This window comes from Chryseobacterium sp. HNCC26DJ239, assembly GCF_057180445.1.
Window position 1 is genome coordinate 575,074 of record NZ_JBXUGJ010000002.1, and the last position, 57,671, is coordinate 632,744.

General features: G+C 34.6%; 54 protein-coding genes (2 of these 54 only partly in view). 33 read left to right on the forward strand and 21 right to left on the reverse strand.

Annotation, left to right across the window (positions count from 1 at the left end):
* The 3 genes from AC2A1D_RS06370 to AC2A1D_RS06380 all read left to right on the forward strand — a co-directional run.
* Positions 1-155, forward strand: the 3' end of a protein-coding gene (locus tag AC2A1D_RS06370) for a hypothetical protein (protein ID WP_484042795.1). The gene continues 292 nt to the left of window position 1, outside the view; the window shows 155 of its 447 coding nt (coding positions 293-447); its start codon lies off the left edge, out of view; its stop codon occupies positions 153-155.
* Positions 156-177: 22 nt separating this feature from the next.
* Complete coding sequence (gene galE, locus AC2A1D_RS06375) at positions 178-1,197, forward strand: UDP-glucose 4-epimerase GalE (protein WP_484042796.1); 1,020 nt, start codon at positions 178-180, stop codon at positions 1,195-1,197.
* Between the two features lie 95 nt (positions 1,198-1,292).
* The gene (locus AC2A1D_RS06380) at positions 1,293-1,748 is read left to right on the forward strand and encodes an adenylyltransferase/cytidyltransferase family protein (RefSeq protein WP_484042797.1); all 456 of its coding nucleotides are present in this window, start codon (positions 1,293-1,295) and stop codon (positions 1,746-1,748) included.
* Positions 1,749-1,822: 74 nt separating this feature from the next.
* On the opposite strand, the gene AC2A1D_RS06385 is transcribed toward AC2A1D_RS06380, so the two are convergent.
* From AC2A1D_RS06385 to pnuC, 5 genes are all read right to left on the reverse strand, one after another.
* A complete protein-coding gene (locus AC2A1D_RS06385) occupies positions 1,823-4,336 on the reverse strand; it encodes a TonB-dependent receptor domain-containing protein (RefSeq protein ID WP_484042798.1) in 2,514 nt (837 codons plus the stop codon).
* A 166-nt stretch (positions 4,337-4,502) separates the two neighbouring features.
* Positions 4,503-5,528, reverse strand: a complete 1,026-nt coding sequence (gene mltG, locus AC2A1D_RS06390) for an endolytic transglycosylase MltG (RefSeq protein WP_484042799.1) — start codon at positions 5,526-5,528, stop codon at positions 4,503-4,505.
* A gap of 36 nt (positions 5,529-5,564) precedes the next feature.
* The gene (gene dapF, locus AC2A1D_RS06395) at positions 5,565-6,335 is read right to left on the reverse strand and encodes a diaminopimelate epimerase (RefSeq protein ID WP_484042800.1); all 771 of its coding nucleotides are present in this window, start codon (positions 6,333-6,335) and stop codon (positions 5,565-5,567) included.
* A gap of 89 nt (positions 6,336-6,424) precedes the next feature.
* On the reverse strand, positions 6,425-6,967 hold the full coding sequence (locus tag AC2A1D_RS06400; protein ID WP_484042801.1) for a hypothetical protein: 543 nt from the start codon (positions 6,965-6,967) through the stop codon (positions 6,425-6,427).
* Between the two features lie 4 nt (positions 6,968-6,971).
* Positions 6,972-7,637 carry a nicotinamide riboside transporter PnuC gene (pnuC, locus tag AC2A1D_RS06405; protein WP_484042802.1) on the reverse strand — a complete coding sequence of 222 codons (666 nt, stop codon included), beginning with the start codon at positions 7,635-7,637 and terminating at the stop codon, positions 6,972-6,974.
* A 169-nt stretch (positions 7,638-7,806) separates the two neighbouring features.
* On the opposite strand from pnuC, the gene AC2A1D_RS06410 reads away from it, so the two are divergent.
* The 10 genes from AC2A1D_RS06410 (at position 7,807) to AC2A1D_RS06455 (ending at position 20,011) form a co-directional block, all read left to right on the forward strand.
* Positions 7,807-9,327, forward strand: coding sequence for an APC family permease (locus tag AC2A1D_RS06410; protein ID WP_484042803.1), 1,521 nt, complete (start codon positions 7,807-7,809; stop codon positions 9,325-9,327).
* 63 nt (positions 9,328-9,390) lie between these two features.
* The gene (locus AC2A1D_RS06415) at positions 9,391-10,413 is read left to right on the forward strand and encodes a WD40/YVTN/BNR-like repeat-containing protein (RefSeq protein WP_484042804.1); all 1,023 of its coding nucleotides are present in this window, start codon (positions 9,391-9,393) and stop codon (positions 10,411-10,413) included.
* Positions 10,414-10,464: 51 nt separating this feature from the next.
* Complete coding sequence (locus AC2A1D_RS06420) at positions 10,465-11,358, forward strand: sialate O-acetylesterase (RefSeq protein WP_484042805.1); 894 nt, start codon at positions 10,465-10,467, stop codon at positions 11,356-11,358.
* 97 nt (positions 11,359-11,455) lie between these two features.
* Complete coding sequence (hemN, locus tag AC2A1D_RS06425; RefSeq protein WP_484042806.1) at positions 11,456-12,814, forward strand: oxygen-independent coproporphyrinogen III oxidase; 1,359 nt, start codon at positions 11,456-11,458, stop codon at positions 12,812-12,814.
* A gap of 4 nt (positions 12,815-12,818) precedes the next feature.
* On the forward strand, positions 12,819-14,027 hold the full coding sequence (locus AC2A1D_RS06430; RefSeq protein ID WP_484042807.1) for a hypothetical protein: 1,209 nt from the start codon (positions 12,819-12,821) through the stop codon (positions 14,025-14,027).
* 234 nt (positions 14,028-14,261) lie between these two features.
* Positions 14,262-17,156: a protein translocase subunit SecD gene (secD, locus tag AC2A1D_RS06435; protein ID WP_484042808.1), complete on the forward strand. Its 2,895-nt coding sequence runs from the start codon at positions 14,262-14,264 to the stop codon at positions 17,154-17,156.
* A 131-nt stretch (positions 17,157-17,287) separates the two neighbouring features.
* Positions 17,288-18,505 (forward strand): TCR/Tet family MFS transporter, encoded by a 1,218-nt coding sequence (locus tag AC2A1D_RS06440; protein WP_484042809.1) that lies wholly within the window; start codon positions 17,288-17,290, stop codon positions 18,503-18,505.
* 61 nt (positions 18,506-18,566) lie between these two features.
* Entirely contained in the window at positions 18,567-18,908 is a 342-nt protein-coding gene (locus AC2A1D_RS06445; protein ID WP_484042810.1) for a Sec-independent protein translocase subunit TatA/TatB, read from the forward strand.
* Positions 18,909-19,478 (forward strand): phosphatase PAP2 family protein, encoded by a 570-nt coding sequence (locus tag AC2A1D_RS06450; RefSeq protein WP_484042811.1) that lies wholly within the window; start codon positions 18,909-18,911, stop codon positions 19,476-19,478.
* Positions 19,479-19,552: 74 nt separating this feature from the next.
* Entirely contained in the window at positions 19,553-20,011 is a 459-nt protein-coding gene (locus tag AC2A1D_RS06455; RefSeq protein WP_484042812.1) for a tRNA (cytidine(34)-2'-O)-methyltransferase, read from the forward strand.
* Between the two features lies 1 nt (position 20,012).
* Here the strand turns inward: AC2A1D_RS06455 and AC2A1D_RS06460 are convergent, their stop codons facing one another.
* Positions 20,013-20,486: a 23S rRNA (pseudouridine(1915)-N(3))-methyltransferase RlmH gene (locus AC2A1D_RS06460; protein ID WP_484042813.1), complete on the reverse strand. Its 474-nt coding sequence runs from the start codon at positions 20,484-20,486 to the stop codon at positions 20,013-20,015.
* 155 nt (positions 20,487-20,641) lie between these two features.
* On the opposite strand from AC2A1D_RS06460, the gene AC2A1D_RS06465 reads away from it, so the two are divergent.
* Positions 20,642-21,646, forward strand: a complete 1,005-nt coding sequence (locus tag AC2A1D_RS06465) for a YihY/virulence factor BrkB family protein (RefSeq protein ID WP_484042814.1) — start codon at positions 20,642-20,644, stop codon at positions 21,644-21,646.
* 55 nt (positions 21,647-21,701) lie between these two features.
* Here AC2A1D_RS06465 and nhaA read toward each other — a convergent pair whose 3' ends face one another.
* The 12 genes from nhaA to AC2A1D_RS06525 form a co-directional block, all read right to left on the reverse strand.
* A complete protein-coding gene (gene nhaA / locus AC2A1D_RS06470; protein ID WP_484042815.1) occupies positions 21,702-22,889 on the reverse strand; it encodes a Na+/H+ antiporter NhaA in 1,188 nt (395 codons plus the stop codon).
* A 4-nt stretch (positions 22,890-22,893) separates the two neighbouring features.
* Complete coding sequence (locus tag AC2A1D_RS06475) at positions 22,894-25,098, reverse strand: RelA/SpoT family protein (RefSeq protein ID WP_484042816.1); 2,205 nt, start codon at positions 25,096-25,098, stop codon at positions 22,894-22,896.
* A 121-nt stretch (positions 25,099-25,219) separates the two neighbouring features.
* Entirely contained in the window at positions 25,220-25,585 is a 366-nt protein-coding gene (locus tag AC2A1D_RS06480; protein ID WP_484042817.1) for a hypothetical protein, read from the reverse strand.
* Positions 25,586-25,782: 197 nt separating this feature from the next.
* Positions 25,783-27,693, reverse strand: a complete 1,911-nt coding sequence (gene acs / locus AC2A1D_RS06485) for an acetate--CoA ligase (protein ID WP_484042818.1) — start codon at positions 27,691-27,693, stop codon at positions 25,783-25,785.
* A 102-nt stretch (positions 27,694-27,795) separates the two neighbouring features.
* On the reverse strand, positions 27,796-29,724 hold the full coding sequence (locus AC2A1D_RS06490; protein ID WP_484042861.1) for an AMP-binding protein: 1,929 nt from the start codon (positions 29,722-29,724) through the stop codon (positions 27,796-27,798).
* Positions 29,725-29,733: 9 nt separating this feature from the next.
* Positions 29,734-30,093, reverse strand: coding sequence for a response regulator transcription factor (locus tag AC2A1D_RS06495; protein WP_484042819.1), 360 nt, complete (start codon positions 30,091-30,093; stop codon positions 29,734-29,736).
* A 12-nt stretch (positions 30,094-30,105) separates the two neighbouring features.
* The gene (locus AC2A1D_RS06500; RefSeq protein ID WP_484042820.1) at positions 30,106-32,790 is read right to left on the reverse strand and encodes an ATP-binding protein; all 2,685 of its coding nucleotides are present in this window, start codon (positions 32,788-32,790) and stop codon (positions 30,106-30,108) included.
* The gene (locus AC2A1D_RS06505; RefSeq protein WP_484042821.1) at positions 32,783-32,977 is read right to left on the reverse strand and encodes a hypothetical protein; all 195 of its coding nucleotides are present in this window, start codon (positions 32,975-32,977) and stop codon (positions 32,783-32,785) included. The genes AC2A1D_RS06500 and AC2A1D_RS06505 overlap by 8 nt, the downstream gene beginning before the upstream one ends.
* Positions 32,978-33,046: 69 nt before the next feature.
* Positions 33,047-33,280: a DUF6814 family protein gene (locus AC2A1D_RS06510; protein WP_484042822.1), complete on the reverse strand. Its 234-nt coding sequence runs from the start codon at positions 33,278-33,280 to the stop codon at positions 33,047-33,049.
* A 42-nt stretch (positions 33,281-33,322) separates the two neighbouring features.
* The gene (locus AC2A1D_RS06515; RefSeq protein WP_484042823.1) at positions 33,323-34,903 is read right to left on the reverse strand and encodes an MFS transporter; all 1,581 of its coding nucleotides are present in this window, start codon (positions 34,901-34,903) and stop codon (positions 33,323-33,325) included.
* Positions 34,904-34,957: 54 nt separating this feature from the next.
* Positions 34,958-36,337, reverse strand: a complete 1,380-nt coding sequence (locus tag AC2A1D_RS06520; RefSeq protein WP_484042824.1) for a porin — start codon at positions 36,335-36,337, stop codon at positions 34,958-34,960.
* A gap of 193 nt (positions 36,338-36,530) precedes the next feature.
* Entirely contained in the window at positions 36,531-36,947 is a 417-nt protein-coding gene (locus AC2A1D_RS06525) for an IS1/IS1595 family N-terminal zinc-binding domain-containing protein (protein ID WP_484042825.1), read from the reverse strand.
* A 161-nt stretch (positions 36,948-37,108) separates the two neighbouring features.
* Here AC2A1D_RS06525 and AC2A1D_RS06530 point away from each other — a divergent pair, with 161 nt between their 5' ends.
* The 8 genes from AC2A1D_RS06530 to argH all read left to right on the forward strand — a co-directional run bounded on the left by AC2A1D_RS06530 (position 37,109) and on the right by argH (position 45,918).
* A complete protein-coding gene (locus AC2A1D_RS06530) occupies positions 37,109-37,708 on the forward strand; it encodes a GNAT family N-acetyltransferase (RefSeq protein WP_484042826.1) in 600 nt (199 codons plus the stop codon).
* Entirely contained in the window at positions 37,680-38,876 is a 1,197-nt protein-coding gene (gene argG, locus AC2A1D_RS06535) for an argininosuccinate synthase (protein ID WP_484042827.1), read from the forward strand. Before AC2A1D_RS06530 ends, argG begins: the two co-directional genes overlap by 29 nt.
* A gap of 67 nt (positions 38,877-38,943) precedes the next feature.
* Complete coding sequence (gene argC, locus AC2A1D_RS06540) at positions 38,944-39,924, forward strand: N-acetyl-gamma-glutamyl-phosphate reductase (protein WP_484042828.1); 981 nt, start codon at positions 38,944-38,946, stop codon at positions 39,922-39,924.
* A 190-nt stretch (positions 39,925-40,114) separates the two neighbouring features.
* A complete protein-coding gene (locus tag AC2A1D_RS06545) occupies positions 40,115-41,257 on the forward strand; it encodes an aspartate aminotransferase family protein (RefSeq protein WP_484042829.1) in 1,143 nt (380 codons plus the stop codon).
* 199 nt (positions 41,258-41,456) lie between these two features.
* Positions 41,457-42,431, forward strand: coding sequence for a Rossmann-fold NAD(P)-binding domain-containing protein (locus AC2A1D_RS06550; RefSeq protein ID WP_484042830.1), 975 nt, complete (start codon positions 41,457-41,459; stop codon positions 42,429-42,431).
* 60 nt (positions 42,432-42,491) lie between these two features.
* Entirely contained in the window at positions 42,492-43,286 is a 795-nt protein-coding gene (gene argB / locus AC2A1D_RS06555) for an acetylglutamate kinase (protein ID WP_484042831.1), read from the forward strand.
* Positions 43,261-44,343, forward strand: coding sequence for a M20 family metallo-hydrolase (locus AC2A1D_RS06560; RefSeq protein WP_484042832.1), 1,083 nt, complete (start codon positions 43,261-43,263; stop codon positions 44,341-44,343). Before argB ends, AC2A1D_RS06560 begins: the two co-directional genes overlap by 26 nt.
* Positions 44,344-44,613: 270 nt before the next feature.
* Positions 44,614-45,918 (forward strand): argininosuccinate lyase, encoded by a 1,305-nt coding sequence (argH, locus tag AC2A1D_RS06565; RefSeq protein ID WP_484042833.1) that lies wholly within the window; start codon positions 44,614-44,616, stop codon positions 45,916-45,918.
* A gap of 62 nt (positions 45,919-45,980) precedes the next feature.
* Here the strand turns inward: argH and AC2A1D_RS06570 are convergent, their stop codons facing one another.
* Complete coding sequence (locus tag AC2A1D_RS06570) at positions 45,981-46,442, reverse strand: Lrp/AsnC family transcriptional regulator (protein ID WP_484042834.1); 462 nt, start codon at positions 46,440-46,442, stop codon at positions 45,981-45,983.
* Positions 46,443-46,687: 245 nt separating this feature from the next.
* On the opposite strand from AC2A1D_RS06570, the gene AC2A1D_RS06575 reads away from it, so the two are divergent.
* The 9 genes from AC2A1D_RS06575 to AC2A1D_RS06615 all read left to right on the forward strand — a co-directional run bounded on the left by AC2A1D_RS06575 (position 46,688) and on the right by AC2A1D_RS06615 (position 54,955).
* A complete protein-coding gene (locus tag AC2A1D_RS06575) occupies positions 46,688-47,578 on the forward strand; it encodes an aspartate carbamoyltransferase catalytic subunit (RefSeq protein ID WP_484042835.1) in 891 nt (296 codons plus the stop codon).
* Between the two features lie 165 nt (positions 47,579-47,743).
* Entirely contained in the window at positions 47,744-48,817 is a 1,074-nt protein-coding gene (locus tag AC2A1D_RS06580; protein WP_484042836.1) for a carbamoyl phosphate synthase small subunit, read from the forward strand.
* Between the two features lie 44 nt (positions 48,818-48,861).
* A complete protein-coding gene (locus AC2A1D_RS06585) occupies positions 48,862-49,212 on the forward strand; it encodes a four helix bundle protein (protein WP_484042837.1) in 351 nt (116 codons plus the stop codon).
* Between the two features lie 54 nt (positions 49,213-49,266).
* Positions 49,267-52,449 carry a carbamoyl-phosphate synthase large subunit gene (gene carB, locus AC2A1D_RS06590; protein WP_484042838.1) on the forward strand — a complete coding sequence of 1,061 codons (3,183 nt, stop codon included), beginning with the start codon at positions 49,267-49,269 and terminating at the stop codon, positions 52,447-52,449.
* A gap of 179 nt (positions 52,450-52,628) precedes the next feature.
* Entirely contained in the window at positions 52,629-53,231 is a 603-nt protein-coding gene (locus AC2A1D_RS06595) for a DUF2911 domain-containing protein (RefSeq protein ID WP_484042839.1), read from the forward strand.
* A gap of 1 nt (position 53,232) precedes the next feature.
* Complete coding sequence (locus tag AC2A1D_RS06600; protein WP_484042840.1) at positions 53,233-53,760, forward strand: GNAT family N-acetyltransferase; 528 nt, start codon at positions 53,233-53,235, stop codon at positions 53,758-53,760.
* A gap of 75 nt (positions 53,761-53,835) precedes the next feature.
* A complete protein-coding gene (locus AC2A1D_RS06605) occupies positions 53,836-54,204 on the forward strand; it encodes a cupin domain-containing protein (protein ID WP_484042841.1) in 369 nt (122 codons plus the stop codon).
* Positions 54,205-54,206: 2 nt separating this feature from the next.
* The gene (locus tag AC2A1D_RS06610) at positions 54,207-54,437 is read left to right on the forward strand and encodes a hypothetical protein (RefSeq protein ID WP_484042842.1); all 231 of its coding nucleotides are present in this window, start codon (positions 54,207-54,209) and stop codon (positions 54,435-54,437) included.
* 137 nt (positions 54,438-54,574) lie between these two features.
* Positions 54,575-54,955 carry a hypothetical protein gene (locus AC2A1D_RS06615; protein WP_484042843.1) on the forward strand — a complete coding sequence of 127 codons (381 nt, stop codon included), beginning with the start codon at positions 54,575-54,577 and terminating at the stop codon, positions 54,953-54,955.
* A gap of 33 nt (positions 54,956-54,988) precedes the next feature.
* Here the strand turns inward: AC2A1D_RS06615 and AC2A1D_RS06620 are convergent, their stop codons facing one another.
* Both AC2A1D_RS06620 and AC2A1D_RS06625 read right to left on the reverse strand, forming a co-directional pair.
* Positions 54,989-55,732 (reverse strand): dienelactone hydrolase family protein, encoded by a 744-nt coding sequence (locus AC2A1D_RS06620; RefSeq protein ID WP_484042844.1) that lies wholly within the window; start codon positions 55,730-55,732, stop codon positions 54,989-54,991.
* A gap of 147 nt (positions 55,733-55,879) precedes the next feature.
* Positions 55,880-56,311: a type I restriction enzyme HsdR N-terminal domain-containing protein gene (locus AC2A1D_RS06625; RefSeq protein ID WP_484042845.1), complete on the reverse strand. Its 432-nt coding sequence runs from the start codon at positions 56,309-56,311 to the stop codon at positions 55,880-55,882.
* Positions 56,312-56,318: 7 nt separating this feature from the next.
* Between AC2A1D_RS06625 and holA the strand changes: the two genes are divergently transcribed.
* Together holA and trxB are read left to right on the forward strand one after the other, a co-directional pair.
* Positions 56,319-57,356 (forward strand): DNA polymerase III subunit delta, encoded by a 1,038-nt coding sequence (holA, locus tag AC2A1D_RS06630; protein WP_484042846.1) that lies wholly within the window; start codon positions 56,319-56,321, stop codon positions 57,354-57,356.
* A gap of 258 nt (positions 57,357-57,614) precedes the next feature.
* Positions 57,615-57,671 carry the 5' portion of a thioredoxin-disulfide reductase gene (trxB, locus tag AC2A1D_RS06635; protein WP_484042847.1) on the forward strand. It continues 885 nt past the right edge of the window, so 57 of the gene's 942 nt are visible here — the first part of the coding sequence; the start codon lies at positions 57,615-57,617; the stop codon falls past the right edge of the window.

The following is a 57,671-nucleotide window of genomic DNA, read 5'->3' on the forward strand; positions in this document are numbered from 1 at the left end:
AAGGCGACTTTGATTATGATAGGTTTACCATCTCATTGGTTTTTCTTATGTATGCTATTACGGTAGGGTTTTTGCTTATGGCTCGTAAGTTTAGAATAAAAGAAGATTTTAGATTTGTCGAAATAGACGAAATAGGGACAAAAAAAAATAATTAATAACCACACAAATCATATCAATATGGCGATTCTTGTCACGGGAGGTTTAGGATACATTGGTTCACACACGGTTGTGGAACTTATCAATAACAATTATGAAGTAATAATTGTAGACGACCTTTCGCATTCAGAAAAATTTATTTTACATAATATCGAAGAAATAACAGGAAAAAGACCGATTTTCTATCCGTTCGATTTGAGAAGAAAAGAACTTCTTACACAGGTTTTTGATGCTCATCATATCGAAGGTTGCATCAATTTTGCGGCTTTCAAAGCAGTAGGAGAGAGCCAGGTAAAACCTCTTGATTATTATGAAAATAATTTATTTTCGTTAATTAATATTCTTCAGGAATTTAAGGAAAGAAATATTTCTAATTTCATCTTTAGTTCTTCTTGTACCGTTTATGGGCAAGCCGATGAAATGCCAATAAACGAAGAAACTCCTCTTAAAAAACCAGAAAGTGTTTACGGTAAAACAAAGCAAATGGGAGAGGAAATTCTGATGGATTTTGCTAAAGCTTACCAAAGAAAAATTACACTTTTAAGATATTTCAACCCGATTGGTGCGCACGAAAGTGCTTTGTTGGGCGAATTACCGATTGGAGTTCCAAATAATCTTGTTCCTTTTGTAATGCAAACTGCCGCTGGAATTAGAGAAAAACTAAATGTTTGGGGAGATAATTATCCCACAGTAGATGGAACGGCGGTGAGAGATTATATTCACATCACAGATTTAGCAAAAGCACACGTTGCAGCTCTTAAAAAATTGATGAATGATACTTCTGATGAAACTGTTATTGATATTTTCAACTTAGGAACGGGGAAAGGTTCTTCGGTTTTAGAAGTGGTAAAAGCTTTTGAATCTGCGAATAACGTGGAAGTTCCTTATCAAATCTGCGATAGAAGAGAAGGTGATATTACGATTGCTTATGCAAATGCAGATAAAGCAGAAAAAGAACTGAATTGGAAGGCAGAAACGTCTCTCGAAGAATCGTTAAAAACCGTTTGGGAATGGCAAAAATACCTTCAATCTAGAAATTAAGAATTTGTTTACAAGGAAAAGTGAAAAATGTGTCTATTTTAATAACTTTTTTACTTACTTTGTAATGATTATACAGAAATAATAACTTTTTATTTATGAAAACACAAAGAATAGGAATAACATTTTCCTCGTTCGATCTTTTGCATGCAGGACACATTAAAATGTTGGAAGAAGCAAAAACAGTTTGCGATTATTTAATCGTTGGTTTACAGATAGATCCGTCACACGACCGTCCGAATAAAAATAAGCCTACACAAACCATTGTAGAAAGATATATTCAGTTGAAGGCAGTAAATGCGGTTGATGAGATTATTCCTTATTATACTGAGGAAGATTTAGAAGATATTTTAAAATCTTTTGTTATTGATGTAAGAATTATTGGTGACGATTATGCTGATAGAGATTTTACAGGAAAACAATATTGTATCGACAATGGAATAGAGATTTTTTACAATAAGAGAGATCACAGATTTTCTTCTAGTGATCTAAGAAAGAGAATCTACGAAGCTGAAAAAGCAAAAGCTGAAAAAAACGGAGAATTAGCGAAATAATTTTTCATTTTAAGGTTAAAACAAAGATTCCGGTCGCGAAGCGACCGGAATCTTTTGTTATTCTAAGCCAATAATTACATTGGTACTTGTTGATCGTCTCCCTGTGCGTTAGAGTTGATATCTTTTTTACGCTTCGGTTGCTCAACCTTTTCGTTTCCTTGCTTAAATCTGTATGTTAAAGATAAAGAAAACTGTCTTGGTTGCCATTGCATATAAGAATCTCTCGTGAATGTAGAAGTTGTAGTGGTACTTCTCATTGCTCTTGTGTTGAAGATGTCTTGAATGTTAAAACTTACTGTTCCATCTCCTTTCCAGATTGTTTTCGATGCTCCAAAATTCAAAGCATACATATCTTTCCTGTCTTGGTTTTGAGTTTTTGTTGCACCTCTGTAAAACCCTTGGATTTGGAAGTTGAAAGTTTTATCTATTTTAAAGGTAGAAGTAAGTCTTGTTCTGGTAGAAAAACCTTTTCCTTCAAAAGACTGTGGTTCTGCAACTTCAGGACCTGTATAAACTCCTTTCGTGTTGTAACCAAATAAATCTACATTTCCTAAGAACTTCAACCATTTTGTAGCATCCCAACTAAAGTTTAGGTCTAATCCATAAGTATCATTTGTTCCTAAGTTAATTGGTTTCGTGTGGAAAACTGTAGCTAATTTACCATCAATAAGTTCTTCTTTAAAATAAGTAATCATTTTAGTGTCATCGGTTTGATGTCTAAAATAAAGAGTAGGGTTTATAGTAAATTTACTTTTAGAAATACTGTATCCAAACTCGTAAGAATCTACATAAGAGGGGTTCAGATCAATGTTTCCATCAAAAATATTCAAGTTATCACTATAACTTGGATTTGGAATCAGAAAGTAAGATCTTGGTCTATCAATTCTTTTTGAATAATTTACCAAAAACTGATTGTCTTTTGCAATTTCATAGCTCAAATAAACGCTTGGGAAAAGATTATTGTAGTTTTTTACCTCATTTTTTACATCCCCATTCATATTAAGGTAATTGATGTCAATTCGTGAGTTTTCATTTCTTAAACCTAATTGATAGCCGAACTTTCCTATTTTACTTTTAAATTGAGCATAACCCGCATTAAACATCTCTTGATATTTTGCATCATAGGTATATTTATCCATATAATCCAAGAAAGGGTTGTTAGAAGTACTTTCTTGTACAATATTTTGATAATTGTTTCTGTTTACATCAATTCTATATCCTACTTCCAGCTTAGAGTTTTCACCAATTGGTAACTCATAATCTGCTTTACCAATTAATGTTTTGTTTTTTGTGGTTTGATTAATAATGTCTTGTAACTCAAAAACACTATCCTGTGTCTGGTAGATATCGCTGTCGTTGTACGAGCGGTTACTTTGTAAGCTTAATGATAATGCTAAGTTTTGTCCTTTATCATCAAATTTATGATCTAAACCAAAATCTCCTTGAAAAGCTAAATTGTTGTTGCTTCCCGTAATTTTTCGATTTCGGGTACTAATAGAATTGTTGAAAAGATAATTTTCATAGTTAATGTTTCCAAAATTATTTCCATCAAAAGTACGAACTGTTCCCGAAGCATTTACAGAAGTTTTTTCAGTTAAGTCAACCACCAAACCTGCGGAAGCATTATAGTTGTCGTTTTTACTTTTAGTAATCGATTCATTATGGGTTTCACGGTTAAGACCTGAGCTGAAGTAAGCGTCATTTCTTTGGGTGTTTTTAGATTCTCTGTAACCACCGCCGCCGTTTAAGAACCAAGTAAAGTTTCCTTTTCTCCAGCTTAGATTGGTGTTTAGGTTGGTGTTTGGTAAGTAACCAACTGTCCCTATTACACTTCCGTTGAAACCTGTTTTTTTGTTTTTCTTTAAAATGATATTCAAAATACCGGCAGTTCCACTCGCTTCAAATTTTGAAGAAGGGTTGGTAATTACCTCAATTTTTTCAATCTGATCCGCAGGAATACTTTGCAAAGCATTTGCGCCGTCATCAATTCCTAATAATGCAGAAGGTTTACCATTGATAAGGAATTTTACGTTAGAACTCCCTCTCATCGATACGGTTCCGTCTGTGTCAACAGAAACCGAAGGTACATTTGCCAAAACATCTTGAAGGTTTCCTCCTTTACTTACAAGGTCTTGAGATGGGTCGTACGTTCTTTTATCAAGTTCTACTTTATAAGGTTTTGTAGATTGCGCAGTAATTATAACACCTTTAATTTCTTGAGTTTTTGCATTCGTCGTCACAGCTTCTGGTTCAATAGATAGCGCGCCGATATTTCCTGCAGTATTAATTTGTTTTGTGAAGCTTCCTTTTTTATAATCGATTGCTTCAATGGTAACGTTATAGTCTCCTAACGCGAGATCGATTGCATATTGACCTTTTTCATCCGTAAGCGCAGCATCGCTGAGCATTTTATTGGTTTTGTGAACAAAAGTTACAGATGCATAAGGTACGGGCTGATTGTCTTTGTTTACCACAGATCCTTTTACGTTCACTTTTTCTTGTCCGAAAGCAAATGCAGCCGCAGATAATACGAAAGTAAGCCCTAAAGTTTTTTTGGTAAACAGACTGACGATTTCAGTTTGATTCATAAGTTCTAATTGTATACAGATTGCAAAAAAAATATGATAATAAAATTATTATTAATGATATGATTTTTGGAATCCGGTTAGTTTGTTTATTATTCTTGCTATATAAGACTAGATTTAACTTAAAATGTTAAATTTTAAATTGTTAAAAAAAGGTTAAATATTTTTACTATTTGATATTACGCGAGTTAAGCCACTCTTGATACACTTTTGCATTTCTTGCATGCTCTTCTGCATTATCAGTAAATTTATGCAACCCCGGTCTTGATGGATCTGCACACATAAATATGTAATTGTTTTTTTCTGCATTCAAAACAGCGTCTACAGAGTTTTTATCGGTAATACAAATTGGTCCTGGTGGAATTCCTTTATTAGCATAAGTATTAAACGGCGACGGAGTCGTAAGATGCTTGTACAACACTCGCTGAATATTGTCTTTAAAATTACTTTGTTTGTTCATCGCATAAATTACAGTTGGGTCGCTCTGCAATTTCATGTCCTTTTTGTATCGGTTAAGATAAAGTCCGGCAATGGTTTTCATTTCGTCTGGTTTACCACCAGATTCTTTGTAAACGATAGAAGCTAAAGCATAAATTTGCTCTCTCGTTAAGCCAGATTGCGCTTCTTTTGCTTTACGTTCTGCAGTCCAAAAACTTTGATATTGGTCTTCGAATTTCTTGAAAAATTCTTCCGGAGTTACCGTCCAATAGAAATTGTAAGTATCGATAAAGAAATATTTTTTTAGATCTTCTGCAGAAGAATATCCTTTTTCAGTCGCAATTGTATTGAGGTCTTTTACAAATTGTAAAGAATCGAGTTCTGTTTTTTTACTCACTTTTCCAATCATTTGGTAAACATCGCCGAAATCCCCAATTCTGAAAGAATTTTCAGATTGATTTCCAGCTTTTATCATATTCACAAGATTAGAGTTTCCCATCCCTTTTTGGAAATGATAACGTCCCGGTTTGAAGCGTTTCGCTAAATCTTTTTCAAGGGCAACTTCTTCAAATTCACCTTTGTTATCCACATATTTTGCGGCAGAATCGATGATTTGCTTAAACTCTGCATTGTGCGGAATCAAAACATATCCATCTTTCTGAATATTGTTTCCGTAATATTTTTTATAAAATTTAAAACCGAAAAATCCGCCGACTGCAATACCTGCAAGTACGACTGTGAGAACTGCTTTTTTCATAGTTTATCGAGATTCGGATAAGTTTTTTTGTTAAAATTAAATATTAGTTTCTCCCTTGAAAACCTGTTGTGCCGGTCCTTCAAGCCAGATGTTGGTGAAAGATTTTGCATTTTTTTCTGCATATACTTTAAGATTTCCGCCTAAAGTTTTTACCGCGATATTTTCGGCAGAATTTTTGGCTAAATACGTTAAAGCTGCTGCAGTAACGCCGGTTCCGCAACTGTAGGTTTCGTCTTCTACGCCACGTTCGTACGTGCGCACAAAAATTTCATCTTCGGTAACTTGTTCTACGAAATTTACGTTGATTCCTTCTTTTACGTAGTTTTCTGAATTTCTAATGGCTTTTCCTTTTTCAAAAACATCTACATTTTCAATTCCATCAACATATTGAATGTAATGTGGTGAACCGGTATTTAAAACGAAATCATTTCCATCTGCTATAATTTCAGAAACATCGCTCATTTTAAGTTTTACAATGTCGCCGTTTATTTCTGCTTCATGAATTCCGTCAATTGCCGTGAAAATTGTTTTTTTATCTTTAAAAATCTCTAAAAAATGGGCAAAAGCCACAGAACAACGCGCTCCGTTTCCGCAAAAGCTTTTAGAACCGTCAGAATTGTAATAATCTACTTCAAAATCAACACCTTCGGCAAGATTTATTTTAATTAATCCATCTGCGCCAATGCCAAATCTGCGGTCGCAAAGTTTTTGTATAGATTCTATCGAAAGATTGTTCCATTCGCCATTGCGATTATCAATCATTACAAAGTCGTTTCCTGTTCCTTGATATTTATAAAAATTCATCATGATTTTAATCTGAAAAATAACGTGCAAAATTACGGATTATTAAACGAAAAGCGAACAGCACATTGCTATTCGCTACTTATTTAGAATTGTTATCGTCTGAAACCGTTTCCGTTTGACCTTCCGTTGTTTGAAGAATTATTTTGTCGGTTATTGTCGTTTCCATTCCTAAAACCTCCTGAATTCCCACGGTTGCTATTTCCGTTTGAATTATTTCTAAAACTTCCGCCGTTATTTCTTGGTTGCGACTGTTGGTTTTGAGGAGTATTTTTGAAGCCGTTATTTCTTCTTGGATTATTATTCTGGTTAGAATTATTTCCTTTATTTTGGAAGCCGTAATTTCCTCCTCTTGGGTTGTTGTTTCCGTTTGAACGTCTTTCTATATATACTTTCTGTCTGCCATTTCCATAATAATAAGGTCTTCCAGAATCGTAGTAATAGTGGATGTCGTTTCTGTAGTAATATCCATCATTTCCCCAATAACCACCTCCTCCATAATAATTACTTGGAGCATAATAATATCCACTGTCGTAGTATGGATCTCCATAGCCGTATCCTGTGTCTGTATAAACTGCACACGAAGAAAGGCTCAGAAAGGTTATTAAACTTAGAGATATGTTAACTAAATTTTTCATTTTCTTAAATTTTCTTTTGTAAACTTTTTTGCCATTCTAATAAACCGTTAATGGCCATCAAAGTAAATACCAAATATTGCACCGAAGTTATACCCAGTTCTCTATGAAGCATCATTGGAATACAAATAAGATCTCCAATAATCCAAAAATACCAGTTCTCTACACGTCTTTTCGCCATCAACCACATTCCGACTAAAAATGTCGAAGTGGTGAAAACGTCTAGCCAATTTCCCCAATCAAGATGATATAATCCTAAATTGATGCCTTCTGCAGAAAAATGATTGTCTATAAATGGTTTGAAATAATAAACAAAGGTTACCAAAATCGCACTAATAAAGAAAAGAGTCCCGCTTGAAATCCAATCTTTACGATTTGCAGGTTCAACTTCTACATGAATTTGATCTTCTGAGTGACGAGACCATAAAATCCAGCCATAAATACTCATCGCCGTGTAATAAACATTAATGAGACAATCTCCCAAAAGCCCAGAATTGAATAAAATATAAACATAAATTACCGTAGAAATAATTCCGGTAGGATAGACCCAAATATTTTTCTTTACAGAAAAATAAACGCTAAGAATTCCGAAAACAGTTCCTGCAGATTCTAATGCAATCTGGCTTGTTGTGTAGTTTTCGTAGGGTTTTATGAAGAGGTCATAGAGGTTCATTATTGCAAAAATATGTAAAAAAAATATGCTGTATAATTCTGCTAAAAGAATTGATAGTGAATTTATTATTGCCGATATTTAAAGTTTTTATTTTAAAAGTTGGTAATGACCGTTAATATTTCTAAATTTTTTATATTTTCGTAAATCTTTAAATAAATAAAAAAAACTTATGTCTAAAATTTGGACCAAAAAGCCAATGAGTGCTTTTGAGGCAGATCTTAAAAGCAGTGAGCTGAAAAGAGTTCTAGGAAAATGGAGCCTTACTGCGATCGGAATCGGAGCTATCATCGGCGGAGGAATTTTTGTACTTACCGGAACTGGAGCTTACTATCATGCAGGACCTGCATTGGCGGTTTCGTTCATTATCGCAGGTATTGCGTGCGTTTTTGCCGCACTTTGTTATTCAGAATTTGCATCTATTTTACCTGTTGAAGGTTCGGCTTATGCCTATGCATACGGAACTGTGGGAGAAATTTTTGCTTGGATTATCGGTTGGGGGCTCATCCTCGAATATGCGATGGGATCAATGACGGTTGCCGTTTCATGGTCGGGATATTTTAATAAACTCTTGAAGATGTTTGGTCTTCATTTACCAGACTATCTTACATCAGACCCTGCAAGTTACGCGGGAGAAGGATTTTCTATGAATCTTCCTGCATTTTTAATCGTACTATTTGTTATTTCAATTCTTATTAAAGGAACAAAAGAAGCTGCAAAAGCCAACAACTTGATCGTAATCATGAAGGTTTCTGCAGTTTTATTCGTTATTATCGCGGGTGCTTTCTTTATTAATGCAGAAAACTGGAATCCTTTTATTCCTGCTGTTCAAGAAGTGATGGAAGGTGATAAAACAAAAGAAGCTTACGGTATTCAAGGTATTATTTCCGGAGCCGCTGCAATCTTCTTTGCATATGTAGGTTTTGATGCCGTTTCTACTCAAGCGGGAGAGGCTATCAATCCTAAAAAAGATGTTCCTTTTGCAATTATCGTTTCACTTTTGGTTTGTACAGGTCTTTATATTTTGGTGTCTTTGGTTTTAACTGGGATGATGCATTATTCAGACTTTAATCCTCAAGGTAAATACCCAGATGCAATTAAAGCGCCTGTTGCGTATGCTTTCGAAATTGCTGGTCAAGGTTGGGCAGGTTACATCATTACAATTGCAGCAACTGTTGGTTTGGTTTCTGTATTGATGGTAATGATTATGGGACAGTCTAGAATTTTCCTAGGAATGTCTAAAGATGGTTTGATTCCTAAAATGTTCAGCGATTTGCACCCGGTAAGAAAAACTCCAGCAAAAAGTTTAATGATTTTGGGAGTTGTAATTGCTACTGTTGCAGCGTTTACACCCATCAGTAAATTAGCAGATATGACAAGTTTCGGAACTCTATTCGCCTTTACAATGGTTTGTGTTGCGGTTTGGATTTTAAGAAAGAAAGAACCAAACTTACCAAGAAACTTCAAAGTTCCTGCATTGCCTGTAATTGCAACTTTAGGTATTGCGATTAATCTATATTTAATCTGGAACTTAAGCCACGAAGCGAAATATTTATCTCTAGGTTGGTTAGCAATTGGGGTTGTAATCTATTTTACGTACAGTTTAAGAAATTCTAAACTTCACAAAGTAGGATTCGGAGAAACCTTCAAAGCTGAACAAGAGCCTTTGGAAAAACCAGATCTTGATCTTTAAGATTTTTAAAAATATATACCATAAATCCACAGTTCGTACTGTGGATTTTTTATTTTTGTTACTATGAAAAAACTGATCACAACTTTTTGTCTTTCGGTTTCTGTAATTTCTTTTGCACAGAAAATTGAAAGTTTTGAAACACTTCTTTCCGATAAAATTAGCATTCGTGCTTTAGAAGTGTATGATAATAAAATCTGGTATAGCGGAACGGATTCTAAATTCGGATATGTTGATTTAAAAAACGCTAAAAATCAAAAACAAATAAAGCTGTCTGAAGAAAAGTTGCAGTTTCGAACTTTAGCACAAGATAAAAATGCATTTTATACGATTAATATAGAGAGTCCTGCATATTTTTTTAGAATTGATAAAAAAAGTTTAAAGCATACTGTTGTGTATAAAGACTCTGCGAAAACAGCTTTTTATGATGCTTTACATTCTAATGAAAAAGGCTTTTATACATTTTCTGACCCCACAAATCAACTAAATCTGAAGTTTTTAAATTTCAAAGTTGAAAATGGTCTGTTTGTAAAAAAAGATTATAACTATTTAAAATTAAATGTTGGCGAAGCAGCTTTTGCAGCAAGTAATACCAATATTGCATCTTCTAAAAATTATGTTTGGATTGCTACCGGAGGAAATTCTTCAAGAATCATTCGGTTGAATTTAAAAAATGAAAAATTAGAAGCTTTTACAACGCCTTTCGTTCAAGGAGTTTCTTCGCAAGGAATTTATTCTATAGATTTTGCAAATGATAAATTTGGAATTGCAGTGGGAGGAGATTACACCAAACAGTCGGATAACATCAACAATATCGCAACATCTACCGATGCAGGTAAAACGTGGCAAATTCAAGCTTCTGGAAAAAATGCTGGCTACACCACTTGTGTGAAAATAAAACCAGGATCAAAAGGAAAAGAAATTATTTCCGTAGGTGACCAACATATTTCTTATTCTTCTGATTTCGGGAAAACCTGGACGAAAATTTCCGACGAAAAAGGTTTCTTCGTTTGCGAATGGATTGACGGAAATACCGTAGTTTTTGCAGGAAAAGATAGGGTAGTGAAAGCAAAAATTATTTTCAAATAATTTCTTTTTTAACTGTGTAGAGTTTGAATTTAACCTTAGTATTATTTTAAAATGAAAAAAATAAAAATACTTTCACTTTGTTTTTTACCTTTAATTTTTTCGGCTCAGAAAGTTAGAGTTTTTGTTTTGGCGGGGCAGTCGAATATGAATGGTTTTGGGTATAATAAAGATTTACCAGACGATTTAAAAGATATTAAAGACGTTTATATCTTTCAGGGAACTACAGCTTCCGATGGAGATAAAAAAGGAGGTTTAGGAAAGTGGGAATCATTAAAGCCCGGTCATGGAACGGGTTTTAAGTTTGATGGAAAAAAGAACATTCTTTCAGATCGTTTCGGACTTGAAATGTCTCTCGCCAAAAGATTGAAAGAGCTTTTCCCTAAAGATAAAATAGCTTTAATAAAATATGCAAAAGAAGGAACTTCGGTCGATAGTTTAGCTAAAGCAAATTTCGGATGTTGGGAACCTGATTTTCGTAGTTTAGATGGGATTAATCAATACGATCATTATCTTACTACGGTAAACTTGGCTTTACAGGAGTGGGATATCGATAAAGATGGGAAAAAAGACGAGGTAGTTCCTTCTGGTATTTTGTGGATGCAAGGCGAAAGCGATGCTGGTTTTACCAAGGAAGTTGCAGAAAAATATGAAGATCATCTCCATGAATTAATGAATTTAATGAGGGCGAGTTTGCGTAAAGACGATGTACCTGTTGTAATTGGTAAAATATCAGACTCTGGAAGAAATGATAAGGGAAAAGTTTGGGCTTTTGGTGATATCGTGATGAATGAACAGGAGAATTTCGTGAAAAAAGATAAAAAAGCAGCCATCGTACGATCTACAAAAAATTATAATTACAGTGATACATGGCATTACGACAGCACTAGTTACATAGATTTAGGTGTAAATTTTGCAAACGAAGTCTATAAACTCATTACAAAATAAAGATTTTACAAAAACCTAAGATCTCTCATTTATTATTCAGCATTAATGAGTAATTTTGCATACCTATTGTTAAAAATAGGATTTCAAATTTTTTCACATGAATTCTTTAGTAGATAAATATAATATTCCAGGACCTCGTTACACATCTTATCCAACCGTTCCGTATTGGGACGAAAGTTCTTTTTCGGCAGAACAATACAAGCAAACGGTAATTAGGTCTTTCAACGAAAGCAATGCAGAAGAAGGTATTTCAATTTATATTCACCTTCCTTTTTGTGAAGCTTTATGTACGTTTTGTGCATGTCATAAAAGAATTACAAAGCAACACAGCGTAGAAATTCCGTATTTGGAATCTGTTTTAAAAGAATGGAATTTATATTTAAAACTATTTTCAGAAAAACCAAAACTTAAAGAACTTCATTTAGGAGGCGGTACACCAACTTTTTTCTCTCCTGCGAATTTAAAAACTTTGTTGGAAGGTATTTTTGAAACCGTTGAAATAGCCGAACATCCAGAATTTTCTTTTGAAGGGCATCCCAATAATACGACAAAAGAGCATTTGCAAACTTTGTACGATTTAGGGTTTAGAAGAGTAAGTTTTGGGGTTCAAGATTATGACCCGAAAGTTCAGAAAGCCATCAACAGAATTCAGTCTTACGAAAAAGTAAAAGAAGTTACAGAATTTGCTCGTGAGATAGGATATAGAGGAATTAGCCATGATTTGGTTTTTGGTCTTCCGCACCAAAATTGGGAAGCGATGGAAAATACCATTAGAAAAACTATGGAATTGAAACCAGACAGACTTGCTTTTTATTCTTATGCACACGTTCCGTGGGTAAAGGGAGTTGGGCAAAGAGGTTTTGATGAAAACGACCTTCCAAGTGGTGAAGAAAAAAGAAAACTTTACGAAAACGGCAAAAAACTTTTGGAAGAATTAGGTTACATTGAAGTTGGGATGGACCATTTCTCTTTGGAACATGATGATTTGTACCAATCGATGCAGGAACGTAAACTTCATCGTAATTTTATGGGCTATACGTCGAGTAAAACTCAGCTTATGGTTGGTTTGGGAATGTCTGCGATTTCAGATTCTTGGTATGCATTTGCACAAAATGTGAAAACGGTGGAAGAGTACCAAATAATGGTTGAAAAAGGCGAAATTCCTGTGGTAAAAGGTCATATTTTGAACGAAGAAGACCTTTCTGTAAGAAGACATATTTTAAATTTAATGTGTCAGTTACAAACTGAATTTACCGAAGCTAATTCTTTCGCAGAACTTGATAACGCTTTAGAAATGTTGTCTGAAATGGAAAACGACGGTTTGGTAGAAATTTCAGGGAAACAAGTCAAAATTACAGAAAAAGGAAGAGCTTTTACCAGAAATGTTGCCATGGTTTTCGATTTGAGAATGATGCGAAACAAGCCCGAAACCAGAATTTTCTCTATGACTATCTAAAATTATGAAAAGCAGAATTTCTGTTTTTCTAATTTTACTGTATGCATTGGTTTTCAGTGTAAGTAAAACCTTGCGATTTCCCAACGATTGGGCAGAATCGCATTGGTTGATGGATTATCGTTTTGGATTTATTAAAAGAGGTTTAGCAGGAGAAATTTTCGGTTGGTTATTCCCAAAAACGGAACTTAGCATTACAGTTTTATCTGCAATTATTCTTTTTACGCTGTATTTTTTATTTTTATTAATTTCAGGAAAGGAGATTTTCAAAAAAGAGTTTGAAGTAAAGAAAATACTGTTTTATCTGCTGTTTTTTTCTTCGCAATACATCATTTTTTCGGCGCATTTAATCGGGTATTTAGACCATTTGATCTTATTATTCACGATTTTAACTGTGTTTTTAATTCGTAAAAAGAAAATTTTTATAGCTTCTTTGCTTTCAGCTTTTTCGGTTTTAATTCATGAAATTTCTTTTTTCATTTTAATGCCAATCAGTGTTTTTGCATTGATGATTTCGCAAATTTCTTCAGAAGGTTTTTCCTTAAAATTACTTGTAAAAAAGGAAAATTTTTTTCAGACTTTACAGTTTTTAAGTTTTCCATTATTGGCTTTATTGTCAATTTTTCTATTTTATGATGGTGAATCTTTGCAACACGCAAAAGTTTTTAATTATCTAAAACAATATTCTTTTATTGAAGAAAATCCTGCTGATTCTGTTGTCTCTGGTTTTACGAAATCTTTTTCCTATCAATGGGAAGCGCAAAGTCCGCATTTTTTTCAAAGAGTTTTTGTCTCAACTTGTACTATTTTATACGGAATTCCAATGTTGGCAATGACACTTTTTATCTTCAAATTTTTTGATTTTAAAAAGAAATTAGACTTGTTTTTATTGTTGATTGCGGTTTGTTTTTCTCCGCTTTTGCTTCATGCAATTGCCTACGATACGTATAGAATTTGGACTTTTCCTTTCGTGATGTTGTTTTTGGTCTTTTGGATTTTGCAGATGTATCAATTTCCAAAAAATAAAAAGTCTCATTTAAGTTTTTTTGAACTGTTTTTGTTCGTAATTTCTATCATTTTTACACTCTTCGTTCCAAATCATCTTTTTGATGGCGAAGTGGAGCGATTTTCTTTCCAAATAAGAGTTTTATGCTCTTTTCCGTTGGTTTTGGGCTTGATTTTCATCCTTAAAAAGTCTAATATTTCCTCATTTTAAGTTTTATTTTCAATCGATTTTATTGATATTGATTTGATATTTAACGGTTTAATGAATTATTGAATTGTTGAAGAAAAGTCAATTATGTTTTGTGGAATTCTAAAAACGGTTTTTTCTATCCATTAGATTTATATGAATTTCTCTGAAAATAAACGATTTCTATTGTTAAAAAATCAAAAAAAATACAATTAAATTGTTATATTTGCCGACTTAATTTAACGTAGTTATAACAAAATGCAAGGAAAAGGACTTATTACAATTGTTGCTATTGTCCTGGGGTTGATTTGCCTTAACGAGCTTATTCCAACCTGGTACGCCAGCAAAATTGATTCGCAGATCGAAGCTGCGAAAGGGAACGAAAGAGAAATCAAGAGACTTAAAGAAGAGACTCTGAATCTCGGTTACACAGAGCTTACTTATGCTAAAGCTAAAGACAAAGAAATGAAATTGGGTCTCGACTTGAAAGGAGGGATCAACGTTCTATTGGAAATCAATCAAAGAGATTTGATTAACGATTTAACCAATTTTTCTACCAATCCAGTTCTTATTGAGGCTCTAAACAGAACCGATGAAGTTCAGAAAAATTCTACAAAATCTTACATCGACAACTTTTTTGTTCAATTTGATGCTGTAAACAAAGAAAAAGGTACAAACCTTAAGCTTGCAGACACAGAAATTTTCGGAAATACAAATCTTTCTGAAATTAAATATGATACTCCAGATGAGCAAATCAAAAGTATTATCAGAAAAAGAATCGACCTTTCTGTAGGGACTGCTTTTGAAGTAATCAGAACCAGAATCGATAAGGTAGGTGCAATTCAGCCGAATGTACAAAGAGTACCAGGAACTGCAAGAATTTCTGTAGAAATGCCGGGTATGAAAGACATCGACAAAGTGAAGAAAATGCTTCAGACTTCTGCAAAACTACAGTTCTGGGAAGTGCAACAAGCTCAGGAAGTTGTGCCTTACTTACAAAGTGTAAGTGCTATGATTTCTGCTAAAGGTGATTCAATCGGTATTTCTAAGAAGACAGATTTGATGAAACTTCTGCAGTTAGAGAAACTTCAAGCAAACGGAGTTGGAAACATTAAACTTACTGATACTGCTGCAGTAAACAAAATTTTAAACAGCAAAGTTGCTCAGTCTTTAAGACCTGCAAACTTAAAATATACTCAGTTTATGTGGGGTTACAAGCCGGAATCTACTTCTCCGGAGGATCTTGTTCTTTACGCAATCAGAGGAAATATCAATCAAAAAGCGCCAGTAGACGGTGCAGTTGAAACTGCAAAAATTAGCTATGATGATTTAGGAAGAATCGTTGTAGATATGCAGATGGATTCTAAAGGTGCAAAAGAGTGGAAAACTCTTACCGAAAGAAACGTTGGTAAGCCTGTAGCTGTAACGCTTGATGGTAACGTTTATACTGCGCCAAATGTTGTAGGTGCAATTCCTAACGGTAGAACTCAAATCTCTGGAAACTTCTCTCAAGAAGAAGCTAAAGAATTGGTAGACGTGTTAGGAGCAGGTAAACTTCCTGCAGGTGCTAAAGTTGTTCAGGCTACACAAGTTGGCCCTTCATTAGGACAAGAGTCTATTGATGCAGGGATGATGTCTTTTGCTATCGCATTCCTTATCATTATCGTTTACATTATTTTCTATTACGGTGGAGCAGGTGTTTATGCGGTAATCGCGATGGTGATCAACATTTTCTATATCTTCGGAATTATGGATTCTGGTGATTTCACACTTACGCTTCCTGGTATCGCAGGTATGGTTCTTACCATGGCAATGGCGGTAGATACGAACGTAATTATTTACGAAAGAACTAAAGAAGAACTTTTCGCAGGTAAAAGTATTCTTGAAGCTTACAAAGATGGTTTCAAACACGCATTGAGTGCGATTATTGACGGTCACTTAACAACTTTGCTTACTGCGGTAGTATTGTTCTTCTTTGGAACAGGACCTATTAAAGGTTTCGCATTAACATTAATGATTGGTATCGTTATGACATTGTTCACTTCGGTTGCATTGTCTAGAGTAATGATCTTTACTAGACTTGAAAAAGGAAAAGGCCTTTCTGTTTGGACTGCTCCAACGAAAAACTTATTCAGAAATACTTGGATTGATTTTATCGGAAAGAGAAAAATCGCTTACGCTGTTTCTGCCGTTCTTACCATTATCAGTTTAGTTTCAATCTTTACAAACGGTTTCAAATACGGTATCGACTTTACAGGTGGTAGAAACTATGTGGTAAGATTTGATAAAAATGTAAATGCTAACCAAGTTGAAGAAGATTTAGTGAAACTTTTCAAAACTGAAGACGGTAAAAACTCTTCTGTTGAAGCTAAAACTTTCGGAAACGACAAGCAATTGAAAATTTCTACAGATTACCTTATCAACGATGAGTCTTTGAAAGCTGACCAAACTATTGAGAAAAAACTTTATGAAGGTTTAAAAACTCAACTTCCAGCAAATCTTACTTTTGAAGATTTCAAAGCGGCAGATAAAGGTACAACTGGTATTATTTCTTCTGAGAAAGTAGGCCCTACTGTAGCGGATGATATCGTTACTCACGGTGTTTTAGCGGTAGTTGCAGCATTAGCAGGAATCTTCATCTATATCTTGGTAAGATTTAGAAAATGGCAGTTCTCTTTAGGAGCGGTTGCTGCGTTATTCCACGATGCGGTAATCATTTTGGGAGCATATTCATTGCTTCACAAATTCATGCCTTTCAACATGGAGATTAACCAAGATTTCGTTGCGGCAATTCTTACAGTATTGGGTTACTCAATAAACGATACAGTAATTATCTTCGATAGAATTAGAGAGTATTTAAGAGAGAAAAAATCTGTAACTCTTGCAGGGTTATTTGACGATTCAATTTCTAGTACTTTAGGTAGAACTTTCAACACTACATTTACAGTATTGTTGGTAATCTTAGCAATCTTCATCTTCGGAGGAGACAACCTTAGAGGATTCATGTTTGCCCTACTTATTGGTATTGCTTTCGGAGCTTACTCATCAATCTTCGTAGCATCAGCAATTGCTTACGATTTCTTGAAAACAGGTAAAGAAGAAGACGTACACGGTAAGTCTACTACAAATAAAGAAGTGGCAACTTCAAAATAAATTTAACTACGATTAAGTTTTACGGACTGTCTTTTAAAGGCAGTCCTTTTTTTATGTTTTGAGATGAATATTTTTTGAATGTTCATCAAATAATTTCACTAAAACTATAAGTTTTGATTAATTTTGAACCTATGGAAAAATCAAAAAAAAGTGCAGCAATTGGCTTTATTTTTATCACTCTTTTAATAGACGTTATTGGTCTGGGAATTATCATTCCTGTAATTCCAAAATTGATAGAAGAGCTCATTCATGGCGACGTTACAGAAGCTGCAAAATACGGTGGTTGGCTGGCTTTTGCATATGCTTTTACACAGTTTGTTTTTTCTCCGGTTATTGGTAATTTAAGTGATAAGTACGGAAGAAGACCTATTATTTTAATTTCACTTTTAGGTTTTGCCGTAGATTATATTTTTTTGGCATTAGCTCCTAATATTGAATTGCTTTTTGTTGGACGAGTTATTGCCGGAATTACGGGTGCAAGTTTCACCACAGCAAGTGCGTATATCGCCGATATTTCTACCGATGAAGACCGTGCAAAAAACTTTGGGATGATTGGTGCAGCTTTCGGATTAGGTTTTATTATAGGGCCTCTTTTGGGAGGAGTTTTAGGATATTTCGGAGCTAGAATTCCTTTTTACGCAGCGGCAGTTCTTTGTTTAATCAATTTTCTTTACGGATATTTTATTCTTCCAGAAAGTTTAGATAAAGACAAAAGAAGAGAATTCGATTGGAAACGTGCAAATCCTGTAGGTTCTTTAAGATTTCTTTTAAAACATCCTGAAATTTCGGGCTTGGTGGTAAGTTTATTTTTAGTTTATATTGCAGGTCATGCGGTACAAACCAATTGGAATTATTTTACCATGAGCGAATTCAAATGGAATGAGCTTACTGTAGGTATTTCTCTTGGAGTTGTAGGATTACTTGTAGCTTTGGTTCAAGGAGTGCTTATTCGCTATACTACACCCAAACTAGGAGAGTACAAAAGTATTTATGTAGGTTTGGCTCTTTATGCAATAGGGATGCTTCTATTTTCTTTTGCCACGGAAGGGTGGATGATGTTTGTAATTTTAATTCCTTACTGTCTTGGCGGAATTTGTGGGCCAGCTTTACAGTCTGTAATTTCCAAGAATGTTGCGGCCAATGAGCAAGGCGAACTTCAAGGTGCTTTAACGAGTTTAATGAGCGTTACAGCAACTATTGGTCCGCCATTGATGACCAATCTTTTTTATCATTTTAGCGAAAAAAATGCAGCATTCAGATTTCCAGGTGCTCCTTTCTTTTTAGCCTTCATTATGATGGCTGTAAGTGTAGGGATTACCTATCGTGCTTTCGGGAAAAAGAATTCTTAAAAATTTTTTAAAATTGCAATGAAACCTAAGTTTTATCTTTAATCTTTCGTATTTTTACAGCATGGAATTAAGTTTTGGAGAAATGGCTCTGATTGTGATCGCAATCGTCGTTTTGTTTGGTCCCGATAAACTACCGCAGATTGCTCGAGATTTGGGTTCTGGAGTGCGAAAAATGCGTGGCGCTGTCGAAGACATCAAAACCGAGATTTTGAAAGAAACAGATAATCCTGTTTCTGATATCAAAAAGGAGATAGATAAAATAAAAGATGCTGCAAAAGATTTCAACCCGATGAAAAATCTTGAAGATGAAATTAACAACGCAGCTCCTAAAGAAATTGCCGACAACAAACCCGTAATTAAACCTTCTGAAGACGACTCTTACGAAGGACCAGTAAGCCGATAAATGGAAGAAATTATACTAAAAGATAAAGAACTTTTTCTTTATTTAAACAATTTGGGAAGCCAGCCTTTTGATGCTTTTTGGGAACTTGTTTCCGAGAGATTTGTTTGGATTCCTTTGTATGTAATTCTTTGCTATTTGCTTTATAAAAATTTTAGCCTAAAAGCTTTTATCTTCATTTTGATATTTGTTGCTTTGGGTACAACCGTTTCAGACCAGGTTGCAAGTATTTTTAAGCATGGATTTTTAAGGTTTAGACCTTGTAAAGACCCAGAATTACAGGGGTTGTTTAGAAAAGTGGTTACTCCGGGAAGTGATTACGGATTTTATTCTGCTCACGCTTCTAATACATTTTTTCTAGCGACTTACCTAAGTATTTTGTTGAAGGGAAAACTGAAGTGGTTTCCAATAGCTATTTTTGTTTGGGCGGCAGTAGTTTCTTACAGTAGAATTTATTTGGCGGTTCATTTTCCTGGAGACGTTTTGATGGGTGCTTTTATGGGAATTATTATAGGTCTTATTTTTTCTTTTTTAGCTAAAAAAGTTATTGCAAAACAAACCGTTCAGAATTAAACTATTAAGAAAAATAAATTTAAATATATACAAAATGTCATTAGCAATAGTGGCATTTTTTAATGAATATAAATATGCTAAATATCGTATTGGTAGAACCAGAAATCCCTAATAATACGGGAAATATTGGAAGATTGTGTGTAGGAACAGAAAGTAGATTACACCTTATTCATCCGCTTGGTTTTTTAATTGATGATAAAAATTTGAAACGTTCAGGATTAGATTATTGGGTGCATTTAGATGTCACCGAATATCAAAACGTCGATGAATGGATTGCGGTAGTTCCGGATAAATCGCGTGTGTTTTTGATGAGTTCTCATGCGCAAAAATCTTACCTTGAAATTGATTTTCAAGATGGAGATTGGTTGGTTTTTGGGAAAGAAAGTGTGGGTTTAAGCAAAGATGTTTTAGATCGTTTTGAAAATCATCTTACGATACCGATGTCTAAGCTTATTCGAAGTTTTAATATTGCCAATTCGGTTGCGTTCGTTGTTGGCGAAGCAAAGAGACAGTTGGGTTTAAAAGCGAAATAAATTAATCATTATGATAAGGTTTACCTTGCAAGATCTGGTCTGCTCGGTAAATCTGTTCCACAATAAAAAGCCGAATCATTTGGTGTGTAAATGTCATTTTAGAAAGTGACATTTTTTCGTTGGCTCTGCTGTAGATTTCATCCGAAAAACCATAAGCGCCCCCAATAAGAATATGAATCTTCTTCACCGAAGAATTCATCCAATTATCAATCTTTTGCGCAAATTCTCTGCTGGTAAATTGCTTTCCTTTCTCATCTAAGAGAATAACAGAATCGGTTTTATCAATGTGATTTAGGAAAAGTTTTGCTTCTTCCTTTTTCAGTAAATCTGGAGATAGGTTTTTTGCATTTCGTACATCTGGGATTTCGATAATTTCAAAATTCCAATGTTTTGGTAAACGAGTGAGATAATATTTTATTAAAGAAGTGATTTCTTTGTCATCCGTTTTGCCGATACATAGTAGAGAAATGCGCATTTTATTATCTTTTGTCTGCAAAGATATTTAATTTAAAACAGACTTATCGGCTTCAATATTTTGAAAGTCGTTGTAATTGTTATATTTTTACTCTAAACTAATAAGTGTTAGTTGAAAAACTCAAATTTTGGTACTGGATTAGTATTCATAGAAACATGGCAATTAAAACTCCCGCAATACTACTTAGAATTCAAAAATTTTTTGATGATATTCATATTCCTTTGCTTGGTATCTCGCTTTGGGAAATGTTTCAGATATATTTTGCCGGGATTTTTAAAGATAAAATAGGAAGAAAAGCGGCTGGAATTTCATGGAACTTTACCTTGAGTTTGTTTCCGTTTCTTCTTTTCTTGCTTTCGGTAATTCCTTATATGCCTCATTACGATAAGCTTCAGTTTTATATTTTTGAAGTTCTAATGCATAATATTTTCCCGAGTAATATTGAAGGAGATGTAAGAACGTATATTGAAAACAGTATCATCCCTAATATGAAAGGAATTAGTAATTATACCATTCTTTTTGCATTAATTTTCGCTACAAACGGAACTTTTGCGCTAATTAATGGTTTTAATGAAAATTCGGAAGAAAAATTGAGCGACGTAAAAGAATTTATTCTCTCATTTTTTATTACAGTAGGCTTTGTAACGATTATTTTCCTGTCGCTTTTCGGGGTGTATTATGTAGAGGTTGTAATGAAACTTTTTACCCCAAGTGCAAATATTTCTTGGCTGGTACAAAACCTGTCAAAGATTATTGGGTTTGTTTCGTTCCCGATTTTTTATTTTATTCTTTTAGCTATGTTTTATTGGCTTGGAACAATGAAAATCACGAGATTCAGACAGGCGATTCCGGGAGCGATTTTAACGACGGTGCTTTTTATCTTAACCACCTATGTTTTCGCTTTATATGTAAAAAATGTAGCAAGATACAATGTCTTGTACGGGTCTATTGGAAGCATGATTCTTCTTATGGTTTGGGTAAATGTAAACGTATATCTTCTTCTTTTCGGAAATCAGTTAAATATGGCGATTAGAAAGTTGAGAATAGAAAAACTGCTTTCAGATGAGCTTAAGAATGAAGCAGATCATTTTATTGCAGGTACGTCAGAACCAGATTTTGAGACAGATGAAGAGCATACAAGGAAGTTTATAGAAAAGTAAAAAGTCTTTTAATAAATAGAAAACCGGGCGATTAATCGTCCGGTTTTGTTGTGTTTTATATTGAATTATTATCCAGTTTTCTTCTTTTTCGAATATGAGAAAATTTCAAAACAAAATATCCGCTAATTGCCGCAATCAAAGACGCGATGAGGATTGCAAATTTAGCTTCATTTTGAAAATCGATATGGTTTTTAAACGAAAGTAAAGCAATGAAGATAGACATCGTAAAACCAATTCCTGCCAATAAACCAACTCCCCACATATGTATCCAAGTACTGTTTTGCGGCAAACTGCTTACTTTAAGTTTTACTGCTAAATAGGAAAATAAATTAATGCCTAAAAACTTTCCGGCAACCAAACCTGTAATAATTCCTAGTCCTAAAGTACTTCCTAAACCTTCAACCATACCATTTTCAAATTTGATATTTGTATTTGCTAATGCAAAAATTGGCATGATGAAAAAGTTAACGGGTAAATTAAGTTTGTGTTCCAGCTTTTCAAGTGGAGAAACGATAGTCTTAGACTCGTTTGTAGGAATGGTAAAAGCAAGGAGAACTCCTGCAATTGTAGCATGAATTCCTGAATGATGAAGGAAATACCATAGAAAAACACCCGGAACTAAATAAAAAACTAGCTTTTCCACTTTGAAATAGTTTAATAAGGCTAAAAAACCAACAATTCCGAAGGAAATCAATAAGCTAATCACATCGATTTGATCGGTGTAGAAAAATGCAATCACTAAAATAGCCCCCAAATCGTCTACAATTGCTAATGCTGCCAAAAATACTTTAATAGAGCCCGGAATTCTATTGCCTAAAAGCGAAATAATAGCTAAAGAAAACGCAATGTCTGTTGCCATCGGAATTCCCCAACCACTGCTAAATTCAGTTTTAAAATTAAATAAAAAGAAAATAACTGCAGGAACGAGCATCCCACCAACTGCAGCAAAAATAGGCAAAGACGCTTTTTTAAAGGTTGCTAATTCGCCTTCTATTAATTCGCGTTTTATTTCTAAGCCTACCAGTAGGAAAAAAATAGCCATAAGACCATCATTTATCCACATACTTACAGGGTATTTTAGGTGGAAAAGATCTGTGCCAATTTTTTTGTCTAAAAATTGAGAAAAGCTTTCGTTGAAGGAAGAGTTGGCAATAATCAATGCTATTGCAACGCAGAAGATGAGTAAAATTCCTGAGGATTGATTGCTTTTAAAAAATTTGTTAAAGTATATTGTTAAATTCATTTTGTTATATTCTGCGTACTCTAGAGACGCCGTTGATGTCTTTCAGCTTTTTAAATGTTTCTTCAAGCTGACCGGTATGTTTTACCTCAAGATTGATGTTTCCTGTAAAAATACCGTCATTAGATTCTATAGACATGCTCTTCATATCCATTCCCATTGCTCCACTAATTACAGTGGTAATATCGTTAATCATCCCCATTCTGTCCAATCCCTCAATCTCAATTTTTACTCTGTTTTTAAAGCTTTCTGCATTCACCCATTTTGCAGGAATTACCCTGTAATCATATTGAGCACGAAGGTTTATTGCGTTTGGACAGCCATCGTTGTGAACTTTAATTCCGTCTGAAATAGTGATGAATCCGAAGATTTTATCACCAGGAATTACGGTGCAACATTTTGCGTAAGAATAATTGAGCTTTTCTTCATCCTTGCCAAAAACAATCATGTCTAGATTCTGTTCTTTAGGTTCTTCGTAATGAACATTTTTGGTAGGAGATTTTCTAAACCTTGAAAGTAAATTGTTGAAAACGTTTTTACTTTCTATATATTTTCTCAAACTGCTTGCATCAAGCTCGTTGGTTTGGAATTTTAAAAATAATTCTTGCGAACTTTTTAAATTGAAAAACTTCTGCAGTTTGTTGATTTCTTCATCATTAAAATTAATTTTTGCATGGCGAAGTTTTCTCTGTAGAATTTCTTTTCCTTCTTCTACTAAAACGTTTTTCTGAGAGTTTAAAAAGCCTTTAATTTTTGATTTTGCTTTGGAAGTAACTACAAATTCCAGCCAATCTGCTTTGGGTTTTTGGTTTTGAGAAGATAAAATATCAATTTGATCACCGTTTTGCAGTTTGTAAGAAATAGGGACCAGTTTTCCGTTAATTTTTGCTCCAAGGCATTTCATTCCTAAATCTGAATGTACAGAAAAAGCAAAATCTAAAGCAGATGCATTGGTTGGCAAAATTTTAATTTCACCTTTTGGAGTAAATACAAAAACTTCTTTAGAGTATAGATTGAGTTTGATATTGTCTAAAAGCTCCGATGTAGAAAGGTTTTGCTGCTGTTCTAAAACATCTCTAATTTCGGTAACCCATTTTTCAAAATTTCTGTCATCAGAACTTTGTTTGTAGCCTTCTTTGTATTTATAGTGTGCTGCAACGCCTTTTTCGGCAATATCATCCATTCTTTCGGAACGAATCTGAACTTCAATCCATTTTCTATCAGGGCCTAAAACCGTTAAGTGTAAACTTTCGTAGCCGGTAGAACGTGGTTGTGTAATCCAGTCACGCATTCTGGAAGGGTTGGAGTGATATACGTCTGTTACGATAGAGTAGATTTTCCAGGCAAGAAATTTTTCGTTTTTTGCATCAGATTTATAAATAATTCTAATGGCATAGTTGTCGAAAACTTCTTCAAAAGGAACGCCTTGCTTCAGCATTTTTCTATAAATTGAGGAAATTGCTTTTGCTCTTCCTTTAATACTAAAGTTTAGACCTTCATCTTTTAATCGTTCAGAAACTTCGTTTTTAAATTCGTGGATGTATTTCTCACGAGATTCTTTTGCGAGTTCTAATTTTTGTGTGATCTCGTTGAAGATGTCTGGATTGTTGTATTTCAAAGAGAGATCTTCGAGTTCAGATTTAATATTGTATAAACCTAAACGGTGCGCCATTGGAGCATAAATATACACAGTCTCGGAAGCAATTTTTTTCTGCTTATCCGGAGCCATGCTTTCTAATGTTCTCATGTTGTGAAGACGGTCGGCAATTTTAATTAAAATCACTCGGAAGTCTTCGGATAGAGTAAGAAGCAGTTTTCTATAGTTTTCAGATTGAACCGATATGTTTTGGTGGTTCATGATCGAAATTTTGGTAAGACCATTTACGATTTCTGCAATTCTTGCCCCGAAAATTTTCTTTAAATCTTCGTAAGTGTAATCAGAATCTTCTATTACGTCATGCAGAAGAGCGCATGCGATTGAAGTAGCGCCTAAACCAATTTCTGTGGCAACAATTTTTGCCACGGCAATAGGATGGTATATGTAAGGTTCTCCCGATTTTCTTCTTTGGTCTTTATGGGCGTCCAAAGCGATATCGAAAGCTTTTCTAATTAATTTGTTGTTTTCTTCGTCTAAAGTACGATAGGTATTAGAAATCAGGTCTTTATATCGTGCGAGAATTTCTTTATTCTCTTGTTCCAGGTCATAACTCATTTTTCAAGTCTTTGTGTAAACGAAAATACGAAAAATAACTCCAATTGTCAATTCCTGAAAATAAAAAAATCCGCAGAATAAATCTGCGGATCTTCGGTTATCAGTTTTATAGTTAGTTTGTTTAAAATTTTACTTCAGAGTCCATTCCGGCGGTTGCACTCTTAAATTTAAGATCGTGACTTGGGTGAAGTTCAGTTTTGTTTTTGGAATCGATGTACTTTTTGATGGTACAATAAGTAGCGTCTTTAATGTTCATGTTTTCAAATGAATAACAGTTTAAAACAGAGTTTTCACTGAATACTTTTCTTGCTCGTTGTTCCTGTTCAGAATCATCGATTTGAACACTCGTCATGTAAGGAACATCATGATGGTCTTCTGTGATATAAACTATATAACTTTCGTTATCGAAACCTGCCATTTCCAGCTCGATTTCGAGTCTTTTACAATCGCTGTGCTTTTGAAAAACACCTGTAATAATTCTGGACATGATATTTGTTCTTTAGGGTAATGTAAAGATAAGTAATTTATTTTAAATTGTGTTAAATATTTTTGAATTATTTATCATTAATTTATTTTTGTTATTAAATCTACTTATATAATTATTTATTGAGTGAGAAATTAAAAACGCCTGTTGTGCTAACAACAGACGTTTTTTTTAGATAGATTTTTTAAACGAGAAATGAATTAATCTAATCTTTCGTTTTTAATTTCGTCTACAATTTCTGGGTTTAATAGAGTAGATGTGTCTCCAAAGTTAGAGAAGTCGCCCTCTGCGATTTTTCTCAAAATTCTACGCATAATTTTTCCTGAACGTGTTTTTGGAAGCCCGGAAACAAACTGAATTTTATCCAATTTAGCAATCGGGCCAATTTGATCAGAAATTAATTGATTGATTTCTTTTCCAAGATTTTCTTTGTTTCTGTCTTCTCCAGATTCTTTCAATATTACAAAACCGTACAATGCACTTCCTTTAATGTCGTGAGGATAACCTACAATTGCAGATTCTGCAACAGCAGGGTGCTCGTTGATGCTGTCTTCAATTGGAGCAGTTCCTAAATTGTGACCAGAAACGATAATAACATCGTCTACACGACCGGTAATTCTGTAATAACCTACTTCGTCTCTCAAAGCGCCGTCGCCAGTGAAATATTTCCCTGGAAATGCCGTAAAATAAGTTTCTTTATATCTTTGGTGATCTCCCCAAATGGTTCTTGCGATACCTGGCCACGGAAAACGAATGCATAAGTTTCCTGTCACTTGATTTCCAGTAATTTCATTGCGTTTATCATCCATTAAAACTGGCTGAATTCCTGGTAAAGGAAGTGTGGCGTATGTTGGTTTTGTAGGGGTTACAAATGGAATAGGAGAGATCATGATTCCTCCGGTTTCTGTTTGCCACCAAGTATCTACAATTGGGCATCTTTTTTGTCCAACGTGGTCGTTAAACCAATGCCAAGCTTCGTCGTTAATAGGTTCACCTACCGACCCAATTACCCTTAAACTGTCTAAATTATGTTTGCTTACCCATTCCGTGCTTTCTTTTGCTAAAGAACGAATAGCGGTTGGAGCAGTGTAGAATTGTGTTACTTTATGTTTTTCAATTACTTCCCAAAATCTATCGGGTTCTGGATAAGTTGGGATTCCTTCAAAAATCACTGTGGTTGCTCCGTTTAAAAGCGGACCGTATAAAATGTAAGAGTGCCCTGTAATCCAACCAATGTCTGCAGTACACCAGTAAATGTCGTTTTCCTGATAATTAAAAACATTTTTGAATGTGTATGCAGAGTACACCATGTATCCTGCACATGTATGAAGCATTCCTTTAGGTTTTCCCGTAGATCCAGATGTATAAAGAATAAATAACGGGTCTTCGGCATCCATAATTACGGTAACAAAATCTGCAGAAGCTTGTTCGTAGAGGTCATTCATCCAAAAATCTCTACCTTCTTTCATTTTTACTTCATTGTGGGTGCGTTTTACGACTAGAGTTTTTTCTACTGTTGGGCATTTTTCTAAAGCTTCATCGATGATTGATTTTAAATCTAAAACTTTACTTCCTCTATAACTTCCGTCTGAAGTGATGATTAATTTCGCACCGCAGTCATTCACTCTAGAAACCACAGCTGAAGCCGAAAAACCTGCAAAAATTACAGAATGAACAGCTCCAAGTTTTGCACAAGCCAACATGGTAATTGCCAGTTCTGGAATCATTGGTAGGTAGATGCAGACCCTGTCGCCTTTTTCAATTCCCATGTCTCGCAAAACATTGGCAGTTTTGTTTACTCTGGTGTATAACTCATGATAAGAAATATGCTGTGCTTCTTCTTTTGGATCGTTGGGTTCCCAAATGATGGCTGTTTTATCTCCTCTTACCGAAAGATGTCTATCTAAACAGTTTTTGGTAATATTTAGTTTTGCATCTTTAAACCAAGTGATTTTTGCTTCATTCATGTCATACTTTACCACTTTGCTCCATCTTTGGTACCAAACAAAATTTTGATCAGCAACTTTATCCCAGAATTTTTTAGGGTTTTTGATAGATTTTTTATACTCTTCAAAGTAGTGTGGTAAATCTTCAATCACGTAATTTCTCATATTTTAATTTTTTTTAGATATTTATTTTTATTTCGTGTGTCGTTTATTGATTAGCTTGAAAATTGATTTTTTCAAACCTTTATTTTAAGAAAAGTCAATCATTTATTTTGGATTTTTATATTCTAAAATCTTTTCCTGAATTTCCTCAATAATCTTCTCATCATCAATCGTTGAAGGAATTTGGAATTCTTTTCCGTCGATAATGGTTCTGATCAGTTTTCTTAAAATTTTTCCTGAACGCGTTTTTGGAAGTCTTTTTACAACCGCCACATTTTTAAGACAAGCAACCGCTCCAATTTTTTCTCTTACCGTTTTTACGATTTCTTTTTCTAAATTTTCCTCAGAGATTTCTGCTCCATTTTTTAAAACAACGGTAGCGAAAGGAATTTGTCCTTTCAGTTCATCATCAATACCTACAACTGCACATTCTGCGACATCTGGATGTGAAGAAACGATTTCTTCCATTTCAGACGTCGAAAGTCTGTGTCCTGCAACATTGATCACATCATCCACTCTTCCGGTGATGAAAACGTAGCCGTCTTCATCTTTTATAGCTCCGTCTCCGGAAAAATAATAGCCATTAAATTGTGATAAGTAGCTTTTATCGAACCTTTCGTAATCGTTCCAAATTCCCAGAAGCGCACCTGGAGGAAGTGGAAGTTTAATAACTAGATAACCTTCATGATGAGGATCTAGTTCGTATCCGTTTTCGTCAAAAACTTTAATGTCATAACCCGGAATTGGTTTTCCTGCGGAAGCTCTTTTAATTTTATAATCATCATCAAAAGTTATTAATCCTAACATAGGAGAACCTGATTCTGTCTGCCACCAATGGTCTATTGCGGGAACATTGATGTGTTCTGCAAACCAGTCTAAAGTTGCAACATCGCATCTTTCACCTGCTAAAAACTGTTTCTTGAAGTGACTTAAATCGTATTTCTTCACCAATTCTCCATCTGGGTCTTCTTTTTTAATTGCTCTAATTGCGGTAGGAGCGGTAAACATCGCAGCAACTTTATACTCGGAAATAATTCTCCAAAATGTTCCCGCATCGGGCGTCATAATAGGTTTTCCTTCAAAGATAATGGTTTTATTTCTGTTGATAAGCGGTCCGTAAACGGTGTAGCTGTGTCCAACAGCCCAACCAAAATCTGAAGCCGCCCAAAAAGTTTCACCGGGCTCAATTCCGTAGACGTATTTCATAGAAAACTTCAAGGCGGTTGCATATCCTCCTGTATCTCTTGCAATTCCTTTTGGTTTTCCTGTAGTGCCGGAAGTGTAGAGAAGATATAAGGGGTGATTTGATTCCACAGAAACACAATCTGCCGGTTCTGATTTGGAAACCAATTCCTCGTAATCAATCAAACCTTCGAACATTTCGCTTTGGTTTTCAACCAACTTTCTGTTGAAAACGATAATGTTATCCACTTTGTCTTGCGCAAGTTCGATGGCTTTTTCCACTAAAGGAAGGTAAGGAATTCTTTTGGCTATTTCAACACCTGCTGTTGCCGTGATTAAAACTTTTGGTTTACAATCGTCGATTCTTACCACCAATTCGTGCGGAGCAAAACCTCCAAAAACAACATTGTGGATAACGCCGATTCTCGCACAAGCCAACATTGCAAAAAGAGTTTGTGGAATCATTGGCATGTAAATTACTGCGGTATCTCCCTTTTTTAATCCTAGAGATTTTAATCCTCCTGCTAATTTTGATATTTCTTCTTTCGCCTGGTTGTAGGTGAATTTTTGTTTTTGATTGGTTACCGGTGAGTCGTAAATAATCGCAATTTCTTCTGCAAAACCATCTTCAATATGCTTGTCTATGCATAAATAAGACATGTTTAGTTTGCCGTCTACAAACCATTGGGTATAGTTGTTTTTATCTTCAGAAATAATCGTTTTTGGAAATTCAAACCAAGAGATTTCTTTTGTTTGTTCTGTCCAAAACTGTTCTTTGTTTTCTATGCTGCGTTTAAATAAATCGTTAGTATCCATAGTTTTTCTGTGTTTTTTTTGTAAATATTCCTTTATAGTAGTGTTTTAAAGCATTTCTTCTATCTGTTGCATAAGTTTTTTAATAGAGTAAGGTTTAGTAACATAAGCATCTGCTCCCATTTCTAATCCTTTTTCGATGTCTCTAGGATTGTTTTTTGCACTCAAGAAAATAACTTTCGTGTTGTGAAGGTTTTCTCTTTTTTTAATTTCTTCTAAAGTGCTGTATCCATCAAGGTTTGGCATCATAATATCTAGCAAGATTACATCGGGAGTAATGGTTTCTAGGAAATCTAAAACTTCTGTACCGTCTCTTGCGATAAAAACATCATAACCGCTTTTTCTAAAGCTATATTCTAGAGACATGAGGATTTTGTGCTCATCATCTGCGATAATTATTTTTTTCATGTTTTTACTTCTTTAATGTTCTACTTCATTGTTTTTCATTGGTAAACTCATGGTAAATGTTACTCCGAGACCACTGTTTTCGGCTTTTATATATCCGTTGTGCGCTTCAATAATTCTTTTGGAGATTGCAAGACCGAGTCCGCTTCCTGTTGGTTTTAAAATGTTTTGATTTTTAGACTGATAAAATTTATCGAAAATTAGTTGTAAATCTTCTTCCGGAATATGTTTTCCTGTGTTGAATATTTTAATAATTAAAAAACCGTCTTTTTCTAAAAATTTAGTTTGTACCGTACCTTGTTCTTCTGTAAATTTTAAAGCATTTCCTAAAATGTTTTGAAATAGCTGTATTAGGCGTGCTTCATCGTAATTTAATGTATTTTTTGTGAGAAGGTCAACTTCGCTTATATGAATTTGTTTTTGTTGTAATAGATGAAGAATTGGGTTTAGTGCTTTTTTATAGGTTTCAATAATGTTGTGATTCTGAATGTTTAAAACAATCTCACCGTGTTGAAGTTTGTCTAAATACAAAATATCATTAATAATTTCGCTTAAGCGGTCAGATTCTGTAATGATGTTGTTAAGGAATTCTCTTTTGATATCTAAAGGAATATCGTCATCATCTGCTAAAATCTCTCCTGCAGAACGAATGGCGGTGATTGGTGTTCGCAATTCGTGTGCTACAGAATCCAAAAAATCGTCTTTTTGACGGTCTTTTATGATTAAGTTTTGGTTGGCATTTGTAAGTTCATCCGAAAGTTGTTTTAATTCTTCGGATTTTTCGGTTAGTTTTTTATTGAGTGTGATATTTTCTTTCGATTCTTCTAAAATATTGAGAACTTCTTTTAGGGAAATTTTATCTTCTTTCGTTACTCCTTCAATTAAAATTTTAGCAGAAGCAGTCCCGATTCTCCCTGCTAAAAGGTTTTCGGAAAATTTAATAAATCTAGAATCGGCAGTTTCGGTTTGCGAATCAATATTGTATTTCAAATTGAAAATCCTCATCGCTTGTTCGGTTTTTTTCTGACCTAAAAATCTTTCCAAAATATTTTTAATATCAGAAACATAAGCAGTTCCTCGCCAAATGAAAGCGTTTTCATGATTTTGAATATACTTATCAATATCCACATACAATTCTGCGAAATTTCTTTCGCGATAATTTCCTTTTCTGCTCACAGAAATAATGGAGAATAACGCTGTGTTTACTAACATAGACCAAAAGAAGATTTGAGGAATATGTCCTAAATATGATATTTTAAAAAAATCGAAAGCATCATACATTTCTCTTAAAACACCTTTTAATTCTTGGTTGTAAGAGAAATAATATTGTGGAATGATTAAGCCGAAATAGCAAATAATTAATCCAGCAATTAGACCTGTTACTGCTCCTTGGTAACTTCCGCGTCTCCAAAAAAGAGCACCAAAAAATGATGGCGCAAGCTGAGTGATGATTACAAAAGAAATTAAGCCAACAGAATCTAGTGAAGTCTTTAAAATGAAATATTTATAAAAGGCAAAAGCGAAAATAATTAATCCAAAAATAGAAAACTTTCTAATATTGGTAATGTTTCTGGTATTTTGAGCTTCGTTTTCAGCTTTAAATTTTCCAAGCAATCCGTACGGAATAATTAAATTGTTGGAAAGCATGATGGAAAGTGTAATCGCCGAAATAATTATCATTGAAATACAAGAACTTAATCCGCCTAAAAATACCAAAACAGTAATTAAGGTGTTGTTAAAATGCTGCGGAATTAAAATTGAGTAAAACTCAGGATTTACGTTTTGTCCGTCGAAAATTAATCTTCCTCCCCAAGCAATCGGAAAAATAAAGAGTGTAAAAATTAAAAGGTAAAGCGGGAAAAACCAAATTGCGGTTTTAATGTGCTTTTCTTGTCTGTTTTCTACAATTGCGGTGTGAAATTGTCTTGGTAAAATACAAATTGCAGTTCCGGAAATCATACAAAGAACCATCCAGTTCATTGCACCTTCAATTCCGTTGAAAGTGTTTTTTTGTTTAAAATCTGAGAATTTTGAAGCTTTGTCATAAATATCTTCAAAACCATCAAAAACAAAATAAATAACGAAAACTCCAAGAACGATAATAAAAAATAGTTTCAAAAAGCTTTCTAGAGCAATTGCTGAAATTATACCTAATCTTTTTTCTGATGCATCCACATAGCGCGTTCCGTAATATGAGGCGAAAACCGCAATGAGAATTACTACAAATGTGGCGCTGTCTGTCAAAAGATTATTAGACACAGTGGTTTCTGTAACTAAATGAAAGGTTTCTGAAATGGCTTTTATCTGAAGCCCGATGTAGGGGATAACCGCAAATAAACAAACCAAGGTGATAATTGCGCTGAAACTTCTGCTGTTTCCGTAGCGTAAAGAGATGAAGTCTGCAAGTGAACTTATTTTATTAACCCTCGAAATACGAACAATTCTTGTGTTGATATAAATCCATGCAGGAATAATCATAATTGGGCCAATGTAAATCGTAAGATAATCAAGACCGCTTTTTGCGGCTACACCAATGCTTCCGTAATACGTCCAAGCTGTGCAATAAACAGCAAGTGACAATGCGTAGATGTATGGGTTGTTGATCCAAATTTTACTTTTCTTCTTCTCTGCGAGGTGCGCAGCTAAGAACAAAAGGGCAAGATAGATTAATACAACAGCAAATAATGCTAAACTACTCATCGTATTTTTTTATGATTACGAAAGAAATGATGATTGAAATAGACCACATGGCGAACAGATACACTAAAATCATTGGATAGCCTAAAACTTTTCGTTCACTATTAAACAAAAGTGAAATTGGAATGCTAAAAGCAATAAGTAAAGCGAAGCTTATGATGATAAGTTTTTGTTCGTGTCTTTTTTTCATTTTCTTTATTTTTAAACCACACAGGCAATTCTGCGCTGTGTGGCTTTAAAAAAACTTAACGTACTATGTTTATTGTTCTTCTTTGTCTGAAGAATATTCTCCGGTTAATGAATAGTATCCGAAAATAGCCATTCCACCAACAATAATTGGCATAAGAACAAAGAGAATAATAATTCCGAAAACCAGGTCTTCTTGTTTCCCTGAAGTAATTTTGGGGATTCCCATTACAGTTGTACCAAAGTAGCCAACTGCAAGTGCAACCAAGATCCAAACGATGCCTAATATTTTTTTTAATCCGTCCATTTTAATAGATTTAAAATTAATAAATTTTTGAGTGATAATGCACTATTCGTGAATATTATTGTTCTTATTTTTCAGATAAATTAATCCGATTACAAAACAAATTCCCGCCACTCCAATTGGGTACCAAAGTCCTTCCAGATACCAAGTTGGATGTCCTGCGTCTTTTCCTGTTGTTACTAAGTACGTTGCAACGGCAGGAAGCAATCCTCCAAACACACCATTACCAATATGATACGGTAAAGACATGGATGTGTAACGAATTCTCACTGGGAACATCTCTACCAAGAATGCTGCAATCGGGCCATAAACCATCGTTACAAAAATCACTTGGATAAATACCATTAGAACAAGATACCATTTTGTACTGTCGTTTACGGTGATAGATTTAGATACTTTTGGTTCTTCAGCTTTTCCGTCTTTCATGGCAACGCCAGAAGGAGTCCAGTGTACAATGCTGTCTTTTTTCATTAAAGTTCCGTCTGTGTAAGAAACTTCTTTGTGGAAAGTAATTAAACTGTCGGTTGTAATTTTGTCGTGTACCTTTACGGTTCTTTTTTCAAGAATACCTTCTGCAGCGATGGTTTTTGTCTTTAGATCAACACTTTTAAACATGCTGTCATAAATAGGTCTGTAAGAAATAATCGCGATAATCATCCCTGTCATCATTACCGCTTTTCTTCCAACTTTATCAGAAAGCCATCCGAAGAAAACGAAGAACGGGGTTCCGACAAATAAAGCTGTAGCCATTAAATAATCAACCTGGATAGATTCAATATTCATTACTTTTTGCAAGAAACTCATGGCGTAAAACTGACCAGTGTACCAAATAACACCTTGTCCCATTGCAGCCCCGAATAATGCCAAAAGAACAAATTTAAAGTTGAATTTATGTCCGAAGCTCTCTTTTAAAGGGTTTGTTGATGTTTTTCCTTCTGCTTTAGCTTTGGCAAAAAGAGGAGATTCTTTCATATTTTTTCTGATGATGTAAGAAACTCCCACCATTAAAATTGAAATCCAGAACGGAACTCTCCAACCCCAACCGTCAAATTCTGCTGCAGAAAGAGAGGTTTTAGTAATTAAAATAACAATTAAAGAGATGAAAAGACCTGCAGTTGCTGTGGTTTGGATCCATGAAGTCCAGTAACCTCTTCGTCCAGGTTGTGCGTATTCGGCAACGTAAGTTGCGGCACCTCCGTATTCGCCACCTAAAGCTAAACCTTGCAAAAGTCTCAATAATAAAACTAAAACAGGAGCAGCGTAGCCAATGGTTTCATAACTCGGGATACATCCGATAAGGAAGGTAGAGAATCCCATGATTAACAAAGTAACAAGGAAGGTGTATTTTCTTCCAATTAAATCTCCTAATCTTCCGAAAAACAAGGCTCCGAAAGGTCTTACAACAAAACCTGCAGCGAATGTTGCCAAAGTTGATAAAAAGGCTGCGGTTGGATTGTCTGATGGGAAAAACTTTGTAGCCAAAACTACAGCTAAACTTCCGAAGATATAGAAGTCGTACCATTCAATTAATGTTCCGAGAGATGAGGCTGTAATTACGCTCCAAATGGTGCGGTTTTTCTGCTTCTCGGTCATATTCTCGTAGCTTTCGTGGTGTAATTCACTCATATTGCGTGCTTTTATTTAATTAAACAAAATTGAAATTTTCAGTTATTGATTTTTTTATAGATAAATTTGAAGCTGTACAATAAATTCTCCTTTAGAAGTAGGGCTTTCTGTAGCGCTTGTGTAGACGGGTCTTGTAGAGTACTGGGTAGTGATTTTTGCGTGATGACCATCTAAAAACCAGTTGGCTCCCACATCGAATTGTGAGGAAGCTTTGTCTAATGCTTCATAGTCTTTATGTGTGTAGGCTGCAAAAGGTTGTATTCTTACTTTTGGTTTTTCAGCTTGGCTTGGTAAAAGAACTCCGGCTTGAGCGTATATTACATTTCCTGTTCCAATCATCGGTTGTAAATTTCCTGGTCCTGCAATGGCTCTTTGCCCTGCGAAATTTGGATCGCTTGCAGCGATATTCATAATTCCTAAGTTTCTTAAATAATTAGGTCCGAAGTTGTAATTGAAAAATCCGGCATATCCTGAAACTGCCATTTTATGCTTTGCATTTCCTACAGGAATGTCTGCAAATGCATCTACAGCCAATAAAGTGATGTCGTGTTTCTCGATGTTAGAATTTACAGAAGTTCTCGTTCCTTCCGCTTGGTGATAAAAACCAGCTCCTAAGTTGAAAACTTTTTTAGTTCCCAAATAAGAACCTACTTTGAAAGGAAGGAAGTTTGATTCTGTATCTAAAAATTGATATTCAAAATAACCTGCTTTAGACCAATTAGGGTTTCCGTTATTGTCTACCGCAACTTCATTCCCCGGAACTGTCGTGTTTGCAGGAGTAAGGTCTGTTGCGAAAGGTTTGTTTAGGCTTAATCTGTACTCAAATTTGCCATATTTACCTTTTGCGAAAATTCCCATCTGTCTTGCAAACTGGTCAGAATTATCAATTAAAGGCCAGCTGAAAATAGGGGAGTCAACTGTAAGGAAGTTGAGTGTTGAAGCCATGGTCATACGCGAAAGCCCCATGTAATAATGAAGTCCACCTCCTAAACTTAAGCTGAATTTTCCAGCTTCACCCGGCATAACAACTGCATATTCGTTCCATGCGTCATGAAAGAAAAGTTGGGTTTTTTTACCATTTCCGTATCCTCCAGTTCCTGATGTTCCTGTAGCACCGCCGTTTATAAAGGTTTGATTATTCATTCCTAGATGCAGGAGAATCATGTAGCGTTTAGAGATTTGAGCGTAAGTTAAGATACGGGCTCTTCTGTTTCCTACATTCCATGTATTGTTGGTGGGTTCACCTGCAACCATGCTTCCGGGATTCATTTGCGTGTTCCTTAACCAAAACTGGTCCCAGAGAATAAATCTAATGTATTTGTCTCCTTCAGGATTGATGTTAATTTTTAATCCTCCTCCATAATCTGGAGAGCCTTGTCCGTAAAGCGAGTTGCTTATTAAGGCTAATCCAATAAATGTGATTAATTTCTTCATAAATTATCAATTTTTCGGCGTTAATTTTATGAAAGCCAAATTGGAATTAATAATTTACTTAAAAAAATTTAATATATATTTGTGGTAAGTGTATAGTTATCTTATAATTGATGATTGATGATTGATGATTGATGAATTATGAATGATTTTTTTTATCCTTATCTATTATCATTTATCATTTATCATTTATCATTCATTTCTTAAAGCGTTCCCATTTAATAAGCATGTATTTATCAGCAAATTGAGTGATTATCAAACCGGAATCTTTGATGTTCTCGGTTTTTGAGATGTATTCTATTAATTCATTCTGTTTTAATATTTTATACACAGGGTGGAACTCAGAATGAGGTGGTCTTGTAATATTGTACTTTTTTATCCAAGAACTTATAGTAACGTGCGAAATTCCTAAAATTCTTTCAATTTCTCTGAAGGTTAATCCTTCCAAATAAAGTTGTAAAGCTTTGGTTACGTAGTAATCGTCAATTTGTTTTCCTAGTTTTTTTACGGTGAAATAGTATTTGCAATCTTTACAGTGGAAACGTTGTTTTTCGTTGATAATTCCGCTTTTTACTACGTTTTTACCTTTGCATTTTGGGCAAGTATTTTCCATAAGTATATTTTTTTAGCAAATGTATAATAATTTAGCAAAATATGTATTTTGCATTAAGGGTATATTATCTTAATGTGTCTTAATTATAGATAAAATTATCTTTTTTATTTGTAAATTAAAGATTATTTATTTTAAATTTGCCAAAAATTTTAGATAAATAAATGGAAATAGAAATTTCCTCATCCAAACATTTAATGTACGTGAGCGAAATACAGCAGGAAATGTATGATTCTGCTCAGCGTCGAGGAACTGGTATTGCAAAGCGTTCTATAGAATATCTTACTAAGAAAATTAGCGAGGGAAATGCTGTAGTGGCCACTGATAAGGGAAAATGGGTTGGTTTCTGTTATATAGAAACGTGGTCTCATGGTCAGTTTGTTGCCAATTCCGGATTGATTGTTTCTCCTGAATTTAGACACTTGGGTGCGGCTCGATTAATAAAAGATAAAGTGTTTGCTTTATCCCGAAATAAGTATCCAAATGCCAAAATTTTTGGTTTAACGACTGGTTTGGCTGTTATGAAGATTAATAGTGATCTTGGTTACAAACCCGTAATTTACTCAGAGCTTACTCAAGATGAAGAATTTTGGAATGGTTGTAAAAGTTGTGTGAATTACGATATTTTGATAAAAAAGGAAAGAAAAAACTGTCTTTGCACCGCAATGCTTTTCGTTCCGAATAATAAAAAAGAAAATAGTGCTGAAAACAATCAGCCGGAAAACAGATATAATAATGAGCAAGAAAGTAGTCTTAGCGTTTAGCGGAGGTTTGGATACCTCTTACTGTGCTAAATATCTTAGTGAAACACTAGGGTATGATGTGTATGCAGTTACTGTAAACACCGGAGGTTTTTCTAAAGAAGAAGAAAAAGAACTGGAGAAAAAAGCCCTTAATTTAGGGGTGAAAGAGTACAGGTGTGTAGACGCTCAAGAAGATTATTATAATTCTTGTGTAAAATATTTGATTTTTGGTAATGTCTTGAAAAACAATACTTATCCTTTGTCTGTAAGTGCTGAACGTACAATTCAGGCGCAGGAAATTGCTAAATATGCTATCGAAACTGGAGCAGATGCAATCGCGCATGGAAGTACAGGTGCAGGAAACGACCAGGTTCGTTTTGACTTAATTTTTCAAGTTATGTGTCCAAATGTTGAAATCATTACGCCGATTCGTGATATGTCGTTGTCTCGCGAAGAAGAAATTGAATTTTTAAAAAGTCACGGCTATGAAATGGAATTTCAAAAAGCACAATATTCTGTTAATAAAGGACTTTGGGGAACTTCAGTAGGTGGTAAAGAAACACTTACTTCAAGAAATAGTCTTCCTGAAGAAGCTTTTCCTTCGCAAATTCAGAAAACAGAACCTTCAGAACTGGAAATTGAGTTCAAAAACGGTGAAGTGGTTGCTGTAAATGGTGAAAATTTTAGTCATTCGATTTATGCAATTCAAAAAATAGAAAAATTGGCTTCTGCGTACGGAATTGGTCGTGATATTCACGTCGGAGACACGATTGTTGGGATTAAAGGAAGGGTTGGTTTTGAAGCTGCAGCGGCATCTGTCATCATCAAATCGCATCATTTGTTGGAGAAACATACGCTTTCAAAATATCAGCAAATGATGAAGTCTCAATTGTCAGATTGGTACGGAAACTGGCTTCACGAAGCACTTTTCTTAGATCCTGTAATGAGGAATATTGAATCTTTCTTGGTTGATTCTCAAAAAACTGTTACTGGGAAAGTTTTCATAACGCTTCATCCTTACCGATTTATTTTAAACGGAATTGAATCTGCACACGATTTAATGTCTGATAAATTCGGAAGTTACGGCGAAGCAAACAGAGCTTGGACCGGTGAAGATGTGAAAGGATATACAAAAATTCTTAGCAATTCTTTGAACATATATCATCAGATTAATCAAAATATAAATTAGAAAAAGTCTTGAAAGGACGATTTAGTAAAGGATAGGAGGTAAATCTTATCAACAATAACATAAAAAAATGGTTAATCAAAAAGAGTTAAAAACAGTAGGGATTATCGGCGCCAACGGTTATACCGGAAGCGAATTGGTTCGTCTGTTGGCTTTTCATCCTTACGTTTCGTTGCGTTTTTTATATAGTCGTTCAAATTCGGGAACAAAAATTTCAGATTTGTATCCCGATTTAACGACGGTTTGCGAAATGGTTTTAACAGATGAGGTTCAGGAGGTAGATGTCTTGTTTTTATGTCTTCCGCACAAGGAAAGTCAGAATTGGCTGTCTCAAAATACGGTAAACGCTGAAACGTTGGTTATCGATTTAGGCAATGATTTCCGCTTGGATGGAAATTTCGAAAACAGAAATTTTATTTACGGATTGCCTGAAATCAATAAAAAACAACTTTTCGGAGCAAAAAGTATCGCAAATCCAGGGTGTTTTGCTACGGCAATTCAATTGGCTTTGCTTCCATTGGCTCAAAAAGGAATTTTGAATGACGTTTTTACCACAGGAATTACTGGTTCTACCGGAGCCGGACAGTCTTTGCAGTCAACAACACATTTCACCTGGAGGAATGATAATATCTCGGCATATAAAACTTTAACACATCAACATGTAGATGAAATTTTGCAACAGTTGATTGCTTATAATAAAGAAGAAGTAAGTCTGAACTTCGTTCCATGGAGAGGAGATTTTGCAAGAGGAATTTTTACGAGTTCTACGGTGAAAACAGAGCTGGAACTTTCAGAAATAGTTCAATTGTTTAAAGATTTTTATGAAGATGCGCCGTTTGTAACGGTAAGTGAAAAACCAATTGATTTGAAACAGGTTGTCAATACCAATCGCTGTGTGATTCAAATTGAGAAGAACGGGAATGTTGTAGTTATTCATTCAGCGATTGACAATTTGTTGAAAGGGGCTTCCGGACAAGCCATTCAAAACATGAATATTGCATTGGGTTGGGAAGAAAATTTAGGATTGAACTTAAAACCGATTGCCTTTTAATGTCAATAATCAAATTATTTTTTAGTGAAAGTTTCCAGTCTTGTCCCGAAGCTTCGGGATTGTTTCTTTTGTTTGACTTCGTCGAAATAACATTCATCGACTGAAAGGAGATAATCTTCGATTTCAAGGCAAAAGAAAATATAAAAAGATGAATCATTCATCAAACATCAATTATCATTTATAAATAGACATGAATTTATTCAACGTATATCCATTATTCAACATCAATCCGGTTAAAGCTCAAGGTTCGTTTCTTTGGGATGATAAAGGAGAAAAATATCTCGATTTTTACGGCGGTCACGCAGTAATTTCTATCGGGCATAATCATCCGCATTATCAAGCTCAGTTAAAAAACCAGTTAGAGAAAATTTCTTTTTATTCAAACTCTGTTCAGAATGTTTTGCAAACAGAATTGGCGGAAAAATTAGGGAAACTTTCTGGTTTGGAAGATTATAATTTGTTTTTGTGTAATTCTGGAGCTGAAGCGAACGAAAACGCTTTGAAATTGGCGTCTTTCCACAACGGAAAATCGAAAGTGCTTTATTTTTCTAATTCATTTCATGGAAGAACTTCGGCGGCAGTTTCAGTAACCGATAATCCTAAAATTGTAGCGCCGGTAAATTATGACGAAAGATTCATAAAATCGAAATGGAATAATGTTAAAGAGCTTGAAGAAATCTTTGAAAAGCATGGAAATGAAATTTCATCAGTCATCATTGAAGGAATTCAGGGGGTGGGCGGAATTATGATTCCTACCGCTGATTTTTTAGCTAAAATTAAAGAATTGTGCGAAAAATGCGGTGCTGTTTTAATATTAGATGAAGTTCAGTCGGGTTACGGAAGATGTGGTTATTTCTTTGCTCATCAGGAATTTGGTGTTGAAGCAGATATTATCACGACTGCAAAAGGAATGGGGAATGGTTTCCCAATTGGAGGCGTTTTAATTCATCCTAAATTTAAAGCAAGTTATGGTTTGCTGGGAACAACTTTCGGAGGGAATCATTTGGCTTGTGTGGCGGCAATTTCGGTTTTAGACGTGATGAAAGAGGAGAATCTTATCGAAAACGCACAGAAAATGGGCGAATATATTGAAAATGAAATTAAAGATTTTTCACACATTAAAACCATTCGAAGGAAGGGTTTGATGATTGGGATTGAACTCGATAGAGACTGCTCTGAAGTGAGAAACAGCCTTTTGTACAATCATCACATTTTTACAGGAAACTCGAATGATAAAGCGGTTTTAAGGATTCTTCCGGCGCTTAACATTCAAAAAGAAGAAACTGATTTATTTATCAGTGCGTTAAAAACTGTTTTAGAAAATCTTAATTAACCACAAATCGAAGATTTGACGAAGTCAAAAGTTACAAAAGTTTTATGATTTTAAGAGCTAATAACATATTTAAAAGAGCATTGAAGCTTATGAAAATCTTTGATTTCAACTTCTGTGTTTTAAATGTTTTCATAGTTGTTAACTAAAATCTAATGTGACTCATGTGTTAAAAACTTTTGTGGTAAAAAATCAATTCAAAATGAAAAAATTCACCTCTGTAAGCGATGTTGAAAACTTACAGGATATTATAAAAAAAGCCTTAAAAATAAAAGAAAATCCTCTTTCGGAAACTGAAAAAGGAAAAGGAAAAACCATCGGACTTGTATTTTTAAATTCAAGTTTGAGAACCCGTTTAAGCAGTCAGTTGGCAGCTCAGAATTTAGGTTTGAATGTTTTAACTTTAAATGCAGCTCAGGAAGCATGGAATTTAGAATTCGCAGACGGAGCGGTAATGAATGGCGATACGGTAGAACATATTAAAGATGCGATTGAAGTCTTAAATCAATATTGTGACATCATTGCAGTTCGTTGTTTTGCGGGAATGAAAAGTAAAGAAGACGATGTAAACGAAAGTATTTTAAGTCAGTTTGAGCAACATGCAAAAGTTCCGGTCGTTTCTTTGGAGTCTGCGACGCGTCATCCTTTGCAAAGTTTGGCAGATTGCATTACGATTACTGAAAATTGGCCTTTCGACAAGCTTAAAACTGACAAAAAACCAAAAGTGGTTTTAACTTGGGCACCGCACATCAAACCTATCGCTCATGCCGTTGGAAATTCTTTTGCAGAATGGATGCAGGAAATGGAAGTAGATTTTGTCATCGCCAATCCGGAAGGGTATGATTTGGATAAAAACTTCACTAAAGATGTGAAAGTGATTCATAATCAAGAAGAAGCGTTGAAAGATGCAGATTTTATTTATGTGAAAAACTGGTCTTCTTTTGATGAGTATGCAGCGATGCCGGAAGTGAAAGAAAATTGGATGTTGACGAATGAAAAACTTCAAAAAACCAATCAGGCAAAAGTAATGCATTGCCTTCCGGTTCGTAGAAATGTAGAATTGAGTGATGAGGTGATGGATGGGGAAAATTCTATCATTTATCAACAGGCAAAAAACCGAATTTTTTCGGCGCAAGTGGTTTTTTCAGAAATTTTAGATGAATTAAATTCTAAATAAAAATCAAACCTAACAAGTTTCAAAAACCTGTTAGGTTTTACACTCTAAAAAGAGGTTTGTATGAAAGAAAAATTATACATCATAAAAATAGGAGGAGCGTTAATTGATGATGAGGAATTATTAGAGCAGTTTCTTGAACAGTTTTCTGAGATTCAGGAAAAGAAAATTCTGGTTCATGGAGGTGGAAAATTGGCGACTACTTTGGCCGATAAATTAGGAATTGAACAAAAATTAGTCAACGGACGAAGAATTACCGATAAGGAAACGTTGGATATTGTAGCAATGGTTTATGCAGGCGGAATCAATAAAAATATTGTCGCTAAACTTCAGCAAAAGAAATGTAAAGCGATTGGTTTTTCTGGGGCAGATGCCAATTTAATTAAAGCAACAAAAAGAGAGCACGAAGAAATAGATTTTGGCTTTGTAGGCGATATTACCGAAAAAAGTGTGAATAAAAAATTGATTTCTAAGTTGTTAAAATTAAATCTTGTTCCTGTTTTTTCTGCAATTACACACGACAAAAAAGGACATCTTTTCAATACCAATGCCGATACAATTGCATCGGTGATTGCTCAATCTTTATCGGTAAAATATGATGTTGAATTGTTGTATTGTTTTGATAAAGAAGGTGTTTTGGAAGATGTAAACAATCCTGAATCTGTCATTAAAAATATTTCGGAAGAAGAATTTTCAAATTTAAAAGAGGAAGGAAAGCTTCATAAAGGAATTCTTCCAAAGCTTGAAAATGCTCTTGGAGCGATTAAAAATAATGTAAGCAAGGTTTTTTTAATAAAAGAAACCCAACTAAAAAACCATATAGAAAACCATCATGCAGGAACTGAAATCTGTTTATAGTAAAGAAGAATTGCTCAATAATGCTATTGAATTATTAAAAAAACTGATTGAAATTCCGTCATTCAGCAAAGATGAGTTTAATACGTCGGTAGAGATTGAAAACTTTTTTAAAAAGCATCAAATTCCAACGAAACGTTTTAAAAACAATATTTGGGCGGTGAATAAAAACTTTGATGTTTTTAAACCTTCCATTTTACTGAATACACATCACGATACGGTAAAGCCTAACAAAGCGTACACGTTAGACCCATTTTTACCGATTGAAAAAGATGGAAAATTGTTTGGTTTGGGTAGCAACGATGCAGGAGCTTCTCTGGTTTCGATGTCGCAGGTTTTCTTGCACTTTTTCGATAAAGAAGATTTGCAATACAATTTAATTATTGCTTTAACAGCCGAAGAAGAAATTTCTGGTTTTGATGGTATTGAAGCGCTTTTTCCTCTGCTTCCAAACATTGAATTGGCGATTGTAGGAGAACCAACGCAAATGAATTTAGCTATTGCAGAAAAAGGCTTGTTGGTAATTGATGGCGAAATGAAAGGAACGCCTTCTCATGCTGCACATCCGAATTCTGATAATTCGATTGTGAAATGTATGGAAGATTTGCAGCAGATTTTGCAGTTCAAATTTCCAAAAGTTTCGGATTATTTGGGAGAAGTAAAAATTACGTTGTCGGGAATTCACGCCGGAGTTCAGCATAATGTGGTTCCGGAATCTTGTACTTTTACTTTGGATGTAAGAGTTACCGATGAATACAGTAATAAGGAAGCGTTTGAAATCATTCAGTCGCAGATGAAATCTTCATTGACAGCGAGGTCTTTCAGGTTGAATTCATCCAAAATAGAAATGAATCACCCTTTTGTACAAGCAGGTTTGGAAATAGGAAGGACAACGTATGGTTCGCCTACTTCTTCAGATCAGGCGATTATTCCGTGTACATCGGTAAAAATCGGTCCGGGAGACAGTACGCGTTCTCATACAGCCGATGAATTTATTTTCATCGATGAAATCGCAGAAGGTATTGAAATTTATATTAAGATTCTGGAGAAGGTTTTATAGGTTGGAAGTTGGAAGCTGGATAATGGAAGTTTATAAAGTTTTTTACTACAAAGACAGTTTCCGCAATGAATCTTTTGAGTTGTCATTCAGAACATAAACTTGAAGTTTACGAACATTGTTCAGAAAGTGGAGTGAAGAATCTTTTTTAAATAAAAAAATAGATTTCTCCTTTGTCGAAATAACAAAAAATATTAAATAAAAGGAAGATAAAGAAGTTGGTAGAAAACTTCCAGCATCAAGCTTCCATCTTCCAACAAAAAAAGAAATTACATGAAAAAAATATGGCAAAAAGACGATAATGCCACAAATAAATTAGTAAATAAATTTACAGTCGGGAAAGACCTTGATTTTGATGAGCGTTTGGCGAAATACGATGTAAAAGGTTCGATGGCGCACTGTAAAATGTTGGCGGAAGTCGGGATTATTTCAAGCGAAGAATCGGAGCAAATGCTTGTGGTTCTTGACGAAATTTTAGAAAATATAGAAAAAGGAAATTTTGAGATTGATGCTTCTGCGGAAGATATTCATTCTCAAATCGAATCTATTTTAATTGAAAAATTAGGCGATATTGGAAAGAAAATTCACACCGCTCGTTCAAGAAACGACCAGGTTTTGTTGGATATTAAGTTGTATTTACTCGATGAAATTCGTGAAATCACTGCTTTAACGGATGAATTCTTTCAAATTTTAATCAAATTAGCGGAACAACATAAAAATGTGTTGCTTCCGGGTTACACGCATTTGCAAATTGCGATGCCTTCTTCGTTTGGTTTGTGGTTTGGAGCGTATGCAGAAGCGTTGTTGGATGATGTTGAAATGTTGTTTTCTGTGAAAAATATCATCAATAAAAATCCATTAGGTTCAGCAGCGGGTTACGGTTCGTCTTTCCCGATTGACCGTGAAAGTACGACTTACAATCTTGGTTTTCAATCGATGAATTACAATTCGGTGTATGCTCAAATGACACGAGGAAAGTCTGAAAAAATGCTTTCGATGGCGATGGCAACTTTGGCGGGAACATTAGGAAAGTTTTCTTATGATGTTTGTCTGTATTTAAGTCAAAACTTTGATTTTATTAGCTTTCCGAAGGAATTTACAACGGGAAGCAGCATTATGCCGCACAAGAAAAATCCGGATATTTTCGAGTTGGTTCGTGCGCGTTGCAACAGAATTCAGGCTTTGCCGAATGAATTTATTTTGTTGACGAATAATCTTCCATCGGGTTATCATCGTGATATGCAATTAACGAAGGAAATTCTTTTCCCAGCTATTGATTCTTTAAAGGAATGTTTGGAAATTATAAATTACACGTTGCCAAATATTCAGGTGAAAGAAGGGATTTTAGAAGACGAAAAGTATAAATATTTATTCAGCGTAGAAAAGATAAATGAAGAAGTGAAAAACGGAAGCTCATTCCGTGATGCCTATGTAAAAGTAGGGCAGGAGATTGAAACTCATTCGTTTGATTTTGAAATTGAAAATTTAAATCATACACATCAAGGAAGTATTGGGAATCTTTGTTTGGACAAGGTTGAATATCAGTTTAATAAACTGAAGGGGAAATTATTGGGTTAAAAAATAAATTACCTCTTCTAAAATATTTTAAAAGAGGTAATTTTTATTTTTTCCACTTAGAATCAATCCAAATCAATCTTAAACTTAGTAGACTTTTTCACTTCATGCAAGACAATAGAACTGTGATATTGCCCAATATTCGGAATATTTGAAATAACATTTACCGTAAAATCATTGTAAGAATTGATGTCTTTTGCGATAATTTTTAGCATATAATCGTATTCGCCGGAAAGACTGATGATTTCCTGAACTTCATCGTGCTGCATAATGTTTTTCTCAAAAGTTTCAAGCACCTTTTTAGATTGCTCTTTCAGACGAACGTTGCAATAGACGACGATATTTAAACCTAGTTTTTCACGGTTTAAAAGTCCGACATATTTTTCGATAATTCCGTTTTTCTCCAACTGTTTGATGCGTTCATAGGTTGGGGTAAAGGTAAGACCAATCCTTTCAGAGATTTCTTTTACTGATAAGGTAGAGTCTTCCTGAAGAATACTGAGAATCATTCTGTCTTTTAAATCCATAAAATTATAAGGTTGAATAAAAACAAAAATAAGATTTATAATTGGAACTCAAGCTAAGAACAGTGTTTTTTAATTTATCCTCAATAAGATTTTGTCAGTTTCAAGAATTGTTATATCTTTGCACCTAATGAATAACACAGTATTTATATCATTAGAATTTCCGGGCGTAGACGCCCTTTACGATATTTATTTTATTTAAGCGAAGATATTTTCTTCGCTTTTTTTTTGTGAAAAATTAAAGACATATGTTTACGATTACAGAACTAAGCACAGAGAGAATCAACAGGATAGTAACCGAAGCCCTGGCTTTTGCCAATGGTAAAACGGCTAAAATTGAAGGAGAAGTTTTTTGCTCAAATCTTTTCTTTGAAGACAGTACAAGAACCAAAACGAGTTTTGATATTGCTGAAAGAAAACTAGGTTTGCAGGTGGTTCCTTTTGATGCTTCAAATTCTTCGGTGAACAAAGGAGAAAGTCTTTATGATACGGTGAAAACCATCGAAAGTTTAGGGGTAAATATCGTTGTAATTAGAGATAAGAAAGACAGATATTTTGATGAGCTTAAAAATATCAATATTCCCGTAATCAACGGGGGAGACGGAACGGGAAATCACCCTTCTCAATGTATGCTAGATTTGATGACAATCTACCAAGAATTCGGTAAATTTGAGGGACTTAAAATTGGGATTGTAGGAGATGTAAAACACAGCCGTGTTGCGAATTCTAATGCGGAAGCTTTAAGAAGATTAGGCGCAAAAGTTTACTTTTCAGGCCCTGAACAATGGTTTGACGAAGGAGCTTTAATTAACGGAACTTATCTTTCTGTAGATGAATTAATTGCAGAAGTTGATGTTTTGATGTTATTAAGGATCCAACACGAAAGACATGATTCTAAAATGAGTTTTTCAGCATCAGAATATCATAAAAAATATGGCTTAACGAAAGAAAGAGAAAAAGCCATGAAAAAAGAAGCTATCATTATGCATCCAGCTCCTATCAACAGAGGGGTAGAAATTGATACAGACTTGGTAGAATGTGAACGTTCTAGAGTATTCAAACAAATGCAAAATGGCGTATTCGCAAGAATGGCAATTTTAAAGGAAGCTTTAGAAGCAAAAGGGTACATTTTTAAATAAGAGTCAAGTGAAAAGTTAAACACATTCACAATTCCCCTCCTCTGGAGGGGTGGCGAAAATTCAAAGAATTTTTGACGGGGTGGTTTAAAAATACAAAGTCATCAAAATGAAATAGATGATTTATATAAAATTGAAAATTAAATAATAAAGAGATAAAAGTTTAAAATGAAGAAAAAGTTAATACTGGAGTCCGGTGAAGTGTTTCATGGAGAAGGTTTCGGAGCAGAGTTGGAAACGGCAGGGGAAGTGGTTTTCAATACCGGAATGACAGGGTATCAAGAGCTTATTTCTGACCCATCTTACTGTGGTCAGATTGTGTGTATGACCTATCCATTAATCGGAAACTATGGGATTAATAGAGATGATTATGAGAGTATTGAACCAGCAATTAAAGGTCTTATTGTAAAAGAACTTTGTGATTTGCCATCGAATTTCCGTACTCAAATTACTTTAGATGAATTATTTAAAAAGAAAAACCTTTCAGGAATTTCAGGTATCGACACAAGAAGACTAACAAGGATTCTTCGTAACCACGGTGTTGTGAAAGGTAAAATTGTAAACGTTGATGCTGATGAAAATGCAGTGGTTGCAGAATTAAAATCAACCAACTTCCCAACGAATCAGGTTGAGCAGGTTTCAACAAAAACTCCTTATGCGAACCCAGGAAGAGGTCTTAAAGTTGTACTTGTAGATTTTGGTTCTAAATTAGGAATTATCAGAGAGTTATCTCAAAGAAATTGTGATATTACTGTGGTTTCTCAAGATGTAACAGCAGAAGAAATTTTGTTGATGAATCCAGACGGAGTAATGCTGTCAAACGGTCCTGGAGATCCGGAAGATAACAAACATGCTCTAGAAATGATTAGAGGAATTTTAGGAAAAGTTCCGATCTTCGGAATCTGTTTAGGTCACCAATTGATTGGTTTGGCTTGTGGAGCTAAAACTTTTAAATTGAAATTCGGTCACAGAGGAGGAAATCACCCGGTTTTAGATTTAGAAAAAAACAAAGTGGCAATTACTTCTCAGAACCATGGATACGCAGTAGACCAAGAGAGTTTAAAAAATACAGATTTAGTTGAAACGCATATCGCATTGAACGACAGAACAAACGAAGGTTTCAAACACAAAATTCACCCTTGTTTCTCAGTTCAGTATCACCCGGAAGCAAGTCCAGGTCCAGAAGATGCGAATTATTTATTTGATGAGTTTATCCAGTTAATGGAAGATTTTAAGAAATAGAAACAAGAGCCAAGACGCAAGAATCAAGATTAATAAAAGAACTTATGCATAATTTTGAAAAGTTACTTTTTTGGCAAAAATCTATAATGTTAGCTAAAAATATTTATTTAGCATGTCAAGATATTAGTAATGATGAGAAGTTTGGAATAATTTCTCAAATTAAAAGAAGTGTAGTCTCTATTCCGTCTAATATTGCTGAAGGCTCTGGTAGAAATAGCAACAAAGAATTTAATCATTTTTTAGCAATTGCTTTAGGTTCTGCCTTTGAATTGCAAACCCAACTTATTTTGGTAAAAGAACTAAATCTTTTGTCTCAAGAAAAAGCAAGTGTTTTATTAAATGATATTTCTGAAGTTCAGAAAATGATTTATTCGTTTAAAAATAATTTAAAATAAAAGTCTAGAATCTTGGCTCTTGGCTCTAGAATCTAGATTCTCTAATAAAAGAAAATGGCAAAACGTACAGATATAAAAACAATTTTAGTAATCGGTTCAGGACCTATCATCATTGGTCAGGCGGCAGAATTTGATTACGCAGGAACGCAGGCTTGCTTGTCTTTGAAAGAAGAAGGTTACAAGGTTATTTTGATTAACTCAAACCCTGCAACGATTATGACGGATGTTGAAATCGCAGATAAAGTATATATCGAGCCGATTTCACTTCAGTTTGTAAGTCATATCATCAGAAAAGAGCGTCCAGACGCGCTTTTACCAACTCTTGGTGGTCAAACTGGTTTGAATATGGCGGTAGAATTGGAAAAATCAGGAATTCTTGAAGAATGTAAAGTTGAAGTCTTAGGAACTAAACTTTCAGCCATCAACAGAGCGGAAGACAGAGATTTGTTCCGTGAATTGATGAGAGAATTGAACGAGCCGGTTCCAGAATCAGACATCGTAAACACGGTAGAAGGAGCATTAAATTTTGCTGAAAATATCGGTTATCCTGTAATTGTTCGTCCAGCTTTCACCATGGGTGGAACAGGAGGTGGTATCGCTTCTAACGAGGTTGAATTAAAAGAAATCGCTGAACTTGGTTTAAAACATAGCCCAGTTACACAGTGTTTGATTGAAAAATCAATCGCAGGTTTCAAAGAAATTGAATACGAAGTAATGCGTGATGCAAACGACAACGCCATTGTGGTTTGTAACATGGAAAATATCGATCCAGTTGGAGTTCACACAGGAGATTCAATCGTTGTGGCGCCTTCTCAAACGCTTTCAGACAGAGAATATCAATTGTTGAGAAATGCTTCTTTAAAAATCATCAGAGCTTTAGGAATTGAAGGTGGTTGTAACGTACAGTTGGCTTTAGACCCACATTCATTCGACTATTATATCATCGAGGTAAACCCGAGAGTTTCTCGTTCATCGGCTTTAGCATCAAAAGCAACAGGATATCCGATTGCTAAAATTGCGGCTAAAATTGCGGTAGGTTTAACTTTAGATGAAATCATGAACCCAGTTACAGGTAAAACTTACGCTTGCTTCGAGCCAGCTTTGGATTATGTGGTAACTAAATTCCCAAGATTCCCGTTCGATAAATTCGAAACTGCAGACAGAAGATTATCTACTCAGATGAAAGCAACGGGTGAAGTAATGGCAATCGGAAGAAACTTCGAAGAGTCTTTACAAAAAGCGATTCGTTCTTTGGAAACAGGAATCAGACATATTGGTTTGAAAACGAAACAAGCTGAAGCTTTAACAGCGGAAGAAATCGAAAGAAGAATCAGAGTTTGTGATGACGAAAGATTATTCATCATCGGTGATGCTTTAAGAAGAGGTTACGATTGGGAACAAATTGTAGAATGGAGTAAAATCGATAAATTCTTCATCTGGAAAATCAAAAAATTAATTGATTTCGAAAAAACTATTGCAGATAATAAATTCAACAAAGAAGTTTTATTAGAAGCTAAAAAACTTGGCTTTGCAGATTTAAATATCGCTCACCTTTGGGACGTTTCTCAGAGAGAAGTATTCAATTTCAGAAAAGAAAACGGGGTAATGCCTGTTTACAAAATGGTGGATACTTGTGCAGCAGAATTCGAGTCTGAAACTCCTTATTTCTACGGAACTTATGAAGAAGAAAACGAATCTGTAGTTTCAAACAAAGAAAAAATCATCGTTTTAGGTTCTGGTCCAATCAGAATTGGTCAAGGTGTAGAGTTCGATTACGCAACGGTACACTCAGTTTGGGCAATCAAAGAAATGGGTTACGAAGCGATTATCATCAACAACAACCCTGAAACGGTTTCTACAGACTTCTCAATTTCAGATAAATTATACTTCGAACCTTTAACAGAGGAAGATGTAATGAACATCATCGAATTGGAAAAACCAAAAGGTGTTGTAGTACAGTTTGGCGGACAAACAGCCATCAATTTAGCTGATAAATTGGCTTCTCACGGTGTTGAAATTTTAGGAACTTCTCTGGAAGACCTTGATAGAGCTGAAAACAGAGATAAGTTTGAAAAAGCACTTCAGGAAATGCAGATTCCTCAACCGCTTGGTAAAACTTCTACTTCAAAAGAAGAAGCAATTGCCATTGCCAACGAAATTGGTTACCCGGTTTTGGTTCGTCCAAGTTACGTTTTGGGAGGTAGAGCAATGGAAATTGTTTACTCTGAAACAGAATTGGCGCACTACATGGAATTTGCGGTAGAAGCAAGCCCAGACCAACCGATTTTGGTTGATAAATATATGGTTGGAAAAGAAGTTGAAATCGACGCCATTTGCGACGGTGAAACGGTAATTATTCCTGGGATTATGGAGCATATTGAAAGAGCGGGAGTTCACTCGGGAGATTCAATTGCGGTATATCCTCCACAAAATATTTCTGCAAGCGAAATCGATACTTTGGTAGATTATACGAAGAGATTGGCAAAAGGATTAAACGTAATCGGATTAATGAATATTCAGTACGTTCTTTTTGAAGGAAACGTTTATGTAATCGAGGTAAACCCACGTTCTTCAAGAACAGTTCCTTTCTTATCAAAAATCACGGATGTTCCGATGGCAAACTTGGCTACAAAAGCAATTTTAGGCCAGAAATTAGCAGATTTAGGATACAAAAGCGGTTTAGTTCCAAATAAGGAAGGTGTTTTCGTAAAAGTTCCTGTGTTCTCTTTCTCAAAATTAACGAAAGTTGATATCTCTTTAGGCCCAGAAATGAAATCTACAGGAGAGGTTATGGGTAAAGACACGACTTTAGAAAAAGCATTGTACAAAGGATTGGTTGCTGCAGGAAGAAAAGTTCCGATGCATGGTTCAATCTTATTTACAGTTGCAGATAAACATAAGCAGGAAGCGGCTGATTTGGCAGAAAGATTCCACGAAGTTGGTTTCAGAATCTGGGCAACAGAAGGTACTGCGAAGTTTTTCGAAGAAAAAGGAATTCCTTGTAAAATAGGATACAAAATCGGAGAGGAGAGCGTAAACTTAATCGACTTAATCCAAAAAGGAAAAGTTCAGTACGTTGTAAACACCACTACGAAAGGAAAACAAGCTGAAAGAGACGGTTTCCAAATCAGAAGAATGAGTGTTGAAAACGGCGTACCTTGTTTAACATCAATGGATACAGTTGAAGCAATCTTAAAAGTAATCGAAAGCATGAGTTTCAAAATGGAAACAATGTAATTTTTAGTTACTACATTATAAAAAAGGGCTGTCATGATTTTTTCGTGACAGCCTTTTTATTTTTTCCTATGAATTTTTTTGAGAGCAGAAGTTATGATCATCCCAGATTTAACAAAATTTATCATCCTAAAAAATGATTTCTAAAAGTGATTTTGTAATTTTAGACAAAATTTAAATAAGTGAAAAAGTTACTATTCGCAATTTGCATATCGGCTTCGGCTTTAGGTTTTTCTCAAGATTATTCTGTACCTGCAGCAAGCCCGCGTCAGAAAGTAGAACAGCAGTTTTCAATGTCTAAAATTACCGTAGATTATGGTAGACCAGGCGTAAAAGGACGTAAAATATTTGGAGAATTGGTTCCTTACGGTCAAGTTTGGAGAGCGGGAGCGAATTCGTCAACGAAAATTACTTTTGGGCAATCAGTTAATTTTGGAGGGAAAATTGTACCTGCAGGAACGTACGGTTTATTCATTGTTCCAACAGAAAAAGAATGGAAGGTGATTTTGAATAAAGACTTCCAACAATGGGGCGCTTATACATACGATGCGAAACAAGATGTGGTAGATGTAACCGTTCCTGTAAATAATTTGAAAGAAAAACAAGAGTGGTTTGAAATTACTTTAAATCCTACTGATGAAAATTCTGGAAATCTGGTGATTAAATGGGATACTTTACAAGCTGAAGTGCCTTTGAAACCAGCAAAACAAGAAGCGGTAATTAAAATATCTGAAAAGCTGAAAGAAATCAAAAAGATTGAATCTGAAGCCAACAAAAAAGGTTAAAATGAATTTCTCAATTCAACCTGAATTAGAAAGTGAAAAATATCAATTAATCCCCTTACAGCAAGGGGATTTTGAAGCTCTATACAAAGTTGCTTCCGACCCAAAAGTCTGGGAACAACATCCGAATAAAAACCGTTACGAAAAAGGAGTTTTCGAAAACTTTTTTAGCGGAGCAATAGAAAGTAAAGGAGCTTTTAAAATTGTTTCAAAATCTACTGGAGAAATTCTTGGAAGTACTCGTTTTTACGATTACGATGAAACGAAAAACTCAATTTTTATTGGATATACTTTTTATGGAACTCAAACTTGGGGAAAAGGCGTAAATCCGCAAATTAAAAATATGATGTTGAAGTATATTTTTCAGTTTGTAGATTGTGTTTACTTTCATATTGGTAAAGATAATCTTCGCTCTCAAATTGCTTTAGAAAGATTGGGCGGAAACAAAATTGCCGAAGAGGAAATTGCTTATTTTGGAGAGCCGACAAGAACTAATTTTGTGTACGAAATTAATAAAGTGGATTATATTTAATTAATTTTACAAAGATTTTACGATCATAAATTTATAGTTAAAAAAAAGTCGGAAAAGAGAATGAATTAAACTGTTATGAAAAAATATAAAATACAAAAATCACCTTTCGTTGTCCCAACAACAGACGGGAAATTAATTGAAGAACATTGGGGAAATTCTACAGAAACTCCCAATATTTCTATTGCGCACATGGTTGCTCCGCCTAATTGGAGTGAGCCGCACCAAACACCTGAATTTGATGAATTTACATTAATTATTTCAGGAAAAAAGCAATTTGAAATTGATGGTGAAATCGTTGTTTTGGAACAAGGGCAAAGTATTTTGATTCAAAATGGAGCAAGAATCCGTTACAGCAATCCTTTTGAAGAGCCTTGTGAATATGTAGCGATTTGTCTTCCTGCATTTTCTATGGATTTGGTGAATAGAGAAGAAGAAACAGTATAAAAATGGCGTTACAAATTTGTCCGAAATGTAAAGAAAGTTCTTTTACATGGTTTATAAACGGAAAAACACATATAACAACTTGGAGTTGTTTTAGTTGTGATTACGAAGCAAAAGAAAATGAAGCAGAAGAATGCATCTGCGAACATTGCGAAAAGAAAACTAAAACAAAACTGAAAGATAAAGAAAAAGAATATTGGTGGTGTTCTAATTGTAATACAATCAGTGATTTATAATCGCTTTCAAGTAATTTGAATATTAAATGTAATTTTTCATTAATCGTAAATTTTGAAAGAAATAATTAAATTTTGTTCATTTATAAATCTTTATAATTTGAATTATTTCAGTAAGTTTGCCGCTCAAAAATAATTTAATGAAACGATTTTTATCTTACGGATTAATGCTTGCTTTTACAGTTTCTACAACATCTTGCGCAAGTATTATTACAGGAACGAGCGACAAAATTTCTTTTACATCACAACCAGAAGGTGCTAAAGTTTTCCATAAAGGAATTGAAAAATGTACAACACCTTGCGAAGCAAAAATCTCTAGGTCGTTAAGCAAACAAACGATTACTTTTCAAAAGGAAGGGTATGTTTCTCAAGAGGTTCAGCTTGCTAAAAAATTCAACCCAGTTACTTTGCTAAACATTATTTTGGGTGGCGCTATCGGAGTTGGAATTGATGCTGCAACAGGTTCTTTAACAAAATATTCTCCAAAAGCAGTTACCGCTGAATTGGTAGAAAAGCAATAAAAAAAAGCAGTGATTTTCACTGCTTTTTTAGTTTTATTTCAAAAGTTCTTGCAAAAATAAAAGAGTGTGATTCCAAGCTCTTTTTGCCATTACTTCATTATAATCAGGAGATTCGGGATTGGTAAAAGTATGCTTAGAATTGGCGTACGTTATAATTTGCCAATCTGCTTTTCCATCGTTCATTTCTTTCACCAAATTATTGTAATCTTCTGGCGTTACGCTCTTGTCTTCGGCAGGATTTTCAACTAAAATTTTTGTGGAAATCGCTTCATTCGGTCTGGTTTGGTCTTTTCCAATGCTTCCGTGGATGGAAACAACGCCCAATACAGGAAGTTTTCCTCTTGCAGATTCCAATGCTCCGGTTCCGCCAAAACAATAACCAATAACGGCGATTTTCTCAGGATTTGCTCCGTTTTTCTTCAATTGTTCTAATGCTAAAGAAATTCTCTTTTGATAAGCTTGAAAATCTTTCTTGTAAAAACCCGCTGTTTTTGCTGCAGAAGCATTGTCGGTTGGGATATTTCCTTCGCCATAAATATCTGCAATAAAAGCAATGTAGCCTTGCTTTTCTAAATTTTTTGCTGCTGTTTTTGCTTCTTCGTCGATGCCTTTCCAAGCGGGAAGAATTAATACTCCTGGAAGTTTTTTACCAGCGTTTGAGGTTACCAAACCATTCAGTTTTTGAGCTCCGTCATGGTAAGAAACTTTCTTTAAATTCTGACTGAAAACCGCAGTGGAAGTCAGTAATGTTGCAGTGATAAAAAGTGATTTAATCATTTTAAATATCTGTTTTTTGATTGTGAATCTTTGGCAAATTTAATTAAAACTATGATTCGTTTTTTAAATAAATTCAACTTTAAATAAATATCGTAAATTATTTTATTATAATGATTTATGAATTTTAATTAATGTTTAGATTAAATATTATTCAGGTCTGTAAAATTGATATTGCCCGTTTTCGTAATACGCATAAATATGTTGCAAACCGTTTGTTAAAATAATTTCAGAGGCACCAATAATTGAGTTGTATCTTGCCGTTTGTTCGAAGGTTTTTTCGGTTAATTTAATGTGCGGCGCTTTACATTCAATTAAAATTTTAGGCTGCGTTTTTTCGGTAATTAAAAGGTCTATTCTTTTGGTTAAACCATTCAGAAGGATTTTTTTTTCAGTAATTAAAGCAGAAGCCGAATAAGATTTTACCGTCATATAATAATGTACCCAATGTTGCCTTACCCATTCTTCGGGAGTAAGCAAAAGGTAGGTCTTTCGAACCAAATCATAAATAAAAAACTTATCTTTGTCTTTCTTGAATTTAAAATCAAAAGTTTCCTGAAAATTCAGTTTTGGAAGTTCCATTTATACGATGAAAGAATTAGATTTAATCCTCAAAAATATTAAAAATAAAGAAGTATTACCGATTTATTTTTTCCACGGAGAAGAACCTTACTTTATTGACCTTGCTGTAAAAGCGCTTGAACACGATTTTCTTTCTGAAGACGAAAAAGCCTTCAACCAAACAGTTGTGTACGGAAAAGATACCACTTACCCTGAAATTTTATCTTTAGCAAGACAATTTCCGATGATGGGAGACAAACAAGTGATTATTGTGAAAGAAGCGCAAGATTTGAGGATGGGCGAAGATGAAACCAAAGCGTTCGAAACGTATTGCGAAAACCCAATTCCGTCCACAGTTTTAGTTTTTGCCCACAAACACAAGAAGTTAGACAGTCGCAAAAAGGTCACGAAGCTTTTGGATAAAGGCAAGTTTTTATTTTTGAGTGAAGCGGTAAAAGACTTCAACCTTGCGAAATGGATTGCCGATGAATGCATTAGACTTTCGATAAAAACAGCTCCAAACATTTCCCATCTTCTCGCAGAGTATCTTGGAAACGACCTTTCCAGAATTGCCAACGAACTCGGAAAACTAAAAATGATTCTGAAAGAAGGAGAAGTTTTAGACGGAACTTTAGTAGAAAACCACATCGGAATTTCCAAAGAATACAACGTTTTTGAGTTGCAAAAAGCTCTGGGACAGAAAAATGCAGATGCCGCCATGAAAATTGCTTTTTACATGGGCAAAAACCCTAAAAACAACCCTTTTGTGATGATGTTGGCGAGTTTGTACAATTATTTTTCGAACATTATTATTTACAACACAATGGCGGGACAATCGCCGCAAACTATTGCTTCGCAAATGGGTATCAATCCTTATTTTGTGAAAGATTTTGCCGAAGCTGCGAGATTTTATCCCCTAAAACACGCCACAAGAGTGATTTCTATTTTACGCGAATTCGACATGAAAGGAAAAGGTTTAGGCGCTGTAAACATGGATGATGCAGAGCTGATTCGAGAGTTGGTCTACAAAATTATTAATGTGGATAAGATTAAAATGAAGGTGTAAAAGTGGATAGTGAGTTGCCAATTTTGGTTTGCAAGTAATTTTTTTATTATGGCGACAAATTCCGCCCTCCATTCCCGCTTTTTTGCTCCGCTTCGCTGCACAAAAAGAGCTCCATTCAGGTCGGGTCGCAAAGTAGATTCCAAAACAAAAGTATTATTGAAAACCTACATAACGAATATTGACAACTATCATTAAATTTCTTTCAATAAAACATATAAAATTACGAAATTAGCATCTTTGAAATAGATAAATAAATTTATGGAACAAAATATTTTAGATTGTGTGATCATCGGATCAGGACCTTCAGGTTTCACG

Bases quoted from the DNA above. Each gene is read 5' to 3' on its own strand.
- galE (WP_484042796.1), top strand. From the start codon at position 178: ATGGCGATTCTTGTCACGGGAGGTTTAGGATACATTGGTTCACACACG.
- AC2A1D_RS06380 (WP_484042797.1), top strand. From the start codon at position 1,293: ATGAAAACACAAAGAATAGGAATAACATTTTCCTCGTTCGATCTTTTG.
- AC2A1D_RS06385 (WP_484042798.1), bottom strand. From the start codon at position 4,336: ATGAATCAAACTGAAATCGTCAGTCTGTTTACCAAAAAAACTTTAGGG.
- mltG (WP_484042799.1), bottom strand. From the start codon at position 5,528: ATGAAAAAAGCAGTTCTCACAGTCGTACTTGCAGGTATTGCAGTCGGC.
- dapF (WP_484042800.1), bottom strand. From the start codon at position 6,335: ATGATGAATTTTTATAAATATCAAGGAACAGGAAACGACTTTGTAATG.
- AC2A1D_RS06400 (WP_484042801.1), bottom strand. From the start codon at position 6,967: ATGAAAAATTTAGTTAACATATCTCTAAGTTTAATAACCTTTCTGAGC.
- pnuC (WP_484042802.1), bottom strand. From the start codon at position 7,637: ATGAACCTCTATGACCTCTTCATAAAACCCTACGAAAACTACACAACA.
- AC2A1D_RS06410 (WP_484042803.1), top strand. From the start codon at position 7,807: ATGTCTAAAATTTGGACCAAAAAGCCAATGAGTGCTTTTGAGGCAGAT.
- AC2A1D_RS06415 (WP_484042804.1), top strand. From the start codon at position 9,391: ATGAAAAAACTGATCACAACTTTTTGTCTTTCGGTTTCTGTAATTTCT.
- AC2A1D_RS06420 (WP_484042805.1), top strand. From the start codon at position 10,465: ATGAAAAAAATAAAAATACTTTCACTTTGTTTTTTACCTTTAATTTTT.
- hemN (WP_484042806.1), top strand. From the start codon at position 11,456: ATGAATTCTTTAGTAGATAAATATAATATTCCAGGACCTCGTTACACA.
- AC2A1D_RS06430 (WP_484042807.1), top strand. From the start codon at position 12,819: ATGAAAAGCAGAATTTCTGTTTTTCTAATTTTACTGTATGCATTGGTT.
- secD (WP_484042808.1), top strand. From the start codon at position 14,262: ATGCAAGGAAAAGGACTTATTACAATTGTTGCTATTGTCCTGGGGTTG.
- AC2A1D_RS06440 (WP_484042809.1), top strand. From the start codon at position 17,288: ATGGAAAAATCAAAAAAAAGTGCAGCAATTGGCTTTATTTTTATCACT.
- AC2A1D_RS06445 (WP_484042810.1), top strand. From the start codon at position 18,567: ATGGAATTAAGTTTTGGAGAAATGGCTCTGATTGTGATCGCAATCGTC.
- AC2A1D_RS06450 (WP_484042811.1), top strand. From the start codon at position 18,909: ATGGAAGAAATTATACTAAAAGATAAAGAACTTTTTCTTTATTTAAAC.
- AC2A1D_RS06455 (WP_484042812.1), top strand. From the start codon at position 19,553: ATGCTAAATATCGTATTGGTAGAACCAGAAATCCCTAATAATACGGGA.
- AC2A1D_RS06460 (WP_484042813.1), bottom strand. From the start codon at position 20,486: ATGCGCATTTCTCTACTATGTATCGGCAAAACGGATGACAAAGAAATC.
- AC2A1D_RS06465 (WP_484042814.1), top strand. From the start codon at position 20,642: ATGGCAATTAAAACTCCCGCAATACTACTTAGAATTCAAAAATTTTTT.
- nhaA (WP_484042815.1), bottom strand. From the start codon at position 22,889: ATGAATTTAACAATATACTTTAACAAATTTTTTAAAAGCAATCAATCC.
- AC2A1D_RS06475 (WP_484042816.1), bottom strand. From the start codon at position 25,098: ATGAGTTATGACCTGGAACAAGAGAATAAAGAAATTCTCGCACGATAT.
- AC2A1D_RS06480 (WP_484042817.1), bottom strand. From the start codon at position 25,585: ATGTCCAGAATTATTACAGGTGTTTTTCAAAAGCACAGCGATTGTAAA.
- acs (WP_484042818.1), bottom strand. From the start codon at position 27,693: ATGAGAAATTACGTGATTGAAGATTTACCACACTACTTTGAAGAGTAT.
- AC2A1D_RS06495 (WP_484042819.1), bottom strand. From the start codon at position 30,093: ATGAAAAAAATAATTATCGCAGATGATGAGCACAAAATCCTCATGTCT.
- AC2A1D_RS06500 (WP_484042820.1), bottom strand. From the start codon at position 32,790: ATGAGTAGTTTAGCATTATTTGCTGTTGTATTAATCTATCTTGCCCTT.
- AC2A1D_RS06505 (WP_484042821.1), bottom strand. From the start codon at position 32,977: ATGAAAAAAAGACACGAACAAAAACTTATCATCATAAGCTTCGCTTTA.
- AC2A1D_RS06510 (WP_484042822.1), bottom strand. From the start codon at position 33,280: ATGGACGGATTAAAAAAAATATTAGGCATCGTTTGGATCTTGGTTGCA.
- AC2A1D_RS06515 (WP_484042823.1), bottom strand. From the start codon at position 34,903: ATGAGTGAATTACACCACGAAAGCTACGAGAATATGACCGAGAAGCAG.
- AC2A1D_RS06520 (WP_484042824.1), bottom strand. From the start codon at position 36,337: ATGAAGAAATTAATCACATTTATTGGATTAGCCTTAATAAGCAACTCG.
- AC2A1D_RS06525 (WP_484042825.1), bottom strand. From the start codon at position 36,947: ATGGAAAATACTTGCCCAAAATGCAAAGGTAAAAACGTAGTAAAAAGC.
- AC2A1D_RS06530 (WP_484042826.1), top strand. From the start codon at position 37,109: ATGGAAATAGAAATTTCCTCATCCAAACATTTAATGTACGTGAGCGAA.
- argG (WP_484042827.1), top strand. From the start codon at position 37,680: ATGAGCAAGAAAGTAGTCTTAGCGTTTAGCGGAGGTTTGGATACCTCT.
- argC (WP_484042828.1), top strand. From the start codon at position 38,944: ATGGTTAATCAAAAAGAGTTAAAAACAGTAGGGATTATCGGCGCCAAC.
- AC2A1D_RS06545 (WP_484042829.1), top strand. From the start codon at position 40,115: ATGAATTTATTCAACGTATATCCATTATTCAACATCAATCCGGTTAAA.
- AC2A1D_RS06550 (WP_484042830.1), top strand. From the start codon at position 41,457: ATGAAAAAATTCACCTCTGTAAGCGATGTTGAAAACTTACAGGATATT.
- argB (WP_484042831.1), top strand. From the start codon at position 42,492: ATGAAAGAAAAATTATACATCATAAAAATAGGAGGAGCGTTAATTGAT.
- AC2A1D_RS06560 (WP_484042832.1), top strand. From the start codon at position 43,261: ATGCAGGAACTGAAATCTGTTTATAGTAAAGAAGAATTGCTCAATAAT.
- argH (WP_484042833.1), top strand. From the start codon at position 44,614: ATGAAAAAAATATGGCAAAAAGACGATAATGCCACAAATAAATTAGTA.
- AC2A1D_RS06570 (WP_484042834.1), bottom strand. From the start codon at position 46,442: ATGGATTTAAAAGACAGAATGATTCTCAGTATTCTTCAGGAAGACTCT.
- AC2A1D_RS06575 (WP_484042835.1), top strand. From the start codon at position 46,688: ATGTTTACGATTACAGAACTAAGCACAGAGAGAATCAACAGGATAGTA.
- AC2A1D_RS06580 (WP_484042836.1), top strand. From the start codon at position 47,744: ATGAAGAAAAAGTTAATACTGGAGTCCGGTGAAGTGTTTCATGGAGAA.
- AC2A1D_RS06585 (WP_484042837.1), top strand. From the start codon at position 48,862: ATGCATAATTTTGAAAAGTTACTTTTTTGGCAAAAATCTATAATGTTA.
- carB (WP_484042838.1), top strand. From the start codon at position 49,267: ATGGCAAAACGTACAGATATAAAAACAATTTTAGTAATCGGTTCAGGA.
- AC2A1D_RS06600 (WP_484042840.1), top strand. From the start codon at position 53,233: ATGAATTTCTCAATTCAACCTGAATTAGAAAGTGAAAAATATCAATTA.
- AC2A1D_RS06605 (WP_484042841.1), top strand. From the start codon at position 53,836: ATGAAAAAATATAAAATACAAAAATCACCTTTCGTTGTCCCAACAACA.
- AC2A1D_RS06610 (WP_484042842.1), top strand. From the start codon at position 54,207: ATGGCGTTACAAATTTGTCCGAAATGTAAAGAAAGTTCTTTTACATGG.
- AC2A1D_RS06615 (WP_484042843.1), top strand. From the start codon at position 54,575: ATGAAACGATTTTTATCTTACGGATTAATGCTTGCTTTTACAGTTTCT.
- AC2A1D_RS06620 (WP_484042844.1), bottom strand. From the start codon at position 55,732: ATGATTAAATCACTTTTTATCACTGCAACATTACTGACTTCCACTGCG.
- AC2A1D_RS06625 (WP_484042845.1), bottom strand. From the start codon at position 56,311: ATGGAACTTCCAAAACTGAATTTTCAGGAAACTTTTGATTTTAAATTC.
- holA (WP_484042846.1), top strand. From the start codon at position 56,319: ATGAAAGAATTAGATTTAATCCTCAAAAATATTAAAAATAAAGAAGTA.